The organism is Janthinobacterium sp. UMAB-60 (genome assembly GCF_900095235.1).
Lineage (GTDB): Bacteria > Pseudomonadota > Gammaproteobacteria > Burkholderiales > Burkholderiaceae_D > Janthinobacterium.
In genome coordinates this window covers 521483-578681 of sequence record NZ_LT607482.1, presented here as the reverse complement: position 1 = coordinate 578681, position 57199 = coordinate 521483, and the positions used below count along the sequence as shown (strand labels likewise).

Below are 57199 nucleotides of genomic sequence, written 5' to 3'. Positions count from 1 at the left end.
ACCGTGCAATTCGTGCGCCCCGCCCACAGCCTGCTCGCGCTGCATGGCATCAATATCCTGCCTCTAACCCTGCTGGGCTTGACGGCCGGCCGCACGACCCTGGGCCACCGCTTCCTCACCGACGGTACGCCGATCACCATCGCGCACGCGGAAAACTATGCGCCGTCGCTGATCCTCAACGCCAGCGTCATCGCCAGCAACGAGGAACGCAAGGAGCGCATCCGCGCCCAGCTGCTGGACAAGGCCGGCGCCGACCAGGTGCTGATGCCCGAAGCGCTGCTCGATGAAGTGACGGCCCTGGTCGAATGGCCGGTCGTGTATGAATGCCACTTCGAGGAAGAATTCCTGGCCGTGCCGCAGGAATGCCTGATCCTCACCATGCAGACAAATCAAAAATACTTCGCCCTGACCGACAGCGAAGGCAAGCTGCGCTCGCGCTTCCTGATCGTCTCGAACATCGAGACGGACACGCCAGAACACATCATCGGCGGCAACGAGCGCGTCGTGCGCCCGCGCCTGTCCGACGCCAAGTTCTTCTTCGAGCAAGACAAGAAGAAGACGCTGGCATCGCGCTTGCCGCTGCTGGCCAACGTCGTGTATCACAACAAGCTGGGCACGCAAGCGGCCCGTACGGAGCGCGTCAAGTCGCTGGCCGGCGCCATCGCCGCCAAGCTGCAATATGACGTCGCTCTGGCCGAACGTGGCGCCCTGCTGGCCAAGGCCGACCTGCTGACCGACATGGTGGGCGAATTCCCCGAGCTGCAAGGCATCATGGGCACGTATTACGCGCGCCATGACGGCGAGCCGGAAGAAGTGGCGCTGGCCGCTTCCGAACACTACCAGCCGCGTTTTGCCGGCGACAGCCTGCCGTCGACCGCCACCGGCACCGCCGTGGCCCTGGCCGACAAGCTGGAAACGCTGGTCGGCATCTGGGCCATTGGCCTGGCGCCCACGGGCGACAAGGACCCGTTCGCGCTGCGCCGCCACGCGCTGGGCGTGCTGCGCATGCTGCTGGAAAAACGCCTGCCATTGTCGATCCGGGGCTTGCTGGCGGACGCCGCCGCGCAGTTCGCGTCGGTGCCCGGCTTCAAGGACCCCGTCGCGGATGTGACCACCTTCATGCTCGACCGCCTGCGCGGCATCCTGCGCGAGCGCGGTTTCTCGCCGAATGAAATCGAAGCCGTTGTGGCGCAAAATCCCGACCGCCTGGACGACATCGTGCAGCGCCTGGAAGCCGTGCAGGCGTTTGCCGCCCTGCCGGAAAGCGCCTCGCTGGCCGCCGCCAACAAGCGCATCACCAACATCCTGAAAAAGAACGAGGAAGCGGTCAGCCTGGTCGCCGCCGGCGGCGTCAACGTGGCGCTGCTGCAGGACGAAGCGGAGAAAAAACTCGCCGCCGCCGTCTCGCGCGTGCAGCCGGAAGTCGATGCGGCCTTCGCCAAGGGCGACTTCACCAGCACCCTGCAAACCCTGGCGCAGCTGCGCGACGACGTCGACGGCTTCTTCAACGACGTGATGGTGATGGCCGAGGATGTCGCCCTGCGCAACAACCGCCTGGCCTTGCTGTCGTCGCTGCACGGCATGATGAACCGCGTGGCCGACATTTCCAAGCTGGCGGCATAATGGGCACTCCGGCGCTGAAACTGATTATTCTCGACCGCGACGGCGTCATTAATCATGACTCGCCGGATTTCATCAAGTCGCCGGCCGAATGGCTGCCGATCCCCGGCTCGCTCGAAGCGATCGCCCGCCTGAACCAGGCCGGCTATCGCGTCGTCGTCGCCTCGAACCAGTCGGGCATCGCGCGCGAATACTTCGACATGACGGTGCTCAACGCGATCCACCAGAAGATGCATACCCTGGCGCAGCAGGTGGGCGCCGACATCGACGCCATCTTCTTCTGCCCGCACGCGGGCGCGGACAATTGCGACTGCCGCAAGCCGAAACCGGGCATGTTCCATGAAATCTCGAAGCGCTACAACACCAGCCTGAAAGGCGTGCCCACCGTTGGCGATTCGCTGCGCGACCTGCAGGCAGGTTTCATCAGCGGCTGCGTGCCCTACCTGGTCTTGACGGGCAAGGGCGAAAAAACCAATGAAACGGGTGGCCTGCCACCCGGCACCCAGGTCTTCCCCGACCTGGCCGCCGTGGTCAGCCACCTGCTCAAGGCGCCAGCGGCGCCAGCGCCCACCGTGGCATTCAGTATCTAATTTTCGGAGAACCGCATTGCGTAATATTTCCCTGTTCCTGCGATCCCTGCTGTTCATGACCATCATGATCGTGGCCACCATCGTCTGGGCCTGCGTGTGCTTTTTTGCCGCGCCATTGAGCTACAACAAGCGCTATTGGGTCACCTCGCGCTGGAACGTGTTTATCCTGTGGTGTGCCAAGGTCATTTGCGGCATCCGCTATGAAGTCAAGGGCGCCGAGAATTTCCCCGACGCGCCGGCCATCGTGCTGTCGAAGCACCAGTCGGCATGGGAAACCATCTTTCTGCTGCCCAGCCTTCCCCGTCCGCTGGTGTATGTGTTCAAGAAGGAGATCCTGTATATCCCGTTCTTTGGCTGGGCCATGGCGCTGCTGCGCATGATTCCCATCGACCGCAAGCAGGGCAAGCACGCGTTCAAGAGCGTGGTCGCGCATGGCAAACGCCGCCTGGCCGACGGCCAATGGATTATCATGTTCCCGGAAGGTACCCGCATCCCGGTGGGCCAGGCAGGCAAGTACAAGAGCGGTGGCACGCGCCTGGCCATTGCCACGGGCGCCATGGTGGTGCCGATTGCGCATAATTCAGGCGAATGCTGGCCCAAGCAGTCATTCCTCAAACGCCCGGGACTGATCACCGTCTCGATAGGCAAACCGATTTCGCCGGAAGGGCACACCCCGGACAGCATGATGCAACAGGTGGAAAATTGGATAGAATCAGAAATGCGCGTCATTTCGCCTCACGCCTACAACGCTGGCTAGACGGCATCAGCGCGGTCATCCAGGAGCCGACCCTGCGCCAGCAGATGAAGACCATCAAGGTCGGCGACCAGCAACTGGATTTGTTCGCGCATGACGTCTCGACCAGCACCTCCCCGGCGGTGCGCCCCACGGCACCGCCAGCGCCGCCCGTGGCGCCACCGCCAGTGACACCCGCGCCCCCCATCGTTCGCCCTGTCCCATCGCCCCTGCCGTCCCCGCCGCGCCCTGCCGATGGCCCGCCGCTGCGCCAGCTGCAGCTGGGCAGCCACCTGGTCGAATTCGCCCTGCGCCGCTCCACGCGCCGTTCCATCGGCTTCATGATCGACGATAACGGCTTGCGCGTGACCGCGCCCAAGCGCGTCACCCTGGCCGAGATCGACAACGCCATCCGCGCCAAGCAAGGCTGGATCGTCTCGAAGCTGCTGGAACGGGGCGAGCGCAAGGTGCAGCGCCAGCAGCGCCCGCCCGTGGCATGGGTCGATGGCGCCGCGCTGCCCTACCTCGGTGGCGAAATCACCCTGCGCCTGCACCAGGCGCCGCGCCACCGCGCCAGCTTCCAGCACGAGACGAATGAGCTGCACGTATGGGTCACGCCCACGGGCAGCGAACAGCAGTTGAAGGACAAAGTGAAGGGCTGGTTCCAGCACGAGGCGCGCCAGCTGTTCGAAGCGCGCCTGGACTTGTATGCGCAAAAGCTGGGCGTAAGCTACGATTCGCTGTCGCTGTCGTCGGCCGGCACGCGCTGGGGCAGCTGCACCATCGAGCGCAAGATCCGCCTGAACTGGCGCCTGATCCACTTCGCCCTGCCGCTGATCGACTACGTGGTGGCGCACGAGCTGTCACACCTGCTGGAAATGAACCACAGCCCCCGCTTCTGGGCCACCGTGGAATCGATCTATCCCGATTACGATGGCGCCAAGCAGGCGCTGAGAAAACGCTCGCAGGAGCTGCCGGTGTTGTTCGCGTAAACAATATTGTTGGCGGCGCTGCCGTCACCGCAGCAACGGTTGAATCTCCGCGATGGTCCGCGGCGTGGCGCCCCGGTGTTGGCTGGCGAAAGCCAGCGCCTTTTGTCCCATCGACGATAAACGCGCCGAATCCTGCAGCAGCGCCGACGCTTGCGCCATCAGCGCGTCGGCGTCCGCCACCCGCGCGGCGCCGCCGGCGGCAATCGCCTGTTCGGTCACCAGCGCGAAATTGAAGGTGTGCGGGCCGATCAGCACGGGCTTACCCAGGGCCGCCGGCTCGATCAGGTTTTGCCCGCCCAGTGGCAGCAGGCTGCCGCCGACAAAGGCGCAATCGCAGGCCGTGTAATACGCAAACATCTCGCCCATCGAGTCGCCCAGCAGCACCTGCGTGCCCGCCGCCACAACATCGTCCTGCGCCAGGCCGGACCTGCGCTGCACGGTCAGGCCGTGCGTCAGCACCAGTTTTTCCACCTCGTCGAAGCGCTGTGGATGGCGTGGCACGATCAGCAGCAGAACACCATCGGGCAAGCTGGCGCGGGTATAGGCATCGAGGAGCAGCTGCTCCTCGCCTTCGCGCGTACTGGCACACAGCAGCACGGGACGCGCACCGATGGCGGCGCGCAGCGCCGCCCCTGTCGCCAGCGCCGCCGCGGGCACGACGACATCGAACTTGATGCTGCCCGTGACGACCACGTCCCGCACGCCCAGCAGGCGCACGCGCTCGGCGTCATCCTGCGTCTGCGCCGCCACCAGGGTGATGCCGCGCGCCGCATCGGTGATGAGCTTACCCAGGCGCTGCGCCTTGCCCAGCGAACGCTGTGACAGGCGCGCGTTGGCCAGCACCACCGGCACTTTGTAGCGATTGCATTGGTGGATCAGATTCGGCCACACTTCCGTCTCCATCAGGATGCAGATGCGTGGCGCGAAATGGCGGATGAAACGGGCCGGCATGGCACCCGTGTCGTACGGCAGATAGCTTTGCACCAGACGCGCACCATGTTTGGCGAACAGGGTTTTACCGGTCGCGCGTCCCGTGGGCGTCATGTGCGTGAGGACGATGCGGCAAGCGGGCCATGCGGCCAGCAACGCATCGATCAGCGGTTCGGCCGCGCGCGTCTCGCCAACCGAGACGGCGTGCAGCCAGAGCGTGTCAGGAGCAGTGTCGGCCTGGCGTCCGTACCAGCCCAGGCGCTCGCCCCAGTGCTGGCGGTAGCCCGGTTCCTGGCGTCCGCGCAACCACAACCGCGCCAGTACCAGGGGCAAGGCCAGCCACCAGGCAAGGGTATAAAGAAGTCGCATGATTGTTTAACGTGACGTCAGGCGGGAGGATAGTCGGCCAGCAGGCGCTGTGCCGCGGCCAGCACTTCCGGCACGCCGGGCGGCGCGCCCTTGTCGCCCAGGTTGATGATTTTCGGCGACCAGTTGCCTTCCGTTTTCCACAGCGGCGAATCGGCATAGATTTCCACCGTCGGACGCACGAAGGCGGCGGCGATATGCGTCAGGCCCGTATCGACGCCGATCACCAGCGCCGCGTGGCGCGCCAGCAGCGTGGCATCGCCCATCGACAGCTTCGGCAGCACGCGCGCATTCGGCAGGCCGGCCGCCAGCACTTCCGCTTCCGCCTTTTCCTTGGGCGAGCCCCAGGGCAGCAAAATCGGCATGGGCGCGAGCGCATGGCCCAGGGCGATCCAGTTTTCCGGCGCCCATTTCTTGGCGTCGCGCGCCGTGCCGTGGAAATACACGCAGTATGGCGCCTCGCCCATCCAGTCCGGGCGCGGCTCGCTGCCTGACACTTCCGGCAAGCCGAAATCGGCCGGCGTATCGAGCGTGTAGCCGAGTGCCGCGGCGGCCACCATGCGGCCGCGCGCTACCGCATGCGTGCGTGGATCGAGCGGAATGCTTTTCGTGTGAAAGATGCGCGAGATAGCTTCGTAGCCCGAGCCTTCGCTGCCATTGGCCAGGCCGACCTTCTGTCCGCCCGGCGCCAGCCGCGCGGCGCCCATGATGATGCCCGTCTTGAGCAAACCCTGGGTATCGAACACATAATCGTAGCGCGTCTGGCGCAGGCTGCGGAAAAAGGCGGCGATTTCCGCGCGCGTCTCCTTCTTGCCCAGGCTCTTGCGCCAGCGCCGCAGCGCGAACGGGAAGATGGCGCCCACGCGCGGATTCAGGCGCACCAGGCTGGTGTAACCCTCTTCAACCACCCAGTCGATGGTCGCATCAGGATAATGGCGGGCGATGTCCGCCACCATCGGCAAGTTATGCAGCACGTCGCCCAGTGACGATACCCGCACCAGCAGGATTTTCAAGGGCGCCTGTGCGCCAGGTTGACCGGCCATGCTGTCAGAACGGCAGAACGGCGTCAGGCTTGGCGGCCAGGATCACGCTCTTGAACTGGCCCTGGATACGCGCCAGGGCTTCCGGCGTTTCCGCCTCGAAGCGCATCACGATCACCGGCGTGGTGTTCGACGAACGGGCCAGGCCGAAGCCGTCCGCGTATTCCACGCGCAGGCCGTCGATGGTGATGATCTGTTCATTGCCGGGAAAGACGGCGTCGCGGCGCAGCATGTCCATCAGCGCGACGTTCTCGCCTTCCTGCAGTTCCAGATGCAGTTCCGGCGTGCTGTCGGACTGCGGCAGGGAATTGAGCAGGCTTGAGGGATCGGCCTCGCGCGTCAGGATTTCCAACAGGCGCGCGGCCGAATACATGCCGTCGTCGAAACCGTACCAGCGGTCCTTGAAGAAGATATGGCCGCTCATTTCGCCGCCCAGCGGCGCGCCCGTTTCGCGCAGCTTGGCTTTTACCAGCGAGTGGCCGGTCTTGTACATCAGCGGCACGCCGCCATGCTTGCTGATCCACGGCGCCAGGTGGCGCGTGCATTTCACGTCGTACAGGATTTGCGCGCCCGGATGGCGCGTCAGCACGTCGGCGGCGAACAGCATCATCTGGCGATCAGGGTAGATGATCTGGCCATCCTTGGTGACCACGCCCAGGCGGTCGCCATCGCCATCGAAGGCGATGCCGATTTCGGCATCCGTCTCGGCCAGGCAGCGGATCAGGTCTTGCAGGTTTTCCGGATGTGCAGGATCGGGGTGGTGATTGGGGAAATTGCCATCGACTTCGCAGAACAGTTCGATGACCTCGCAGCCCATGCCGCGGAACAGGTCGCCCGCGAACGCGCCGGCCACGCCATTGCCGCAATCGACGGCGATCTTGATCGGGCGCGCCAGCTTGACGTCGCCCAGGATACGCTGCAGGTAGGCGGCGCGGATATCGTGGGTCGCATAGGCTCCCGGCGTGGCGCTGGCGCTGCCGTCGTGAGCGACGATGCTGTGGTACAGCGCCTGGATCGCTTCGCCGTGGATCGCTTCGCCCGCCAGCACCATCTTGAAACCATTGTAGTCAGGCGGATTGTGACTGCCCGTGACCATGATGCCGGAGCGCGTATCGAGCACATTCGTGCCGAAGTACACCATCGGCGTGGCCACCACGCCCAGGTCGATCACGTCGATGCCTGCGGCCTGCAAGCCCTGCGCCAGCGCCGCCGTCAGTTCAGGCCCCGACAGCCGGCCATCGCGGCCGATCACGACCCGCTGCTCACCCTTGGCCAGGGCCGCCTGGCCAAATGCCTGACCGATCTTGTAGGCCACGCTGGCATCGAGGGTTTTAGCAATGATGCCGCGAATATCGTAGGCCTTGAAAATCGTTCTGGACAATGGAAGCATGGTATGGGCGGTATAAGTATAAGTAAGGGTATCGATAAGGTGCCTGGCAAGGTACAGCGCGTGGCTGGCAGCTTGCCACTGCGCCAAGAGTATACCGAATTATACGCGCAGCAGATCGATGGACTTGCCCGATTCCACCCATTGCTTGACCCACAGCGGCTGGCGACCACGGCCTGTCCATTGTTGAGTAGCATTGTCAGGATGGCGGTAACGTACCGCGACTTTGCCCGTGCGCGGCTGCAAGCCGTCGAGTATCAGCTGTTTCAGCGGAATGCCCGCTTGCTGCGCGATGGCCATGATCTGTTCGCGCGCCTTGTTCAAATCCTCACGCTCGCGGCTGTTTAATTCCTGCTTCACATTATCTTCCAGCTTGCGCAATTCCAGCATCGTCATCATTGACAGATCCATCCCGTATATCCTTTACATTCAATTAAATAATAAAATCACGTGGAATATACTACATTGCATAAAAATGCGCGCACCGTAGCGTAATCGCTCGTCGCTTGAATGAAAGAGCTCGATTTATTTACCGGTTCAACATTAAGATTAAATGAAGAATATGTCGAAACCACGCGCGGAAACATGAATAAACATGAATAAAATGACATTCTGGCTGGTATGGCACGGTCACCGATTCCAGCAAGTATGGCAGGGAATGATTATCGCTATAAAACACCGAATTATTCAGCTAAGTAATCCTCAGGAAATTAAGAAGACGCTCACTACCGGGATATGCTCCAAGGGCAGCCATGCTTATAATGCATGCGCGTAGTTCACTTCACCCTGGCACATATGAAAACTTATTTTATCGGCGATCTGCAAGGCTGCCATGCCCAAACCGTCGAACTGATCGAACGGATCCAGGCGGCGGCGGATGGCCCGTACCGCCTGCTGTTCGCGGGCGACTTGATCAACCGCGGCCCGGCCTCGCTGGCCACCCTGCGCCACGTGCATGCGCTGGCGCAGCAGGGCCTGGCCGACAGTGTCCTGGGCAACCATGACTTGCATTTGCTGGCCGTGGCCAACGGCATCCGGCCCGAGCATGCGTCCGACACCCTCGCAGAAATCCTCGATGCGCCCGACCGCGAAGAACTGCTGGCCTGGCTGCGCCAGCGTCCGCTCGCCTTGCGGCACCAGGGGCATGTGCTCGTGCACGCGGGCTTGCTGCCGCAATGGAGCGCGACCCAGGCTTTGTCCCTGGGCGAGGAAGTGTCGAGCATGCTGCGCAGCGATGGCTGGGTGGCGTTCCTGCGCAGCATGTACGGCAACGAGCCGGCCGCCTGGCGCGACGACCTGCGGGGCGCCGACCGGCTGCGCTGTATCGTCAACGCCATGACGCGGCTGCGCTTTTGCACGCCGGACGGCGTGATGGACTTCAAGATGAAGGAGAGCGGCAGCCCGCCGCCGGGCTCCGGTCTGCTGCCGTGGTTCAACGTGCCGGGACGGCGCAGCGCCGGCGACACCATCGTCTTCGGCCACTGGTCGGCGCTGGGACTGCAGTTGCGGGAACACCTGATCGGCCTCGATAGCGGCTGCGTCTGGGGTGGAAAACTGTCGGCCGTGTGCCTGGAAGACCGCTCGCTGCTGCAAGTCGACTGTCCCGCCTTTCAGCAGCACAGTGGCAAGCAGTAAGCAGTACCGCGCGCATATGCTTAGTCGAAATCGGTCGTTGGCCCTGGCGCGCCTGCGCCGTATGATGCAGCTTTTGCCTGTGCCATCCCATGCATCCTGATACCGACAGACTGGCGCGCTGGCTGCTCGGCAGCCTGGAACTCGACACCGCCGTCCTGCATGTGGGCCAGTACTGCGGCCGCTGGCGCGCTTCCACGGCGGGCCGGGAACTGGGCAGCTTTCACCTGGTGCTCGATGGCCACTGCTATTTGCACCTCGATGGGGCGGCGCCGATTGCGCTCGGCCCGCGCGATGGCGTCTTCCTGCTGCGCGACTTGCCGCACTTCCTCAGCCCCCACAGCGACCCGCTGCAGGCGGTGAGCGCGCAAGCCATGCTGCCGCTGCAAGCGTCCACGGACCAGCCGGCGACGGCGCTGGCCTGCGGCTTCTTTCAATTTCGCGGCGCCCTTTCCGCGCTGATCGTCGACTCGTTCCCGCCGTATCTGCTGATACGCGGCGACGCGCCCGCCTTCAGCGCCGCCGCAGCGCTGTTCGACCTGATCCTGCTTGAAGCGGGTGGCGATCCGCAGCAACCGTCGCCGCTCATCGCGCGCCTGGTCGAACTGCTGTTCTTTTACCTGATCCGCCATGTGGCGCAGGGCGAGCAGGTGGCGGCCGGCCTGCTGTCGCTGCTGCACCAGCCCGCATTTTCGCCGCTGCTCGAACGCATGCTCGACGCCCCAGCCGCCGACTGGTCGATCGAGAACATGGCCAAGGCGGCGTGCATGTCGCGCGCCAGCTTCTGCAAGCATTTCGCCAGCGCCAGCGGCCACTCGCCGGCCCAGTTCCTGCTCCTGCTGCGCATGAAGATCGCCGCGCGCCGGCTGCACGACGGCGTCTCCGTCGAACGCGCGGCCGAACTGGTGGGTTACCGCTCGCACGCCGCCTTTACGCGCGCCTTCAAGCGGGTCACGGGCGAGCAACCGGGTGCCTACCGGCGCGACCAGAGATTGCGCCAGCTGGCCAGCTGACATCAAGGTTTGCGCAATCAAAGACGAACGAGCACAAAAGGACGACGCTGACGTCTGTTGCGTGCGCGATATGGCCGATATAATGCCCGGGTGACTTACCAACTTAGCAAGGTACCCCATGTCCCGTCTGACGCTGCACACTCTCGATACCGCCCCGGCCGATAGCCGCCCCTTCGTGGAAAAGGCCATCGCCAACAACGGCTTCCTGCCCAACCTGATCGGCGTGCTGGCCAATGCCCCGCTGGCGCTGGAAACCTATCTGACCGTCTCCGGCATCAATGCGCGCGCCAGCCTGACGTTGATGGAACGCGAAGTGGTGCAAATCACGGCCGCGCGCATCCATGGCTGCGATTTCTGCATCGCCGGCCATAGCGCCATTTCGCTGAAAAAAGCGGGCCAGACGCCCGACATCGTGCGCGCCCTGCAGCATGGCCAGCCGACGGGCGACGCCAAACTCGACGCCGTCGCCGCCTTCGCCACGGCCGTCATCGCCACGCGCGGCGCCGTTAGCGACGCCGAATATCAAGCCTTCCTGGCAGCCGGCTACAACGAGCAGCAGGCGCTGGAAGTCGTGCTGGGCATCAGCCTCGCCACCCTGTGCAATTTCTCCAACAGCCTGGCCGGCACGCCCGTCAATCCGCAATTGACGCCCTACCTGCCTGGCGCCGTCTGACATGGGCCACCTCCATCACTGGCTGCACATGCATGCCGACCAGCTCGACCAATCGTCGGCACTGGCTGAAACCGTTTTGCCGGCCCTCGCCGGCGACCAGCTGCTGGCCATCGGCGTGCCGCAGGAGCACGGCGGCGCGGGCGGCGACGTGCGCGACGCCATCAACGCCATCGCCAACGTCGCCGAGCAATCGGTAACGGCGGCCTTTGTCTTCTGGGGCCAGCGCTGCTTCATCGAATTCCTGCTGCAAAGCGAGAACCGCGCGCTGGCCGAGCGCCGCTTGCCCGGCCTGCTGGCTGGCACGCAGGCGGGCGCCAGCGGCCTGTCGAACGCCATGAAATTCTTGTCCGGCATCGAGCAGCTGCAAATCACGGGCGTGCGCCAGGATGACGGCTTGCTGGTCGACGGCGGCCTGGCCTGGGTGACGAACTTGCGCAAGGCGGGATTTGTCGCGGCGGCCGCCGTGGCGCCGAACGACGGCGCGCCACCGGCCATCGTCGCCTTCGACAGCGGCACGCCAGGCGTGCAGCGCGGCGACGACCTGGACCTGATCGCCCTGCGCGGCAGCAATACGGCCTCCGTCAAGCTGACGCAGGTGCACATCCCCGCCGCGGACATCATCAGCGACAATGCGCCAGCCTGGCTGCCGCAGGTACGCCCCTCGTTCCTCGGTATGCAGTGCGGCCTGTCGATCGGCCTGGCGCGCGCCAGCCTGGCAAAGGCGGCGCAGATCTCGGCCGGCTCGCGCAACGCGCTCACGCCGCGCATCGAAGCGCTGCAAGCGACCCTGGAGGCGGCTGTTGCCACCTTGCTGGCCGGCGTGCACGATGGCCGCTTCAAGACGCAGGCGCCGACCATGTTCCGCCTGCGCATACAGCTGGCCGACGTGCTGCAACAAGCGCTGATGCTGGAACTGCAGGCGATGGGCGGGCGCGCCTACCTGAACGCGGAACAGCAGGGCTTTGCCCGCCGCTGGCGCGAATCGTCGTTCATCCCCATCGTCACTCCCAGCCTGACGCAATTGCAGGCGGCCTTGCAGCTGTTCGACAGCCAGCAGGCGGCAGCGGGAGCGTCGGCATGAGCGTTGCTGATTGGGCCTTGCAGGCGCAGGACCTGAGCTACGCCTATCCTGGCACGGCACCCGTGTTCCAGCACGTCTCGCTGGGCGTGCGCAAGCGCGAAATCGTCTGCCTGCTGGGCGGCAGCGGCTGCGGCAAATCGAGCCTGCTGCGCGTGCTGGCCGGCTTGCAGCCGCCATCCACGGGCGCGATCCAGTTTCTCGACTCTCCCATGCGCGAACCGGACCCGCGCAGCGCCCTCGTCTTCCAGCAAGCCAGTTTGCTCCCCTGGCTGAACGTCACGGGCAATGCCGGTTTCGGCCTGGACTTCAAGCACCAGCCGCAGCTCACGCGCGCAGCGCACCAGGCGCGCGTGGCGCAAGCCATCGAAGCGGTCGGCCTGAAGGGCCGCGAAAAGCTGTATCCGTCCGCGCTGTCGGGCGGCATGGCGCAGCGCGTGGCCCTGGCCCGCGCGCTGGCGCGCGAACCGGAACTGCTGTTCGCCGACGAACCGTTTTCCGCGCTCGACGCCATCACGCGCGCCGAGATGCAGTCGCTGCTGGTCGACGTGGTGCACCGCTGGCATACGGCCGTGCTGCTCGTCACGCACGATATCGATGAAGCGATCCTCGTGGCCGACCGCATCTTGCTGATGGGCGGCAAGCCGGGCAACATCGTGCGCGAATGGCCCGTGGCCATCACCCAGCCGCGCATCGGCCACAGCGCCGACGTGATCGCCCTCAAGATGGACATCCTCGACGCCCTGCAAAAACTGCAAACGCAGGACCAGCAAGCATCGCTCGCTCCCCTTTAATTGACCGGAACACTCTCATGTCACTGCAAGCAGATAACAAACCCCTGCACATCTGTGCCTCCTCCGATTGCGACTGCGGCCTGACGCGGCGCGACTTCCTGCGCATGTCGGCCCTGGCCACGGCCAGCGTCGCCTCGCCGCTGCTGTTCGCCGGCGACGCCATGGCCCAGCAAGGTCCGAAAGGCGACGACCAGCCGGTGAAGATCGGCTACCTGCCGATCACCGACGCCACCCCGCTGCTCGTCGCCCACGCCCGCAAGCTGTTCGAGGCGGAAGGCTTGCAGGCGGAAACGCCGCGCCTGTTCCGCAGCTGGGCACAGATCATCGAAGCCTTCGTCGCCGGCCAGGTCAACGTCATCCATCTGCTGTCGCCGGCCACACTGTGGGTGCGCTACGGCGCCAAGTTCCCGGCCAAGGTCGTCGCCTGGAACCACGTCAACGGCTCCGCGCTGACGGTGGCCAACGAGATCAACAAGGTCTCCGAGCTGGGCGGACGCACGGTCGCGATTCCATTCTGGTACTCGATCCACAACATCCTGCTGCAGCAAATCCTGTCCTCCAACGGCCTGACCCCGGTCACGCGCGCGCGCAATGCCACCATCAAATCGAATGAAGTCAACCTGATCGTGCTGGCACCGGCTGAAATGGTTTCCGCCCTGGCCAGCAAGTCGATTGCCGGCTACATCGTGGCCGAACCGTTCAATGCGGCGGCGGAAAACGCCGGCATCGGCAAGATCCTGCGCTTCTCGGGCGACGTGTGGAAAAACCATGCGTGCTGCGTCACGTTCCTGTCCGAGCGCGACATCAACACGCGTCCCGAATGGGCGCAGAAGGTCACCAACGCCATCGTCAAGGCGCAGCTGTGGACGCGCTCGAACCAAGTCGATACGGCCAAGCTGCTGTCGAACGTGGGCGAGCACCGCTACACGCCGCATCCGCTGCAGGTGCTGACCAAGGTGCTGGCCACCACCGATTACGCGAGCTATGAAAAGCAGGGCCTGATCGTGCACAAGAACTGGCAGCAGCGCCGCATCGACTTCCAGCCCTATCCATTCGCCTCGTACACGGAAGAACTGGTGCGTGCCATCGGCCGCACCAAGGTCGAAGGCGATACGCGCTTCCTGGCCAATCTCGATCCGAAATTCGCCGCGCGCGACCTGGTCGATGACCGCTTCGTGCGCAAGGCCATCACGGCAGTCGGTGGCCCGGCCGCCTTCGGCTTGCCGGCCAACCTGCTGCGCAGCGAAACCGTGGCGGTCTGACGATGGCAAAGAAGTTGTTCACGAAGTTCGGCCTGCCCCTGGTGGGGCTGGCCTGTGCCTTGCTGTTGTGGTCCATGGGCGTGACGGCGCTGGAGAAATCCACGCCGATCGCCACCGCCTTTGCGCCGCTGCCCACGGCGCTGGCGTTCCGGGAAATGCTGAGTGGTTCGGATATCTGGCTGCACGTGGTACTGAGCCTGCAAAGGGTAGCTGTCGGCCTGGGGCTGGCGATCATCATCGGCGTGCCGCTGGGCGTGCTGGTGGCCATGTCGAAAATTTTTTCCGGCGCGGCCATGCCGCTGTTCCAGCTGCTGCGCATGATTTCGCCGCTGTCGTGGATGCCGATTGCCGTGATGGTGCTGGGTGTCGGCGACGCGCCCGTGTACTTCCTGCTGGCGTTTGCGGCCGTCTGGCCTATCCTGCTCAATACGGCGGCCGGCGTGGCGCGGCTCGATCCGAACTGGCTGCTGCTGGCGCGCAGCCTGTCGGCCACGCGCAGCGAGATCGTCTTCAAGGTGATTTTGCCGGGCATTACGGCCGATATTCTGACGGGCGTGCGCCTGGCCATCGGCATCATCTGGATCGTGCTGGTACCGGCCGAAATGCTCGGCGTGTCGGCCGGCCTCGGCTACTTCATCCTCGATACGCGCGACCGCCTGGCGTACTCGGAACTGATGGCCGCCATCGTGCTGATCGGGATTTTAGGGTTTATGCTCGACTACCTGGCCCGCGCCGCGCACGCGCGCTGGCTGCACGTGAAGAACTAAGCGGCTTTTTCCAGCGGCAGCGCAGCGGCCACCGCCGCCTGCGTTGCCGCCGCCAGCTCACGCCGGTGCGCGTCGGCCGTACCGACGGAAGCCAGGCAGGTCAGGCGCGCCGTGATCGGCGGACCGCTCAGGATCGCCACCATGCTTTGCGCAAAGCTCATGTCGCCGATGAAGTCGACGGCGTGATGCAAGGCCCCCTTGTCATCCACATACACGAGCGCGAACGGCTGCACCGGCACTTGCGCGTCGATGGCCGCCTCGAACAGATTCGCGTGAAACGGCAGGATCTGTCCTTGCGCGGCGGTGGTGCCTTCGGGGAAGAACGCAATGCGCTCGCCCGCCGTCAACTTATCCACCAGGCCCTGGAAGATCAGGCGCAGGTCACGCTTGCTGCCGCGCGAAATGAAGATGGTGCCGGCGCGCCCCGCCAGCCAGCCGAGGATCGGCCAGGCGCGGATTTCCGCCTTGGCGACGAAACGGCAAGGGTGGATGGCATTGATGACGAAGATGTCGAGCCACGAGACGTGGTTCGCCACCACCATCGCATGGTCGAGTGCCGGCACGCTGTCGGCCGGCAGCGCCACGTGCACGCCGCAGATGTCGAGCAACTGCGTCGACCAGCGGCGGATGCGCCGGTTGCGCCCCTCCAGGTCCAGCCAGGGGAACAGCACCGCGCTCTTGGCCATGCCGCAGCTCAGGTGAATGGCGATGCGCGCGAGGCGGTAGGTAAGCAGAAGTTTCAAATGACACCAAGGTTGGAAGCAAATCCATACAGCCGCGTAGGTCGGCTTAGCTGCGCCGGTAAGGCGCTGCGTAAGCCGACAGGAGCCGCCATGGACTTGTCGGATTACGCGTACCGCTAATCCGACCTACGGCTCCGATACAAATAATTAACGCTGAAACGCCACCCGTCCGGCCACGATGGTCGCCTTGACGATGCCGCTCAGCTCATAGCCGAGGAAAGGCGTGTGCTTGCCCTGGCTGGCCAGCGACGTCGACGACACGGTCCAGCGCGCGGCGGGATCGAAGACGCAGATGTCGGCCGCTTCGCCCACGGCCAGGCTGCCGGCAGGGATGCCGGCGACACGGGCCGCGTCGGACGTGACCTTGGCCACGGCGCGCGCCAGTGGACGGGCACCGGCTTGCGGCTGGTTCAAGGCATAGTCGTCGGCCCATTTCAGGGCCAGCGACAGCAGCAGCTCCAGGCCCGTGGCGCCGGGCGACGCTTCGCCGAACGGCAGCAGCTTTTCATCGTCGTCGACGGGCGTGTGGTCCGAGCACATGGCGTCCACCGTGCCGTCCAACAGACCGGCGCGGATCGCATCGCGGTCGCGCTGGCTGCGGAACGGCGGCGTGACGCGCGCGTTCGAATCGAAAAAGCCGATATCGGCGTCCGTCAGATGCACGTGGTGCACGCCCACGTCGCAGGTGACGGGCAAGCCTTCGGCCTTGGCGGCGCGGATCAGCTCCAGGCCCGCCGCCGACGAGATGCGGCACAGGTGCACGCGCGCGCGGCTGGCGCGCATCAATTCAAAGATCGTGTGCAGGGCGATGGTTTCGGACATCACGGGCACGCCGGACAAGCCCAGGCGCGAGGCCAGCGGGCCGCTGTGGGCGATGCCGCCACGGCCGATGTGCGGATCCTGCGGGCGCAGCCAGACGGTGTAGCCGAAGGTGTTCGCGTACTGCATGGCGCGCAGCAGCACGGTGGTGTCTTCGATCGGCTCTTCCGCCTGCGCGAAGCCGATGCAGCCCGCTTCCGTCAGTTCCGCCATTTCCGTCAGCGACTTGCCTTTCAAGCCCATGGTCAGCGCGCCCAGCGGGTGCACGTGGGCCTTGTTCTGCGTCTTGGCGCGGTATTTCAGCATCTCCACCAAGCCCGGCTCATCTAACACCGGGTCGGTATCGGGCGGGCACACCAGGCTCGTCACGCCGCCCTGCAGGGCCGCCTGCAATTCCGATTCCAGCGTTGCCTTGTATTCGTAGCCCGGCTCGCGCAGGCGCGCGGACAGGTCGACCAGGCCGGGGGACACCACCAGGCCGGCCGCGTCAAAGGTGGTAGCGGCGGTAAAGCCGGCCGGGGCGCTGCCCACGGCCAGCACTTTGCCGTCGGCGATAAACAGGTCTTGCAAGCCATCGATGCCGTTGGCAGGGTCGATCAGGTGGCCGTTCTTGATATGTAGTGTCGTCATGCTCGCTTACTCGTCCTTGGGCTATCAGCCCTGATTACCAGCCAAAATACTCATCACCGCCATGCGCACGGCGATACCGAACGTCACCTGCGGCAGGATCACCGCCTGCGGACCGTCGGCCACGGCCGAATCGATTTCCACGCCGCGGTTCATCGGCCCCGGATGCATGACGATGGCGTCCGGTTTCGCCAGCGCCAGGCGTTCGGGCGTCAGGCCATAGCTCTTGAAATACTCCTGCGCCGAGGGCAGCAGCGCGCCGCTCATGCGTTCGTTCTGCAGGCGCAGCATGATGATCACGTCCACGCCCTTGAGACCTTCATCCATGTTGGTGAAGGTGCGCACGCCCATTTGCTCCAGGCCGCCCGGCAGCAAAGTGTGCGGGCCGATGGCGCGCACTTCCGGCACGCCCAGCGTGGTCAGCGCATGGATGTCGGAGCGCGCCACGCGGCTGTGCAGGATGTCGCCCACGATGGCCACCGTCAGGTTGGTGAAATCCTTCTTGTAGTGGCGGATCGTGTACATGTCGAGCAAGCCCTGGGTCGGGTGCGCGTGGCGTCCGTCGCCCGCGTTGACGACGTGGACGTGCGGCTGCTTCGTGTCGATCAGGTGCTTGGCGATCAGGTAGGGCGCGCCCGACTGCGCATGGCGCACGACGAACATGTCGGCATGCATGGCCGACAGGTTGTCGATGGTGTCGAGCAGGGACTCGCCCTTGCTGGCCGACGAGGCCTGGATATTGAGGTTGATGACATCGGCCGACAGGCGCTTCGAGGCGATCTCGAAGGTGGTGCGGGTGCGCGTGGAGTTTTCAAAGAACAGATTGAAAACGCTCTTGCCGCGCATCAGCGGCACCTTTTTCACATCGCGGTCGGAAATGCCGACGAACGAGGAAGCGGTATCGAGGATGTGGTTGACGATAGACTTCGGCAGGCCTTCAATCGTCAGCAGATGTTGCAGTTCGCCGTGTTTATTCAGTTGCGGATTAAGCATGGTGGGTATCTAGGGTGAGCGTGAATTTTCCATCGTCGGATTGCTTCAGGACCAGGGCCTGGCCCGCCGGCACGGCAGTGAAGGCAGCCACGAAATCGGCGGCCACCGGCAGTTGGCGCTCGCCGCGGTCGACCAGGGCGGCCAGCATGATCTTGGCCGGACGGCCATAGTCGAACAATTCATTGATGGCCGCGCGCGTGGTGCGGCCCGTGTACAGCACGTCGTCGACCAGCAGGATGGTGGCACCGGCCACGTCGAAGCTGATTTGCGTCGGCTTGACGTCGGCATGCAGGCCTTTCTGGGCGAAGTCGTCGCGGTAGAACGACACGTCGAGCACGCCCAGGCGGTCGATCAGGTTCAGGTCGCGCGCCAGGCGCTCGGCCAGCCAGGCGCCGCCCGAATGGATGCCGACGATGGCCACGTTGGGGATGCCCGCCAGGCCGCTCTGCACCTGCTGCAGCAAGACCGCGTACAGGGCCTCGGCGTCGAGTTGGGAAGGATTCGTAGGATGCGGCATAGAGTTCTTAATCATTCAGGATTGGAGGCTAAGGTCAGATTAATAATTCGCGTCGAAATACTGTTGCAGGATGATGGCGGCGGCGCGGTCGTCGATGACTTCGCCGCGCTTGGCGGCGATGACGGCCGAGGAATAGCGCTCGTCGACCAGTTCCACCGGCAGGTTGAAGCGGCCATGCACCTGGTTGGCGAAACGGCGGCAACGCGCGCTCATCTCGTGTTCCGTGCCATCGGGATGGCTGGGCAGGCCCACCACGATGCGGCTGGCGCCCCACTCCCTGATCAGGCTATCGATGGCGGCAAACTTCGGCTCATTCGCCGTGGCCGTGATCACGCTGAGCGGCTTGGCCTGGCAAATCATGCTATTGCCGATGGCCACGCCGATGCGTTTCAAGCCGAAATCGAAGGCGAGGATGGTGTCGATGGCGTCACCGCTCATGCGTGTCCGGCTTCCGATGCCAGCATGAGCGGGTCGATGCCCAGCAATTTGATGGCCGCCACGTAACGCTGCTCGATGGGGAAGTCAAACAGGATGTCGGCCGAGGCACCCACCGTCAGCCAGCCATTGCGGCCGATCTCGTCTTCCAGCTGGCCCGGGCTCCAGCCCGAATAGCCGATCGAGACGAGCAGGCGCTCGGGACCATCGCCCTTGGCGACGGCTTCGAGCACGTCGATCGAGGTGGTAAACGCGATTTCATCGGTCACCGTCAGCGACGAGGAATAGTGCGCGCCTGGCGTATGCAGCACGAAGCCGCGGTCGTCCTGCACGGGGCCGCCGAACATGATCGGTTCATTGATGATGGGAGTGTCGCTGCCGGCCGCCAGTTTCAGGTCGATGCGGTCGAACAGCACTTCCATGGTCATGTCGGTGGGTTTGTTGATGACGACGCCCAGCACGCCGTTTTCATTATGTTCACAAACGTACACGACCGTGCCGCCGAAGATCGGATCTTGCATGGCCGGCATCGCAATCAGGAAATGGTTGGCCAGATTCAAGGTGGAGGAACCTGTCGCGGCCGGCTCTCCCACACCCTGCATCAAACGATGCCCTGGTAGAGTCTGGTCGATTTTACTCTTTTTCATACGCGATGCTCTCTCTGTGGGCTTGCTGGCAAGTCTCGCTTACCCCGCTATCGTACGCCTGGCGCAAGCGGCCGCGAATGCTGGGCGGCGCGCACCGTGTTGCCAGGCGCTATTCTTGTTATGTTGTAAATTAATGGTCAATTCGCTTTGCCTGCCGACGCATTTCAATGCCAATTGTAAAATTGACTGCACAATCGCTGTCGCACATAAACCACCACGAACATACCCGCTAGTTTACACTGAATTGCCGCCGCAGCGACGCCAAAGGCACGACGCGCGCGGCCATAAAGCCCTGTTGGCGGCAAAAAATGGCCTATCTTTGACCCTGAACACGCAAAATAATGACAATTAAGACTTCCCTGGTGTGGTTCCGGCGCGATCTGCGCGCATTTGACCATGCTGCATTGCATCACGCCCTGCGCCAGAGCCAGGCCGTGCATTGTGTCTTCGTATACGACACCGCCATCCTGGCAGCGCTGCCGCGCCGCGACCGGCGGGTCGATTTCATCCATGCCAGCGTGGCCGAACTGGCCGACGAGCTGCGCCAGCTGGGCGGCGACCTGATCGTGCTGCACGCGGACGCCGCCGAAGCCATCCCGCGCCTGGCCGCCGAGCTGAACGCCGACGCCGTGTTTGCCAACCACGACTACGAACCGCAAGCGATCGCCCGCGACCGCAGGGTAGCGGCCGCGCTCACGCACGAGACGCGCCTGTGGTTCAGTTTCAAGGACCAGGTGATCTTTGAAAAAGACGAGGTATTGACGCTCTCGGCCAAACCCTACACCGTCTACACGCCGTATAAAAATGCCTGGCTGAAGAAAATGCGCGCCGAACCCGGCTGCCTGGCGCCGTTCGCTATCGAACCGCATGCGGCCAGCTTGGCGCCGCCGCGCAGCGGCACGCCGGCCCCGCTGCCCACCTTGGGGGAGCTGGGTTTCGAGGCCAGCAACCTGGCCGAACTGGCCATTCCCACCGGCATGGCGGGCGCCAGCACGCTGTTCGAGGATTTCCTGCCACGCCTGGCCCGCTATGACGTGGCGCGCGATTTTCCTGCCCTGAAGGGGCCGTCGTATTTGTCCATGCATCTGCGCTTCGGCACCGTGTCGCTGCGCTACCTGGTGCGCAGCGTGGTCGACCTGATGGACCGGGGCGGTGGCGGCGACGGCGCGCCCGTGTGGCTGGCCGAACTGATCTGGCGCGATTTCTACGCCATGATTTTGTACCAGAACCCGCATGTGGAAGGCGGCGCCTTCAAGCCGGCCTACGATGCGATCGCCTGGGAAAGCGGCCCCGAAGCCGATGCCGCCTTTGCGGCCTGGTGCGAGGGACGCACCGGCTATCCGCTGGTGGACGCGGCCATGGCACAGCTGAACCAGACCGGCTATATGCACAACCGGCTGCGCATGGTCACGGCCTGCTTTTTGATCAAGGATCTGGGCATCGACTGGCGCCGCGGCGAAGCATATTTCGCGCTGCACCTGAATGACTTCGACCTGGCGTCGAACAACGGCGGCTGGCAATGGGCTTCGTCGTCCGGCTGCGATGCGCAGCCCTACTTCCGCATCTTCAATCCCATCACGCAGTCGGAAAAATTCGATGCGAACGGGCGCTTCATCCGCCGCTACCTGCCGCAGCTGAAGGCGCTGGGCGACAAGGAAATCCACGCGCCCTGGCTGGTGCCACGCATGCTGCTCGAGCAAAAAAACATCGTGCTGGGACGCGACTATCCTGAACCCATCGTGCAGCACGACGAGGCGCGCAAGGAGACGCTGGAGCGCTATGCGGTGGTGAAGGTGGCGGGGTAAGCAGGTAATTGATTGGCATTGCGGTGATGTCGGGTTACGCGCTGCGCGCTAACCCGACCTACCCGACATGCGCCGTCGTGCAAGAGCGTAGGTCGGATTAGCGGGGCAAGGCCCCGCGTAATCCGACAACATGGTTGGCGTTAGCGTTGGCGTCGATTACGCCACGTCACCGCCCAGCAAGCGCCCCACTTCCGCCAGCAATTCCTCTTCCTGGAACGGCTTGCCGAAATACGCATTCACGCCCAGCTCGAACGCGTGCGCGCGGTGCTTGTCGGCGCTGCGCGAGGTGACCATGATGATGGGGATGGCACGTGTCTTGTCATCGCTGCGCACATTGCGCGTCAGGTCGAAACCGTCCATGCGCGGCATTTCCACGTCGACCAGCAGCACGGCCGGCATGGCAGCCGGTTCCAGCGCATGCAACTGCTCCAGCGCATCGAGGCCATCCTTGGCCAGCAGCACCTGATAGCCTTCGCGCTCGAACAAACGCTGCATCACGCGGCGCACCGTCAGCGAATCGTCGACCACCATCACGCGCACGGCCGGCACAGCCAGTGCGCTGGAGGCGGCGTGCTGTTCGCTGCTGGCCAGCGCATACTGCGACAGCAGTTCCGGGTGATGCTCGAGGTGCTGCGCCAGCGCCACCGGATTGAGAATCAGCACGATGTCGCCCGTGCCCAGCACCGTGGCGCCGGCGATGCCCGGCATGCGCGCCAGTTGCGGGCCCACATGCTTGACCACGACCTCGCGGTTGCCCACCACGTCATCAACCTGCAAGGCCAGCCTGTCATTGCCATTCCTCAGCAGCAGCACGGGCGCATGGCGCTGCGTGGCCTGCGCCGCTGGCGTCTCGCCCAACATGGCCGACAGGTGGTGCAGCGCCAGCGACTGCCCGTGCGACTCGATGCGCCCGGCCGCCCGCACCTGCTCCAGCTGCTCGCCTTTCAGGTGCAGCACCTGCTCCACCAGTACCGATGGCAAGGCATACGTCTTGCCGTTCGCCGCCAGCAGCACCACTTGCGTGACGGCCAGGGTCAGCGGCAGGTGGATGGTGAAGCGCATGCCCAGGCCCGCCTGCGTCTGCGTTTCCACGCGCCCGCCCAGGGCCAGCGCTTCGGAGCGCACGATGTCCATGCCAAAACCGCGCCCTGCCAGTTCCGTCAGGCTGTCGGCGGTGGAAAAACCGGGTGTAAAAATCAGTTCGGCCGCCTGCGCGTCGCTCAAAGGCGCGTCCGTCGCCACCAGGCCGGCGCCGTGCGCCTTGGCGCGGATGCGTTCCAGGTCCAGCCCCGCGCCGTCGTCGGAAAAGGCGATCGCCACTTCATTGCCCTGCTGGCTGACCTGCACCAGCAGCTCGCCCGTCTCGCTCTTGCCTGCTTCCAGGCGCGCGGCGCGCGGCTCGACGCCGTGCACGATGGCGTTGCGCAGCAGGTGCTCGAACGGTGCCGCCATGCGTTCGAGCACGCTGCGGTCGATTTCCACGCCGCCGCCGCGGATGTCGAGGTTGACGCGCTTGTCGACTTCCTTGGCGCTTTGCCGCGCCACGCGGAACAGCCGTTCGGCGATGCTGGCAAACGGCACCATGCGGATCTGCATCAGGTCGCGCTGCAGCTCGCGCGTCAGCCGCGCCTGCAGCACCAGGTCGTCCGTCACCGCGTCGACACTGAGGCTGAGGTTTTCATGGAACGAGGCCACGTCGTTGACGCTTTCGGCCATCATGCGCGTGAGTTCCTGCAGGCGCGTAAAGCGATCGAATTCGAGCGGGTCGAATTCGCGCTCGCTGCCGACGGCCATGCGCGAGGCAATCTGCGATTCGGCCTGCATTTCCACTTCGCGCAGCTGGCGCCGCAGGCGCGCCAGGTTGTCGGAAAATTCGGATAGCGAAGCGCCCAGCACGCCGACTTCATTTTCCATTTTAGAACGCGTGATCGACACTTCGCCGGCCTGGTTCACCAGGCGGTCGAGAATATCGGCGCGCACGCGCACCAGCGCCGCCTTCGGTTCGGCGGTCGGCGTGTCTTCCATGCCCGGCAAGGGCAGCAAGGGTTGCTGCAGCTGTTCGAACAGGTGCAGCGCATGGTCGTAATGGGCCAGCAATTCCTCGAAGGCCTGCGGCGTGGCGGTGCCCGCGTGCAGCATGTTTTCGATATGCGTCTCGATTTCATGCGCATGCTGGCCCAGGCGCATGGCGCCGGCCATGCGCGCGCTGCCCTTGACCGTATGCAGGGTGCGCAGCAGCATCTGCGCCTGGCCGCTGTCGTGCGGCTGCTGCTGCCAGCTGCGCAGCGCCTCGCCGATCTGCGGCAGCAGGTCGGCACCCTCTTCCAGGAAGACGGACAATAAATCGAGGTCGAGTTCATCGCTGATGCCGGCGCTCGCCGCCAGCAGCGCGGCCGCATCGGCCGGCATGATGGCGGGCGCCGGCGCTTCCGGCGCCGCGTGCTCCAACGGCGGCGCGTGCTCGAAGCCGGCGTCGAACAGGTCGTCGCTGGCGCCGCTGTCCTGCATGGGCGCCGGCACTTCAGCCGCAACGGGTTGCAGCGCGTCGGCGACGATGCTCGCATACGCCGCCTCGAACAAGGTCTCGAGCTGCGGCAGAGGGACTTCGGCGAGTGGCTCGGCAGCTTGCGCCGGCGCGCCGACGATGCTGGCGTAGGCGGCGGCAAACAGGGCGTCGAGCCGCGCTTCCTGGCTCTCGCCGGGCGGCGCCGTCAGGGCACGCCACAGGGTATTGAGCGCTTCGATCATGTCCGGCTGCGTTGGCGCCAGGTCGCCCAGCGCGAACGCCTGCAGCATTTGCGCGATGCGCTGCGTGGCCTGTTCCAGCACGTCGTGCTGTTCGGCGCGCAGGCCGGCCAGCGGCGGCACCACCGTCTCGATCACCGTTTCCAGCGCGTGCGCCATGTCGCGCAGGGACTGGAAACCCACCGTGCCCGACGTTCCCGCCAAGGTATGCACGGCTTGCAGCGCGTCCGCGCTGACGGCACGCTGTTCATGGCGCCATTCGCCAAAGTCGCGCGTGAGCACGCGCAGCAATTCATCCGTCTCGGCCAGGTAAATGTTGTACAAGGGGAGGCTGACGCGCAGTTCACCGACGTGCTTGAGGTTATCGTCAGGCGCTTCGTGGGCGGCGGGCGCCGTGGCGGACGGAAAGCCGATCACATTGCCGTTGCCGGCCAGCGGTGCGGCCGATGCCGGGCGAGGCTTGCGCAGTTCGAACGGACCGCCTTCGCGCACGCGCTCGGCCGCCGCCAGCAGCATGCCGGCCTCGCGCTCGCGCCCCGCGCCGCCTTCCAGTTCCGCCACCCATTCGCTGAGCTGGTACCAGCCGTAATTGAGCAGGGTGAACAGATCATCGCTGACAGGGCGCGCTTCGGCCAGCCAGGTATTCATCACGCGTTCGATGGCGCCGGCCGCCTCGGCGAACTGCGCCAGGCCGATCATGCGGCTGCTGCCTTTCAAGGTGTGGAACGAGCGGCGCAGCATGGCCAGGTGCTCGCCGCTGGCGGCCTGCTCGCGCGGCAGGGCCAGGGTGGTGTCGACAAAGGCCAGCACTTCGCGCGCTTCGGCGATGAAGATGTCGAGCATCTCCGCATCGACATCGGTCACTGCCGGCGCGGCATCCATGCCGGCGGGCGCGGCGGGCGCCAGGGCCTGGTCGAGCAAGGGCACCGGTACGGCACCGGCGGCGGCGACTTTTTCAAATGGCAGCGCGCGGAAGGTGCCGGCGGCGGCATCGAAATGGAAACGCCCGCTGGCCGCTTGCGCGTTGCGGCCCAGCATATCGACAAAAAATCCCAGCGCGCTGACATTTTGCGCGATCTCGTCGAGCGCCCCGGCGTGGGCCTCCGCCTTGGCGTCCGCATTGGCGTCGCCAGCGGCCAGCTGCCGCACGGCCGCATCGACCTGCAGCACGGCGGCGCGCGCGTCTTCCTGTCCCAGCCCGGCCAGCTGCTGCTGCAACTGTTCCAGCACGGGGGCGACGCCGTCGAGTGCCGCTTCCCGCGAGGCATCCGCGTAATACGCATTGAGCGCCTTTTCCACCTGGCGCAGACCCGTCTTCATGTCCTCGGCCAGCGCGGCCACCGTCTGGCCCTGCTCGATCTGGCGCGACAGCTCGCCCGCCGTGACGGGTGGCGGCGCTTCACCAGCCAACAGCGCCTGCAGGCGCGCGGCGATGGTTTCCGCATTGCCGGCAAAATCGTCGGGCAGGCGGCGCACCTGCTCCAGCCCCGTGTCGGCAAACAGCAGCGCCATGCCGATTTCATTTTCCAGCGCCGCGCTGCGCCCGCTGGTCACGGCTAGCCGCGCCACGGCCGCGCATTCGCGCAGCAGGCTGGCCAGGGCCGGCTGCTTCAGGGTCTCCACATGTGCGGCCACCTCTTGAAGCGACGCGTCAAAATCCGTGCCCAGGGCAGGATCGAGGTCGGCTTGCGCCAGACGACTCCAGCTGGCGCGCGCCTGCGCCAGAGCCGCGCGTGCGCCTTGCAAGGCTTCCTGGTCGACCTGGCCGTAACGCCGCGTTTCCAGGTCGGCGGGCACCATGCCTTCCAGCGCGAAGGCGGCGCGCAGCTGGCGTGCCTCAGATGTGGGCTCGGGTGCCGCGGCGATGAAGAACAGGGCGTCGCGCAACATCGCTTCGGGCAGGCTGGCCGTGCCCTGCGCCAGACGGCGCAACTGCAGGTTGATCAGGCCGAACAACTGTTTGACGTTGAGCGTGCCCATGCCCTCGCCGCTGGCCGCCAGTCCCGCAAACGCCTGCATGGCGAACCAGAAGGCACGCGCCGGCGCTTCCTGCTGCGCGTCGGCCACCAGGGTCAAGGTGGCATGCAAGTCGCTGGCGTGCTGGCGCCGCGCCGCATCATCCTGCGCTTTCAGAAAGGGCAGCAAAGACTTTTCAAAGCGCCCGCGCCAGGCAGGGTAATCGGCTGCCGGCGGCGCCTCCGCCAGCGCGATGGCATGCCCTTCCAGTATCGATGCAGGCGGAAAAAACAGGTCGGCCGGGTGGATGCGCTCGGCGCCCAGCATGGTTTGCAGGTCGCGGTAGTAGGGGAACAAACGCGTCGGCTGCGGCGGCGTGCCGGCCACCAGGTCTTCCAGGTATTCGGTCAGGGCCTGATACAGTGCGGCGACGATCTGCGCATGGTCGAGCGTATATTCGAGGCTGCCGTCGCGCAAGCGCGCCAGCGCCTGTTCCGCGCCATCCGTCAGCAGGCTGGCGCCGGCCACGTCCACCATCACCAGCGCGCCATGCGCCTGGTGCAGATGCGAGCGCGCATGCTGCAGGGCCGTGGCGCGTTCCTCGCGCTCGCGGCCGCCCGCCTCGAACAGCGCCGTTTTCGAGCGGCCCAGCGCTTCGCGGATTTCCACCATCACCCACGACAAAGGTTCGCTGTCGAACGGCTTGGACTGCTGCGGACTATCAGGTGTGCTCATGCATGCCTCGGTAAGGAAATCGCCTGGACTGGCGCGGCGTTCAGGCGGCGACGCGGAAGCGCGACACCGAGTTTTTCAGTTCCTGCGCCAGCATCGACAACTTGTGGATCGACTGCGCCGTTTGCTGCGTGCCATCCTGGGTCTGCTCCGTCACGCTCAGGATATGCTGGATATTCAAGGCCACGCCGCTGGCCGAACCGGCCTGCGTGCCGGTGGCAAACGAGATGCCCTGAATCAGTTCGGCCAGGTGTTTCGACACCTGGCTGATGTCGTTCAAGGCCGCGCCGGCCGCGTCGGACAGGCGTGCGCCCTCGACCACGCCGTGCGTGGATTTTTCCATCGCGCGGGTGGCGTCCTGGGTATCGGCCTGGATGGTGCGCACCAGCGCGCCGATCTGCTTGGCGGCGGCGGCCGAGCGTTCGGCCAGGCGCTGCACTTCCTCGGCGACGACGGAAAAGCCGCGCCCCGCTTCGCCGGCCGACGCGGCCTGGATGGCGGCGTTCAGCGCCAGCACGTTGGTCTGCTCGGTGATGTCGGAAATGAGCTCGGTGATTTCGCCGATTTCCTGCGACGATTCGCCCAGGCGCTTGATGCGCTTGGAGGTATCCTGGATCTGCTCGCGGATTTCATGCATGCCCTTGATGGCGTTTTCCACCGCCGTCGAACCCTGCTGCGCCGCCGCCACCGACTGGCGCGCCACGTCGGCCGAGACGCTGGCCGACTTCGACACGTCGGTAATCGCATTGGCCATCTTGACCACGGTGGCGCTGACGCCCTGGATTTCGCGCGACTGCTGCTGCGACGCGATCAGCAGCTTGCTGGAGATGCTTTGCGCCTGCGTCGAGGCGCGGTTGACCTGTTCGGCGGTCGCCGTCACCCTCCCCACCAGGCCGCGCAATTCCTCGACCGTGTAGTTGACGGAATCGGCGATGGCGCCCGTGATGTCTTCCGACACGGTAGCCTGTACCGTCAGGTCGCCATCGGCGACCTTCTGCAATTCGTTCATCAGGCGCAGGATGGCCGCCTGGTTCTGCTCATTCCTGGCCTTCGCCTCTTCCTCTTTTCCCTGCGACAGCAGGCGCAGGATTTCCGCTTCCTGGCGCCGCCGCTCGGCGTCGCGCGTGCGGTTGACGGAGTCCTGCAGCAGCACGCGGCCGATACCGGCCGCCGCGATCAGGGTCAGCAACACGCCGCCGACCATCATCCAGAAAGCCATGCCCAGCGTTTCCTGGTTCACGTGGTACATCTGCTGCAGCAGGGTCAAGCGCTGGCGCAGGTCTTCGTTCTCGTTGAAGATCAGCTGTTCGGCGCTTTTCGCCGCACTGAATTTATCCAGGCGGTCGAGTATCGACGACACCAGCTTCTGGTAATTATCGAAACTGGCCTTCAGCGCCACCAGCCGGTCGCGCAGTTCGGCGTCGCGCGTGGGCGCCAATTGCAGCGACATGCTGCCATTGAGCAGGCCTTCGACGGCGGTGCGGAAATACGTCGTGTCGCGCCCCAGCGAAAATGCCGTTTCCGAGCTGATGCTGCCCGACGACAGGAACTCGCTGGCACTGCGGCTCATGCGCTGGCTCAGCATCATCAGGCGGCCGATGACGGCCAGGTCGCGCGCGTTGCCGCCGCGCTGCACCTTGAGTGCCGCGACTTCCTCCGTTTGCGCCAGCAGCGCCGGCGACAGCGCGTTCAATTGCTGCAAGGTCTTGTCGAATTCGCCCAGCTCCGTTTTCAGGCGCAAGATGGTACTGGCCGCGCGGTCGCTGCTGGCCCACTTCTTGCGCGCGTCGGCCACCGCCGCCAGCAGGCCGGAACGCGACTCGCCGATATCGCGGCCGTGATACGTCCCGCCGCGCAGCATCAGGCGGAAATCCTGGTTCAGTTCATTGCGGCTTTCCTCGAGCTGGCGGAAGGCTTCCGGATTGCCTTGCACGGCGTTCGGCGCGGCCTTGCCGATGCGCTGCGAATGCATCAGCGCGTCGCTGGCCAGCTGCGTCTGCGCCGAGGCGATATTGCCGCTGCGCGTGTTGAGGCCGACGAACAGCAGGCTGGCGGCCAGGCTCAGGGCCATCACCGTCGAGAGGATGCTCAGCTGCTTTTGCAGCGGCAAATGGCCGATCAGCGGCAGCTTCAAGTCGCTGACGGGTGCCTTGGCCAGCGACTTGCGCCGCCCCAGCGCGTCGCGCAGGCGCAGCGGCAGGTCGGCCGCCGCTGCCGGCTCGCCGGCAGCATGCTCCGCTTCGGGCATGCCGGCCGCCAGGATAGGAGAATTGGCACCCATCAGCAAATATCCTTGTGGTCGAATAGCCCGCCAAAGCCGGCGTCGAGGAAGCGCTCCGCCTGCGCCAGCTGCGCCAGGTCCAGGCGCAGCCACTGCTGCCCTTCGCTGTCGCGCAGCGCCTGCGCCGCCCAGGACGGCGGCGCATCCGGCACGGAGACGGGCTGCATCGTGCGCAGCTGGCGCAAGCCCAGCACGCGTTCGACCAGCACAGCGCAATTGAGACCCAGGCGGGGAGAAAACGTGATGATGCGGCAGTGATTGCCAGGCGTGCAGGCCGGCTCGCCCATGTAGCGGGCCAGGTCGACGACCCCCGTCAGGCGTCCGCGCATGGCCGCCAGGCCCAGGTACCAGTCCTGCGCCAGCGGCACGCCCTGGATCTGCACCCCGGCGGCGATGACGATTTCACCGAGCTGCGTCAGGTCGAGCAGGCACGGCCGGCCACCGAGCATCACGCCCAATTCCTTGCGCGCTGCCAGCGCGCCGCTGCGCGCGGCCTGTATCCGCTCGATCAATTGCAGCTGATACTGGCGCAAGCGCCCCTGCCGCGCGCCCGTCTCGAAGGATGGCATGGCGGCAGCGGCAGGCGAAAAGGCCGCGGTGGACTCGCCGTTCCCTGACATCGTGTGCATTCTCAGGAAAGCGCGGCGATCTTGGCCAGCAGCTCGGCTTCGACCACCGGCTTGACCAGATAATCGCGCGCGCCCTGGCGCAAGCCCCAGATGCGGTCCGTTTCCTGGCTCTTGCTGGAGCAGATAATCACCGGCACGTCCTGCAGTTCGGGATCGCGCGCAATCGCGCGCGTGATCTGGAAGCCATTCGCACCGGGCATCACCACATCCATCAGGATCAGGTCGGGCCTGGCCTGCTTCAGTTGCGCCAGCGCGTCGGCGCCGTCCTGCGCCGTAAAGACGGCATAACCGGCACGCACCAGCATCTCGCTCAGGTAGTAGCGTTCTGTCGGCGAGTCATCGACGATCAGAATTGTGTGTATGGCCATCTGCTTCCTTGCTGCGTTGTCAATCAATAAACCACTTAGAATAGGCTCTTACTCAAAATGCCTGGCCAGGTGCAGCCGCACGGCCTCCAGCAGCGCCTCGCGCGCCAGCGGCTTGACCAGGCAGGCGCTGGCGCCTGCCATGGCGCCGCGCGCGCGGTCGAACAAGCCCTCCTTCGACGACAGCATCAGCACCGGCGTGGCGTGATGCGCCGCGCTGGCCTTGATCAGCGCACAGGTGCGGTAGCCGTCCAGGCGCGGCATCACGATGTCGCACACGATCAGCGCCGGCTGGCAATCGGCGATCTTGGCCAGGGCCTCGAAGCCGTTTTCCGCCACCACCACGCGATAACCGGCCTCGCCCAGGATGTTCGCGGCCGCGCTGCGTATCGTCGCGCTGTCGTCGATGACGAGGATCGTGGCACTGGCGCACGCGGCCTCGGACGGCATCTCGGGCAAAAAGGGACGCGTCATGTGATTATTCGACAATCTTTCATACCATAGCACAGGCTGCCGCGATACTGCGTGCGGCAGCACCATCCCGGGGAGCTCGATGAATTACAGTGCCACCATCTCGAAATCATCCTTGCGCGCACCGCATTCAGGACAGGTCCAGTTCATCGGAACATCGGCCCAACGCGTGCCGGGAGCGATGTCTTCGTCGGGCAGACCGGCCGCTTCATCATAAACCCAGCCGCAAATGAGACACATCCACGTTTGGAATTGCTGCGTTGTTTCGTTGCTACTCACGTTCTGCCACCCTTCAATCAAGTAAAATGCTGAATTAGGTATCTTAATCTACCCGCCGTGCAAAACCAAACTTCTCCCCTCATATTAAGCTTCGGCGTGTCCGATCCGGTCGGTGCGATCGGCATCCAGGCCGACCTGGCCACATTTTCAGCCTTCGGCTGCCATGGCCTGTCGGTCACCACGGGCCTGCTGATCAGCGATACGGCGCGCGTGGAAGACGTGCAGGCGGTCGACCCGGACTGGGTTTCCGACCAGGCGCGCGTGCTGCTGGAAGACATGTCCGTCTCGGCCATCAAGATCGGAGCGCTGGGCAGCGTGGAAAACGTCACGGCCATCGCCGAAATCGTCTCCGACTATCCGAACGTGCCGCTGATCCTCGATCCCTTCATTTCGGCGCTGCCGGAACAGGGCATGGACGACGAAGACATCCTCACCGCCGTGCGCCAGCTGCTGATCCCGCAAACGACCTTGCTGGTGCTCTCGCCGGTGGAGCTGGAGCGCCTGGCCGAGACCTGGCGCGACGCCGATCCGGACGACACCCTGCAAAACGACGTCGATTACCTGGTGGCCCTGGGCTGCGAATACGTGCTCGTCACAGGCATGCCGGCCGACGCCAGCAAGTCCGGCACGGGCGAAGGCAAGTTGCGCGCCAATACCCTGTTCGGCGAGGACGGCGTGGTGCGCCACGACGAATGGCAGCACCTGCCAGGCATCTTCAACGGCGCCGGCAGCACCCTGTCGGCGGCCGCCACCGCCCTGCTGGCCCTGGCGGAAAACGAAGACGATGTGCCGCAGGTGGTCGTGGCGGCGCAGGAATTTACCACCGGCGCGCTGGCCCACGCGCAGCGCCACGGCATGGGCAAGCTGGTGCCGAACCGGCTGTTCCGGCAGCAGCGCCAGCGCGGCGCCCAATAATCCCGTCCAGACAAACACAGACGACACAGACAACGATCCACTCTCAAGGCACGATTATCATGACGACGACTTCACAGAACGACATCCTGTTTGCCCGCGCACAAAAAACCACGCCAGGCGGCGTCAATTCGCCCGTGCGCGCCTTCCGCTCCGTCGGTGGCACGCCGCGCTTCATCACGCGCGCCGAAGGCCCGTACTTCTGGGACGCGGACGGCAAACGCTATATCGACTACATCGGTTCCTGGGGCCCGGCCATCGTCGGCCACGCCCACCCGGAAGTGGTGAAAGCGGTGCAGGATGCGGCCGCGCTGGGCCTGTCGTTCGGTGCGCCGACCGAAGGCGAAGTGCTGATGGCCGAGGAAATCACGCGTCTGGTGCCATCAATCGAGCAGGTACGCCTGGTGTCGTCGGGCACGGAAGCGACCATGAGCGCCCTGCGCCTGGCGCGCGGCGCCACGGGACGCGACAAGATCGTCAAGTTCGAAGGCTGCTACCACGGCCACGCCGACTCGCTGCTGGTGAAAGCGGGCAGCGGCCTGCTCACCTTCGGCAACCCGACCTCGGCCGGCGTGCCGGAAGATTTCGTCAAGCACACCCTGGTACTCGACTATAACAACGTGGAACAGCTGAAGGACGCCTTCGACAGCTTCGGCGCGGAAATCGCCTGCGTCATCGTCGAACCGGTGGCCGGCAACATGAACCTGGTGAAAGCCACGCCGCAATTCCTGCAGGCGATGCGCGAGCTGTGCACGCAGCACGGCGCCCTGCTCATTTTCGATGAAGTCATGTGCGGTTTGCGCGTGGCCCTGGGCGGCGCACAAGCGCTGTACGGCATCAAGCCCGACCTCACCGCGCTGGGCAAGGTGATCGGCGGCGGCATGCCGGTGGCGGCCTTCGGCGGCAGCGCGGCGCTGATGCATCACATGGCGCCGCTGGGCGCCGTCTACCAGGCCGGCACCTTGTCCGGCAACCCGGTCGCCGTGGCGGCCGGCATGGCCACCCTGAAACTGATCCAGCAACCGGGCTTCTACGAGCAGCTGGGCGCCACGGCCAAGCGCCTGGCCGAAGGCTTGACAAGCGCGGCGAAGGACGCGGGCGTGGTCTTCTGCGCCGACTACATCGGCGGCATGTTCGGCATCTATTTCAGCGCCACCCCACCGACCAGCTACGCGGAAATGATGGCGGGCGACCGCAGCAAGTTCAACGCCTTCTTCCACGCCATGCTGGACGAAGGCGTGTACTTCGCGCCCGCCGCCTTCGAGGCGGGCTTCGTCTCGGCACAGCACGATGATGCCGTCATCGACGCCACCATCGACGCCGCGCGCAAGGTGTTTGCCACCCTGGCGTAAGGTACACACCTGACAAAACCTACTGCGCGTCGCGCTTTGCGGCCGGCGATGCTCACCGTACTAAAGTACGGTTGCGCTTCTCGGCCACAAATCACTGCCGCTCGCTACGGTTTTGTCAGGTGTCGTTACACTGTAGCGCCTTGTAGCAGTTCCGCCACCAGCGCCGGCAGGCTGGCCATGTCGCTGAACACGACATGCGCGCCGGCCGCCTTCAGGCGCGCTTCCTGGCCGGCGGCGATATGCCCGCCGCCGATGAATCCCAATACCGTCATTCCCGCCGCCACGGCGGCCGTCACGCCCGTGACGCTGTCTTCCAGCACCAGGCACTGGCCCGGCGGCACGCCAAACGCGGCCGCGGCCGCCAGGTACACGCCCGGATGCGGCTTGGCATGGCCGACCAAGTCGGGCGTAAACACGCGCTTGTCGAACAGCGGCGCCATGCCAGTGCGCTCAAGCGCCGACAGCACGCGCGCGCTGACGCTGTTCGAGGCCACGGCCTTGGGCAGCGCAATGGCGGCCAGCGCCTGCGCCACGCCCGGCACGGCGCGCAATTGCGCATCGCAGGCCGCATCGACGGCGTTGCCGATGGCCATGATCTCGTCGGCCGGCAATTGCGGCAGTCCCAGTTCCTTGTAGATATCCTGCATCAGCGGCACCAGGCGCTGGCCCAGGCGCGGCTCGATCAAGCCTTGCAGGGTAACGCCCTGGGGCAGGTTCGGCAGGCGCGGTGCCAGCAATTCCAGCAGCGCTTGCAGGGCCACGGCTTCGCTGTCGATCAGCACGCCATCGCAGTCGCTGATCAGATGGGTAAAGCGCGGTGGGGTGGTGGCGGTATCAGGCATGGACTCTCCAGAAGACAACGGTGACGGGAAATGCGGCAGCTGGCCAACAAGGCCGGCTTCGCAACGATCATAGGTGGAACAGGCGGACGCTGCCACGCAGAAAACGTCTGAATGACGATACTTTTCTGCAAAAGGCAGACTACGGGGGAAAGACTGGCTTAACACAGACAACGTAGATACCAATTCAATACCACGCAATACCAATGATTATCGCTGATTTTTGAAATTGCTGCGCTTGCCTTGAAACCGGGACGCGGACGCGCCCCGGCGATGCGGTTTACTTCAGCCAGCCACGGTGGCGGAAGTACAGGAACGGTGCGATGGCGCTGGTGATCATCAAGCCCCAGGCCCAAGGATAACCGAACGACCATTCCAGTTCCGGCATCAGCTTGAAGTTCATGCCGTACACGCTGGCGATCAGCGTCGGCGGCAGGAAGGCCACGCTGGCCACCGAGAAGATCTTGATGATCTTGTTCTGGTTGATGTTGATGAAACCGACGGTGGCATCCATCAGGAAGTTGATCTTGTCGAACAGGAAAGAGGTATGGCCGTCCAGCGATTCGATGTCGCGCAAAATCTGCCGCGCTTCCTCGAACTGCTCGGAATTGAGCAAGCGGCCGCGCATCAAAAAGCTCACGGCGCGGCGCGTATCCATCATGTTGCGGCGGATACGGCCATTCAAATCTTCTTCGTGGGCAATCGCGTTCAGCGCTTCGGCCGCGTGCGCATCGGTAAATTCCTTTTGCAGCACGCGCGTGCTGACTTCTTCCAGGTTCTGGTAGATGCCTTCGAGCACGTCGGCCGAATATTCGGCATCGGTGGCGTACAGGTCGAGCAGCACGTCCATGTAGTCGGCGATCGAGCCTGGCCGCGAGCGGGCGCGCATGCGCACCAGGCGGAACACGGGCAGGTCGTCCGTATGCATGGAAAACAGGATCTTGCGCGCCAGGATGAAGGCCACGGTGATGACGCGCGAAGGACCGTCGTCTTCTTCACGCAGGAAGTCGGTGCGCAGATGCAAGTCGCCGTTTTCCGCTTCGTAATAGCGGGCCGACGCTTCAATATCCTTGACTTCGTCCTCGCCCGGCAGCGTGACGTTGTAGATGGCCTTGACCCAGGCCCGTTCATCATCGGTGGGGTCGGTCAGGTCGACCCACACCGGTTCGGCATTTTCGAGGTCTGCGCGGCTGTCGATCGGCACCTGGTTGAGCCGGCCATTCTGTAATACAAAGACATTGATCATGCGCGCTCTCAGCCGGATGTTGGGTTATCGTGATGTGCTGGCGCTGGCGCCAAAAATGAAAACAGCGCAAGTGTACCCGCAAAGGCCTTTTCACGACCACCCCCGGCACCGCTTTTTCACGGAAAAAGTACGGCGTTGCACCAAGGGAGACGATTAAGATGCTGCGCCGCAATAGTGCCAATCAGGCAGCTTTGATTTTATGCAAATAAAGCCGGCTGCCATCAAGGCAATTCCGCCGCCCCCATGCGGCGCAGGATGACACTGGTGCGCCGGTTCAGATAGCCCGTATCGCGGTGACGGTCATAAAAGCGGGGATTTGGCAGCATCACGGCCAGTTTCGCCGCCTGCGCCGCGCTCAAGCCGGCCGCGCTGACATGGTAATAGTGGCGCGCGGCCGCTTCGGCGCCGAAGATGCCCGTGCCAAATTCCACCACGTTCAAATAGATTTCAAAGATGCGCTGCTTCTCCATCAGGCTTTCCAGCATGTATGTGATGATCAGTTCCTGGCCCTTGCGCACATAGCTGCGCGAACCGGACAGGAACAGATTCTTCGCCAGTTGCTGCGTGATCGTCGAACCGCCCGCCACGACCTTTTGTTTTTTGCTATTTTTCTCATAAGCCTTTTGCAAGGCTTCCCAGTCCACGCCTTCGTGCTCGGAAAAATTCGCGTCTTCCGAGGCGATGATGGCCCGTTTCAGATTGTTCGAGATGCGGTTGTATGGCACCCACGTCTGCTGGATGGTCGCATTCGGATTCTTGTCCTGCAAGACGGACAACTGTTCGCGCATGAAAGCCGTGCTGGACGGGTTGTGGTCGACCCACCACCAGATTTGCAGGAAGAAATACAGTTGCACGACGATAAAGGCCAGCACGGGCACGATGAACAGCCACTTGATCCAGCCGTAGCGGCGGCCGCCACCACCTTTGCGCGCGCCCTTCTTGCCGCCGCTCACAAGCTGCCCCGCAGTTGCGTCAGCAAGTCCTGCGTCTGCGGCCGCACGCCGCGCCACACGTGAAACGCTTCGGCCGCCTGCTCCACCAGCATGCCCAGGCCGTCGCGCACCTGCGCGCCATGCTGGGCGGCAAAGTCCATGAAGACGGTGGGCTGGGCGCCATACATCATGTCCAGCGCCAGCGTGTGGCTGCCGAAGATACCCGCTGGCACGGGCGGCAAGTCGCCCGCCAGGCTGGCCGAGGTGGCATTGATGACGATATCGAATACGCCGTCGGGCTGCGTGTAGCCGCCGGCGCGCAGCTGGGCAGCGTGACTCGCCGCGTCCGCAAACTGCGCCACCAGCGCCTCGGCCGTGGCCACGGTGCGGTTGGCAATAAAAATTTCCTGCGGTCCCTGTTCCAGCAAGGGCAGCACCACGCCGCGCGCCGCACCGCCCGCGCCCAGCAGCAGGATGCGCTTGCCGGCGATGGCCATGCCCGCGTTGCGCATGATGTCGGCCACCAGGCCCGCGCCATCGGTATTGTCGCCAAGAATGGTGGCGCCATCGAAACGCAGGGTATTGACGGCGCCGGCCGCTTGCGCGCGCGGCGTCAGCACGGTGGCCAGCGCGCACGCATCGAGTTTGAAGGGCACCGTCACGTTCGCGCCCTTGCCGCCCTCGGCGGCAAACGTGCGGGCCGCCAGGGCAAAGCCATCGCGCGGCGCCAGCCGGCGATCGTAAGCCATGGCTTGTCCTGTCTGCAGGGCAAACGCGGCGTGGATCAGGGGGGACTTGCTGTGGGCGATGGGATTGCCGAAGACGCAATATTGATCGGGATTCATTTCTTGCTTGTTCAATTGCTGCCGCCAGTCAGGTTAGCTTCCATTTTTTCTTCGCGCGTAAATTTGAAACGGGTGATGACGACCCACAGGTCATCTTTATCACTTGACAACATATTCGGTGGGAAACGGCCGAACGGTGCCGCGCGGCGCACGATGGCCAGGGCAGCCGCGTCCAGCTCTGGGTTGCCCGAGCTTTTTTCCACGCGGGCGCCGCCTTCCTTCTGGTAAATCGTGCCGTCCTGGAAGATGGGGATGTAGACGACCAGTTCGCCATATATCTTGCGGCCATTCTTTTGCGGGAAATTCAGGGTGCCGATTTCCTCGATGCGCTTTTGCAGGGTCTTGTAATACATGGCATAGCCGACCTCCTGCGTGCTGGGCGTAATGAAAGTCTTGCGCGGACGTTTATTCTGGTCTTCCACGGTCTGGCTGATCTCGGCCGCCATGCGCGCGATGGCCTTGCTGCTTTCCATCAAGTCCGAACCGGACGCCAGCGGATTCGGTTTGTCCTTTTCCGTGACGGGCGCGGCGCTGTAGGGCGTCGGCTTGGCCGCCTGTGTCAGCAATTCCTGCTGTTTTTGTTCCAGTTCGGCAATGCGCCGGGCGCTGGCCTTGACGCTGTCGCCCTCTTCCACTTTGCGCATGTCGGGCAAGGGCGACTTGGCGCGGCCCTTGTCGGCCTGGCCACCGCCATCGAGGTTGGCTTGCGCCAGAGCATCGGCCTTCAGCGGTTTGTTCGCATGCTTGGCGTTGACCAGGATCACTTCCAGGCCGGGGTCGGTGGCGACGGCCCGCTGCGGCGCCGGGGCGACAAAATGCATCGCCAGCAAGGCGCCATGCGCCAGCAGCGATACCGCCACGGCAATCATCAGGAAACGATTCTCTCGGAAAGACTTCACGCGCAACCCAGTTCCTTACAACACAAGATACAAGATGGCTGAATTCTACGTCAAAGGGCGATGCCGGCAACAGTTTTCAGCACCGCCTTGATGGCCGCACCGAGGCCTTACTTGACCTCGGGCTCGCTGACCACGTCTTCGCTGACCAGTTCCGCCACTTCCGCCTCGGCGTCGCTGACCTGGTTCGCCGCTTCCGGCGCTACTTCCTCCGCGCCGTCGTCGCCCGATTCTTCCTCGTAGTCGAGCTCGGCGTTAGCCGCCGCATCGGGCACGGCGGCGATTTCCAGCAGGCGCGCTTCAATGCTCAGGTCGACTTCATCCCAGCGCAGCAAGTCCAGTTTCACCTGGGCGCCGCGCGCCACCGATGGCATGCCCGGCAGCTTGATGACCAGCGGAATGTCGACCAGGCGCAAAATCTCGTCTTTCAGGACGACGGCATCGACCTGACGCGCGTTTTCCTGGTGCAGCCAGCGCAAGCACCAGTAGCGTTCCATGTTCGACTGGAAATCGCCATACGCGGCATACGCGGCGTCGAATGCCGAAACGATGGCGAACAAATTCGCATCACGGGGCTTGAACGGGGCCACCAGCGGCGCCGTCACGCCATGCTCGGCGCAGGCGATGATTTGCCACTGGTTCACCAGGTCCGTGTAGCGGCGCAACGGCGAGGTGCTCCATGCGTATTGATCCACGCCCAAGCCCTGGTGCGGCGCCGCATGGGTGACCATGCGCACCTGCATCTTTGCCGCCCAGCTATTGCCGCTGCCGCCGCCCTGGCTGCGGTAGATACCGGGCACGCCATGGTCGTGCAGCATCTTGCCCCAGGTACTGTTGGCGAAAATCATCAATTCAGCGACGATCTTGTCCAGCGGCGCGCCACGCTTGCGGCGCGCCACGGTGACGATATCGTTTTCCACATAAAAGTTGAAATCGACGCGGTTATTCTGTTCCGGCTTCAGGCCGAACGCTTCGCGCTTCTTCATGCGGCCCTGTTCCAGCTGCTGCGCCCATTGCCACAGCACGGCAAAATCGGCCTTGTGCGGGTACTCGCCTTCGCCGCTGGCCAGGGTTTCCTCGTTGACCAGGTCGTCGAGCTGGTTGTGGCGCAAATTGCTGGCGATCGGCACCAGCTCGGCGCGCGTCTGCGTGCTGATGACCGCCCAGTCGGCTTTCGGGTCCAGGGTGGCGTACAGCGACAGGGCCGGGCACGTCGTGCCTTCCGCCAGAGTGAAAGCATTGACGATTTCGTCCGGCAACATGGTGATCTTGTCGCCCGGCATGTAGACGGTCGACATGCGCTGGCGCGCCATCTTGTCGATCACGTCTTCCGGGCGGATGCCCAGGCCCGGCGCGGCGATGTGTATACCCACTTTCACGGTGCCATCGGGCAGCGGCTGCACCGAGAAGGCATCGTCGATCTCGGTGGTGGTCACGTCGTCGATCGAGAAGGCGGCCACATCGGCCAGCGGCAGCTTGGCCGTCACGGCGGGCACGGGCACGCTGGGGAAACCGGCGCCTTTCGGGAAATTCTCGAAAAGAAATTTCGACAGGTGCAGGTCTTTCGGCGAAGCAATACCGCCGACAGCCAGCATCAAACGCGGTGGCGTCGTGTGCAATTCCGTGCACGCCGCTTCCAGCGCCTTGTATTCAATCGTGTTCTTGTCCGGCTTGAACAGCAGTTGCAACACCATCGGCTGCATCGAGGCGGGCAAGCGGTTCTGTTTCAGCTCTTCCACATAGCTTGCCTGCACCAGCGCCTGCTGCTTTTTCTTTTCGATGCCGGCCAGGGCCGCCTTCAGCGACGCTTCCGGCGCCGCCTTGTAGCGGCCACGGCCCTTCTTGTAGAAATACACGGGTGCCGAATGCAAGGCCAGGATCAGGCCGGCCGCTTCCGGCGGCAGCGGTGCGTGGCCGAAATATTCGGCGCCCAGCTCGGCAAAGCCGAACTCGTCTTCGCCCGCCACTTCCCACAGGAAATCGAGGTCGATCTCGGCGGCAATGCTCTTGGCCTGTTCCAGCAGTTCGGCCGGGGCCGGCTTTTCATACTGCAACAGCACATCCTTGACCTTGACCTTGGTGCGCTTGCCGCTGGCCATTTCCACTTGATACGCTTCACCCGCTTGCGACAGGACCGTGCCGACCTTGAAATCGCCGGATTCTTCAAAAAATAGATTCATTGTTATGCTTTGTTTATTAATGTGTCGGTTGTAACGGTGCGAGTGAGGGACGTCAACTCCAGCACCGCCGGCAAAAATACTTCGGTTACCAGCAGCAAGCCCTGGTGACGCTGATACAGGCAGCGGCGGGCAAAAAACAGCGCCTGTTCGTCGACGCGCCGCCCTTCCCTTGCCAGCGCCGCCTGCGCCCGCTGCACCAGCGGGTGGCCGGCGCGCAAGCGCGCAAATTCCAGTGCGCCGCGCCGTACCATGCGGTCACCGAACAGGGTCGTGCCCAGCGAGCGCTCGCCCAGCGCGGAAAACAGGGGCCAGTCCGTGGCCGTCGCCTGCATGGGCACGACGGTATGGCCAAACACGGCCGGTTTGTTATCACAACGCAACAGCACTTCGCGTTCCCATACCCGGCCCGCGCGGTGTAAACCAATGATGGCAGCCTCATCGTTCAGACAACGTGCCGTTTCCTGATGCAAACATTGCACGCGAAATGCCTGACTATGCGCTTTCAGCTTGGCCGTCAGCGAACCGCCGCCCGTGAGCCAGTGACGCAAGGCGGGCGGCGCATTGACGGCATTCACGTGCGCATGCCATTGCGCCTGGCGCAGCGAACCCGGCCTCACCGGGCGGCGTCCGCATCGATGCCGCAAAAGGCCAGCACGGGCGCCAGGTAGTCGGCAAATTCGCTGATGCCATGGTCGCTGCCGTCGATGACGCACTGTTGCGCCCCCTGATAATGCGCCAGCATGTCGCGGTAGTCGAGCACTTCATCGCCGGTGGCGGCAATCAGAAAGTAACGTTGCGGCTCAGTAATTTTCGCTACGGCAAACGCGCGCAGTTCGTCGATATACTCGCGCTTGAACTCGAATGGCTGGTCCGAATGGAACTCGGTCGTCACGCCCACATGCTGTTCCAGGTCGATCAGCGGCACGATGGCAGGGTTCAACAGCACGGCGCGGCAACCGAGCTGCTCGGCCAGCCAGGTGGCGTAATAGCCGCCCAAGGACGAGCCGATGATGGTCAGGTCGGCCGGCGCCACGTCTTTCACTAATGACAGGGCCAGCTCAATGGCCAGCTTGGGCGAAGCCGGCAATTGCGGGCACAACCACTCTGCCTCGCGGCCCAGCGCCTGCATCTGCGCGGCCAGCAGGCGCGACTTCATCGACAGGGGCGACGAGCGGAATCCATGCAGGTACAGAATCATCGACCTAGCGCCTCCAGCAACTTCTGGTGCACGCCGCCAAAGCCGCCATTGCTCATGACCACGATCTGGTCGCCGGGACGGGCGGCAGCCGCCACGGCGGCCACCAGGGTATCGATGTCTTCATAGGCGCTGGCAATCTTGCCCAGCGGCGCCAGCGCGTCGCCCAGACTCCATCCCAGCGCGGCATGGCTGCCGAAACCGAAGACCAGGTCCGCATCCTTCAGGCTGCCGGGCAGCGCATCTTTCATGGCGCCCAGCTTCATGGTGTTCGAACGCGGTTCCAGCACGGCCAGGATGCGGCCGGCGTTACCAATCTTCTGGCGCAAGCCGCCCACGGTGGTGGCAATGGCCGTCGGGTGATGCGCGAAATCGTCGTACACGGTGATGCCGTTGACCACGCCGCGCACTTCCATGCGGCGCTTGACGCTGTCGAACGTGGCCAGCGAGGCACACGCCTGGGCAATGGGCACGCCCACATGGCGCGCGGCGGCAATCGCCGCCAGCGCATTGCTGCGGTTGTGCTTGCCCGTCAGGGCCCACGCCACATGGCCTTCCTGCTGGCCATTGAAGAACACGTCGAAGCTGCCATCGGCCTGCTCTTGCAGTTGCCAGTTAGCATCTTGACCAAAACTTTCCTTTTCACTCCAGCAACCGCGCGCCAGCACGCGCTGCAGCGACGCTTCGTCGCCATTGAACACGAGGCGGCCGATGCCAGGCACCGTGCGCACCAGATGGTGGAATTGCGTCTCGATCGCGTGCAGATCGGGGAAGATGTCGGCGTGATCGTATTCCAGGTTATTCATGATGGCCGTCTTCGCGTGGTAATGCACGAACTTGCTGCGCTTGTCGAAGAAGGCCGTGTCGTATTCGTCGGCTTCGATGACGAAGAAGTCCGAATCGGCGCTCTTGCCGTCGATCTTGCCGCTGAGGCGGGCGGAAATGCCAAAGTTCATCGGCACGCCGCCGATCAGGAAGCCCGGCGCATAACCCGCGTCTTCGAGTATCCAGGCCAGCATGGCCGAGGTGGTCGTCTTGCCATGCGTGCCGGCCACGGCCAGCACCCACTTGTTGCGCAAGATGTGTTCGCCGATCCACTGCGGGCCGGACACGTACGGCAGGCTGCGGTTGAGGATTTCTTCCACCAGCGGGTTGCCGCGCGAAACGACATTGCCAATCACATACAAATCCGGGTTCAGCTTGGTTTGTTCGGGATCAAAGCCCTGGATCAGTTCGATTCCCTGCGATTCCAGCTGGGTGCTCATCGGCGGATACACGTTGGCATCGCAACCGGTGACTTTATGGCCGGCTTCCTTGGCCAGCACGGCCAGGCCGCCCATGAAGGTACCGCAAATGCCGAGAATATGAATATGCATGTGATCAGTGCGAAAGGTGCACGCTTAAGTAAGTAAGACGGTGAGATAAAAAAGAGCAAGTGTGGGATTTTACCTGACGCCATGACTTTTTCCGCTTCGGAGTATCATCTCGCTCATGACGAACGATGCATTTGACGATAGCGCGCAGTTGCGCCAGGAAATTGCCGCCGCTGCCGCGCGCCTCGTGGCGCAGGATGGCGCCGACTATGGCAGCGCCAAGCGCAAGGCGGCGCGGCAAGTCCTCGGCGACGCGCCGAACCGGGCCAATATACTGCCCGATAACGACATGATCGAGGAACAGGTACGGCAATACAATGCCCTGTTCCTGGCCGACAGCCAGCCGGCACGCCTGTTCCAGCTGCGCACGATCGCGCTGCAAGTGATGGAAGCGTTGCAACAATTTCATCCCCTGCTCAGCGGCCCCGTGCTCAATGGCACGGCCGGCCCCCACGACGAGATCTATTTGCAGCTGTTTGCCGAGAGCGCCAAGGACATCCACATCTTCCTGCTGAATAAAAATGTCGTGCTCGACATGTCGGAAAGCCCGCATTTCAAGGGAGCGCGTTATGATGCGGTCGAGACAGCCAGTTTCTTGTGGAAAAACGAAGGCGTGCACGCAGCCATGTATGAGCTCGACGATATGCGCGGCGCACTGAAAGCCAAGGCGGACGGCAAAGTGCTGCGCACCGACATCGCGGGGCTGCGCAGCCTGCTGGCCGCCAGCCTCGCCGATGGCGTGCCGGCTGCCGACTAACATTGATATAGATAAAGTTATGACAAAAAAGAATTGGATCGGCTGCGCCATCGTGGCGCTGATGTTCGGCGCCATGGGCGCTTACGTGGGCTTGAGCAAGGAAAAAGCGAAAGCAGCGGGCCCGCTGACGACCACCATCGCGCCAGGCGCGACCGGCCCCGTCAACGAACTGTATGCGCTGTCCCTGCCGGATGCGGCGGGTGCCACGCAAGCCTTGTCGCAATGGAAAGGCAAGAATTTGCTGGTGAATTTCTGGGCGCCGTGGTGCCCGCCTTGCGTGGAAGAAATGCCGGAGTTATCCGAAGTGCAAGGTCACTATGCGGCGAAAAACCTGCAGGTGATCGGTATCGGCATCGATTCAGCCAGCAATATTGCCACTTTTGCCAGCAAGGTCAAGATCGCCTATCCCGTGTATGTGTCCGGCATGAGCGGCACCGACCTGTCGCGTCATTTTGGCAATGCCACGGGCGGTTTGCCCTTTACGGTGCTGATCGGCGCCGATGGCGAAGTCAAAAAGACCTATCTGGGCCGCTTGAAATTTGATCAGTTGCGCGCCGATCTGGATAAATTGTAAATTCGGAGCGTGCTTTTTTCTCTTGCCAATGCGTATCTTTGGCGGCAAAATGCGGAACTTTCGCTAAAACGGTCTTCCATACATGGCAAAAAACCTCCTTCTGCTCAACGGTCCCAACCTGAATTTGCTGGGAACGCGCGAGCCTGAGGTCTACGGCGCCAGCACCTTGGCCGATATCGAGCAGGCAGCAATGGCGCAAGCCATGGCGGCCGGTGCCGACCTGATCTGCTTTCAAAGCAACCATGAAGGCGCACTGATCGACCGCATCCATGCCGCGCGAGCGGAAGGGATCGATGCCATCGTCATCAATCCTGGCGGCCTGACCCATACCAGCGTTGCCTTGCGCGATGCGCTGGCCGGGGTCGCCATTCCGTTCGTGGAAGTCCATATCTCGAATATTTATCAACGCGAAACGTTTCGACATCACTCATTTCTCAGCGCGATCGCGCAGGGGACGATCTGCGGGCTAGGTATCGATGGATATCGGCTTGCCATCGACTTTGCGCTTAAAAAACGTTAATCTACGCGATCTGCACGTATTTAGCGCGGCGATAGGTTCTGGACATCACCGCATCACTCATAAAACAAACTACATTCCTAGGGGTTTTACATGGATCTACGAAAACTCAAGACCTTGATCGACCTGGTCGCCGAATCGGATATCGCAGAGCTGGAAGTGACCGAAGGCGAAAGCAAGGTTCGCATCGTCAAATCGTCGGCCATGCCGCAAAACCAGATGGTCATGATGCAGCCGCAAGGCATGCAAGCCCACTACCAGCCAGCCGCGCCTGCCGCGCCTGCGCCGGCGGCCGCAGTCGTCGCCGCCGAGCCTACGGGCTATGTGGTCAAGTCGCCGATGGTTGGCACCTTCTACCGCTCTTCCGCTCCTGGCAGCGCCGCCTATGTTGAAGTGGGCTCGGCCGTCAAGGAAGGTGATACCCTGTGCATCATCGAAGCGATGAAGCTGCTGAATGAAATCGACTCCGATAAAGCCGGCGTCGTGACCCAGATCCTGGTCGAAAACGGCCAACCGGTCGAATTCGGTCAACCCTTGTTTGTGATCGGCTAAAACCCAGTCCACACGGCCGGCAACGGCCGTTTGCAGTTTTAGCCCCTCACACTTGTTGTTTCGCCGGCTCGCCGGCTCTCACAGACATACGCGAACCTACCATGTTTGAAAAAATCCTGATTGCCAACCGTGGTGAAATTGCCCTCCGTATTCAGCGCGCCTGCCGCGAAATGGGCATCAAAACGGTTGTAGTCCACTCCGAAGCCGACAAGGACGCGAAATACGTCAAGCTGGCCGACGAATCCGTTTGTATCGGCCCGGCACAGTCGTCCCTGAGCTACCTGAACATGCCCGCCATCATCAGCGCCGCTGAAGTGACGGATGCACAAGCGATTCACCCTGGCTATGGCTTCCTGTCGGAAAACGCCGACTTTGCCGAACGCGTCGAGAAATCGGGCTTCGTCTTCATCGGCCCCCGCTCCGAATCGATCCGTTTGATGGGCGATAAAGTGTCGGCCAAGCAAACCATGATCAAGGCCGGCGTGCCATGCGTGCCCGGCTCCGAAGGCGCGTTGCCGGACGATCCGAAAGCGATCGTGCAAATTGCCCGCAAGGTCGGCTACCCGGTCATCATCAAGGCTGCCGGCGGCGGTGGCGGACGCGGCATGCGCGTGGTGCACACGGAAGCTGCCCTGATCAACGCCGTGTCGATGACCAAGACGGAAGCCGGCACGGCTTTCGGCAACCCTGAAGTGTATATGGAGAAGTACCTGGAAAATCCGCGCCACGTGGAAATCCAGATCCTCGCCGACGAACACAAGAACGCCGTCTGGCTGGGCGAGCGCGACTGCTCCATGCAGCGCCGCCACCAGAAAGTGATCGAAGAAGCACCAGCACCGGGCATCCCGCGCAAACTCATCGAAAAAATCGGCGACCGTTGCGCCGAAGCCTGCCGCAAGATCGGCTACCGCGGCGCCGGCACGTTTGAATTCCTGTACGAAAACGGCGAGTTCTATTTCATTGAAATGAATACCCGCGTGCAAGTGGAACATCCGGTCACCGAGATGATCACCGGCATCGACATCGTGCAAGAGCAGATCCGCATCGCCGCTGGCGAAAAACTGCGTTTCCGCCAGCGCGACGTCTTGCTGTCGGGCCACGCCATCGAGTGCCGCATCAATGCCGAAGACCCGTTCAAGTTCACGCCATCGCCAGGCAAGATCGTCTCGTGGCATGCGCCGGGCGGCCCTGGCATCCGCGTCGACTCGCACGCCTACGCCGGTTACTACGTGCCGCCCCACTACGACTCGATGATCGGCAAAGTGATCGCTTACGGCGCCACGCGCGAGCAAGCGATCCGCCGCATGCAGATCGCCCTGTCCGAAATGGTGGTCGAAGGCATCAACACGAATATCGCCCTGCATCGCGAACTGATGATCGACGCGCGCTTCATCGAAGGCGGCACCAACATTCACTATCTGGAACAGAAACTGGCCGACATGCCGGACCTGGGCAAGAACCTGAATAGCGGCAGCCCCAGCATCGCCAAGAAATCCGAAATCAAGGCGGGCGCATGAGCTGGACGGAAATCGTCATCGAAATCGCCCGTGACAACGCCGAGGCCATGTCCGACGCCTTGATGGAAGCGGGTGCCCTGTCCGTCTCGGTGGAAGACGCCGATGAAGGCACGGATGCCGAGCAGCCCCTGTTTGGCGAGCCCGGCATGGAACCGAAGGAAGCGGCGTGGGAACGCAGCCGCGTGGTGGCGCTGACCGACGTCGACGCCGACCAGGCCGCCATCGTGGCCGCCGCAGCCGAAGCGGTCGGCATGGCGGAAGTGCCCGCCTTTACCATGCGCCCCGTGGAAGAGCAGGACTGGGTGCGCCTGACCCAGTCGCAATTCGCCCCGATTCACATCGGCAAGAATATCTGGGTCGTGCCCAGCTGGCACGAGGCACCGGATCCTGACGGCCTGATCCTGGAACTGGACCCGGGCCTGGCCTTCGGCACGGGCAGCCATCCGACCACGCGTTTGTGCATGGAGTGGCTGGAAGCCCATCCCGCCCCTGGCAAGAGCGTGCTCGACTACGGTTGCGGCTCCGGCATCCTGGCCATGGTGGCCAAGAAGCTCGGCGCGCAAACCGTGGTCGGCGTCGATATCGACCCGCAAGCGATCGAATCGGCTGGCTTGAATGCCGAACGCAACCAGTGCGAGATCGAATATTTCTTGCCAGACACGTTTGCCACGTCGGCACACGCCACGGCCAGGTTTGACATCGTCGTCGCCAACATCCTGTCGAGCCCATTGAAGGTGATGGCGCCCATGCTGTCGGGCAGAGTCGCCGCCGGCGGCGCCCTGATCCTGTCCGGCGTGCTGGCACGCCAGGCGGAAGAAGTGGCCGCGGCCTACGCACCGTTCATCGAACTGGGTGTGTGGGCCGAGCAAGATGGCTGGGTGGCCCTGCATGGCCGCCTGGGCAGCACGCAAGCGCCTGCGCCCCGCGCGGAAGGTGCATAAGCACAGCAATGGCCCTCGCCACCAAATGCCCCCATTGCAACACGATATTTCGGGTCGCTGCTGACCAGTTGAAGTTACGTGGGGGCATCGTGCGCTGTGGCACGTGCAGGGAAGTCTTTGACGGCAATGCCGCGCTGGTCGATCCAGCCGCGGCATCGCCGTTTTTAACGTCCGGCCCCGGCGCTGACGCCCCGCCATCGACCACGTATCCGGCCGACAACAGCCTGCCGTCCGCCACGGACGACGAACCCATCTATTCTCTCGACTTCGACACCTCGTTCGACCCGTTCGGCATCTTGCCGGCAACGGCGCAGCTCAAGGAAGACCACGGCGACCACATCGAGCTGGACCTCGACGTCAGCCTGCCCGACGAGGCGCTGGCCGACGCGCCTGTCGCCGCCCCTGTCATGGCACCGGCCGAAGCACCGGAAGCGCCAATGCCCCAGCCGATGGCACCGTTCAAGCGCCGCCAGGTCGATGACGCGCCCGCCTTCGCCACGTATTTGCGCGACAGCCGCCGCGAACCGAGCCTGGAAGCCGAGGCCGCCCCGGCGTTGCCGGCCATCGACAAAGTCAGCCTGGACAAACCCGTGCCCGCGCGCCGGGAACCCACCCTGGCCGACAATTTCTTCACGCCGCTGCCTGCCGCCCCTGTTGCGCCGGAGCCAGCCGAAGAGCAGGACGAACCCGTCCTGCCGCCGGCCGACGACGAACCGGCCTTTGTGATCCAGGGCCGGCGCCGCGAACAGAGCGGCAAGGCCCTGCGCGCGGCCATGGCCATCGGCTCGGCGGTGCTGCTGTTCTTGTTATTGCTGCAAGTGATGACCACCTTCCGCAATCCGCTGGCGGCGCAGTTCCCGCAGTGGAAGCCGACCCTGATCGCGCTGTGCAAGCTCAGTGGCTGCCAGGTCGACTTGCCGGCGCAGATCGAAGCGCTGTCCATCGAACAGGGTGAATTGCAAACCCTGAAGGAACAGACGTTTTCCTATGTCTCGCTGCTGCGCAACCAGAGCCGCAGCGTGCAAGCCTGGCCCAGCATCGAACTGATACTCAACGACGCCAACGACAAGCCGCTCTTGCGCCGTGTCATTGCGCCGCGCGACTACCTGCCAGCCACTATCGATGTGAGCAAGGGTTTTGCGGCGCGCTCGGAACAAACCATCAAACTGTACTTTGCATTAGACCAGCTCACGGCGTCTGGCTACCATATCGCCATCTTTTACCCTTAACCGACACTATCATGACCAACACATCGCTGATCTGCGGCTCGCTCGCCACCGACACCATCATGCAATTCCCCGGCCGCTTCGGTGAATCGCTGCTGGCCGACCAATTGCACAAGGTGAACGTGTCCTTCCTCGTGCCCACCATGCGCACGGAGTTCGGCGGCTGCTCGGGCAACATCGCCTACAGCCTGAAAATGCTGGGCGGCGACCCGCGCATCGTCGGCGTCATGGGCCAGGACAGCGCCGCCTACCTGGAACGCCTGCAAAAGCTGGGCATTTCCACCGCCAACATCCTGATCAAGGCCGACAGCTACAACGCGCAGTGCTTCGTCACGGCCGATGCGGACAATAACCAGATCAATGCCTTCCACCCCGGTGCCATGTCGTTCGCGCATGAAAACCCGGTCGCCAATGCGGGCCCGGCCAAGGTTGCCATCATTTCGCCCGACGGCGACCTTGGCATGCTCAAGCACGCCGCCGACCTGGCCGAGCTGGGCATCCCCTTCATGTTCGACCCGGGTCAACAGTTGCCACGCTTCAATGGCGAACAGTTGATCGACTTCATCGACAAAGCCACGTATGTGTCGGCCAACGATTATGAGATGGAAATGTTGATGGAACGTACGGGCTTGACCCTGCCGGACATCGCCAGCCGCCTGGACGCGCTGATCGTCACGCGTGGCGAAAAAGGTTCGGAAATCTATACGGACGGCAAGCGCATCGATATTCCTGTCGTGGCCGCCAAGGAAGTGCTGGACCCGACCGGTTGCGGCGACGCCTACCGTGCTGGCTTGCTGTTCGGCATCACCAACGACCTGGGCTGGGAAACCAGCGGCCGCCTGGCCAGCCTGCTGGGCGCGATCAAAATCGCCACGCAGGGCGCGCAAAACCATGTGTTTACGCCAGAAAGCATCGCCGAGCAGTTTGAAGCGGCGTTCGGTTACCGCTATTAATATGTAGGTCGTAGGTTGGATTAGCGGGGCGCAGCCACGCGTAATCCGACAACATCATTGGCATGGCGGGTGACGTCGGGTGACGCTCCGCTAACCCGACCTACGCCACCATCACCGTCATCGCAGCACAATAATCATCCCCACCAGCACTTGCGCGATCTGCAACAGAATCAGCGCCACCAGCAGCGACAAGTCCAGGCTGCCGACCAGCGGCACGACCTTGCGGATCGGACGCAGCAGCGGCTCGTTCAGGGCCCGTACAAACGGCGCCAGCGGCGCATGCGGGTTGACCCAGCTGAAGATGGCTTCGATGATCAGCAAGGCCATGAAACCGTAGAGTATCCATTGCAGGAAGCGTTGAAGCGACTTGAGCAGCACCACTTCGACGGGAGCGCCTGAAATAAACAGCACCGAACTGGCCAGCAGCACGATCAGGAAGGCGCCGATCAGGCTGGCCCAGTCATACCCGCCCACGCCCGGCACCACGCGGCGCAGGGGGCGCACCAGCCAGTCGGACAATTGAAACGTGAATTGCGCCACCGATGAAGGGGGCCGCACGCGCACCGCCTGCATCCAGAAGCGCAGCAGCAATACGCCGCCCAGCAAGGTGGCAATGGTATCAACGATCAATGTAAGGATAACGATCAGCACGACTAATTCTCCAAAAAAAAACCGCTGTGTGATTGAGTCACACAGCGGCGTGTTGCCTCATCCAGGCACCCGTATCGTCGAAATTACGATGGGCGGGTGCTGGTTGGGAATGGCCAGGCTGCAGCCGGTGCCAACACGGTTTTTGCTACAGGTGCGATAGGTGCCGATGGCTTGGCGACAGGCGCTGCCTTCTTCGGTGCGGCCTTTTTAGGCGCGGCCTTCTTGGCGGCTGGCTTGGCGACCACGGCGGCAGGTGCCGCTGCTGCCGCTGCCACGACTGGCGCCGCGGCTGGCTTGGCGGCAGGTTTCGCTGCTGGCTTGGCTGCTACCTTGGCCGCTGGCTTGGCTGCAGGTTTCGCTGCAACCTTGGCGGCAGGTTTCGCTGCTGCTTTGGCGACCGGTTTGGCGGCCACTTTAGCTGCTGGCTTGGCGGCAACTTTCGCTACCGGCTTGGCTGCTACCTTGGCCGCTGGCTTGGCTGCAGCTTTGGCTGCCGGCTTCGCTGCTACCTTGGCGGCTGGCTTGGCGACGACTTTTTTCGCTGCTGGCTTCGCTACTGCTTTGGCGGCAGGTTTCGCTGCGGCTTTCGCTGCTGGCTTGGCTGCTGCTTTGACGACCGGCTTGGCAACGACTTTTTTCGCTGCTGCCTTGGCGGCTGGCTTGGCTGCCGCTTTTGCTGCCGGCTTTGCTGCTACCTTGGCCGCTGGCTTGGCTGCAGCTTTTGCTGCTGGCTTCGCTGCTGCTTTGGCGGCCGGCTTGGCTGCTGCCTTGGCGACGACTTTTTTCGCTGCTGGCTTGGCTGCGGCCTTGGCGACCGGTTTGGCGGCAGGTTTCGCTGCGGCTTTTTTCACTGCTGGCTTGGCTGCTGGTTTTGCTGCCGCTTTGGCCGCTGGTTTTGCCGCGGCTTTTGCTGCTGGCTTGGCAACGGCTTTTTTCACGACAGGCTTGGCTGCTGCCTTGGCGGCAGGTTTCGCTGCCACTTTCGCGGCTGGCTTGGCTGCCGGCTTGGTTGCCGGCTTAGCTGCCGCCTTGGCCGCTGGTTTCGCTGCGGCTTTCGCTACTGGCTTGGCTGCCACTTTTGCTGCCGGCTTGGCGGCCACTTTTGCTGCAGGCTTGGCTGCGGCTTTGGCGACTGGTTTGGCGGCTGGTTTGGCGGCTGGTTTCGCTGCGGCTTTGGCAGCTGGTTTAGCGGCAACCGTCTTGACTGCGGCTGCCGGCTTCTTCGCGGCAGGAGCAGCCTTGGCGGCTGGTTTCTTTACTTCTGATTTCTTAGCGGCTGTTGCCATTTGTCTCTCCTTCATCTGAGATGAGAAATTTAAGCTACAAGATTTAAACCCGTCCGACCCACCACAGGGATAGGCCAGGCGAATTATTCATCGGCACAAACGGTCGTTTGCGCTAATGAATTCGGCACCAGCTGAACTGCTGCAACTCCTCACGTTTGCAGCACTTCAGCCATCGTCGGTGCCACCCTGCTTTATCTCGCAGCTGGTGGCAAAGTCTGAATTCGGTCATTCGTTTTCGATGCCGTGCGTTTTTTCGCTCCTCGCATCGCGCTCGCCACAACACCCATGCGTCAAATAAAAAACCGCCATGCCTGAAAAAATTCGGGCACGGCGGCAGACGAAAACGGTGTGGTTTTGTGCATATCCGTGTAAATCTGTATCCCTGTTTTGCGAGCTTTTTTCGCTACCGCGCTGGTTATAAAACCCCGCATTCTAACGCTCGCATTTGCAATCTCATAAAGTACACGAAAACCTTGTCAATGCGCAACCGGCACGACACGTTTTCAGCCGCTTTTTTGCACGTTACGCGTGCTATCGCACAATCGCGCGGCAAATGCCGCCGCCAGCGTGTCCTGAAATGATTTTTTGGGCCCGCCATGCGTCCATGCGCGGCATCCGAAAATCCAGGCGCAAGCCTCGTCGCATCGCCGATTGAAGCATGCATTTTGCCGCCGCCATGCAGGCGAAAAAAAAGCGCCGTCACGATGACGGCGCTTCCTGGCGTAGCCTGAAAAACGCTTATTCCCAGTTCAACGCACCACCGGTTTGATACTCGGTCACGCGCGTCTCGAAGAAGTTGCGTTCCTTCTTCATGTCGATCATTTCGCTCATCCACGGGAACGGATTTTCCTCTTGCGCGAACAGCGGCTCAAGGCCGATCTGCTGCGCGCGGCGGTTGGCGATGAAGCGCAGATAGCCCTTGAACATCGGCGCGTTCAGACCCAGCACGCCGCGTGGCATGGTGTCTTCCGCGTACGCGTATTCCAGTTCCACGGCTTGCATGAACAGCACTTTGATCTCTTCGCGGAATTCGGCCGTCCACAGCTGCGGGTTTTCCATCTTGATCGTGTTGATCAAGTCGATGCCGAAGTTGCAGTGCATCGATTCATCGCGCAGGATGTACTGGTACTGCTCGGCGGCGCCCATCATCTTGTTCTGGCGGCCCAGCGCCAGGATCTGCGTGAAGCCGACGTAGAAGAACAGGCCTTCCATCAGGCAGGCAAACACGATCAGAGATTTGAGCAGCTTCTGGTCGTTTTCCACCGTGCCGGTGACAAACGCGGGGTCGGTCAGCGTATTGATGAACGGGATCAGGAATTCATCCTTGTCGCGGATCGACTTGACTTCGTTGTAGGCGTTGAAGATCTCGCCTTCATCCAGGCCCAGCGACTCGACGATGTACTGGTAGGCGTGCGTGTGGATCGCTTCCTCGAACGCCTGGCGCAGCAGGTACTGGCGGCATTCCGGCGCCGTGATGTGGCGGTAGGTGCCCAGCACGATGTTGTTGGCGGCCAGCGAGTCGGCCGTCACGAAGAAACCCAGGTTGCGCTTGACCAGGCGGCGCTCGTCGTCCGTCAGGCCGTTCGGGTTTTTCCACAGCTCGATATCGCGCTGCATGTTCACTTCCTGCGGCATCCAGTGGTTGGCGCAGCCGGCCAGGTATTTGTCCCACGCCCACTTGTACTTGAACGGCACCAGCTGGTTGACGTCCGTCTTGCCGTTGATGATGCGCTTGTCGTCGGCATTCACGCGGCGCGCCACTTGCTCGGCGTTCGCTTCGGACGGCTCGGCACCGGCCGGCAGGTTCAATTCGGTATTTCCCAATGGCGCTTGCTGCGCCGGACGCGGCACAGCTGCCGACGTGGTTTCATCATCCCAGGACAACGACATAATCTTCTTCCTTTCCATGCCGGCGAGCCGGCGATCCGCAACAGGCCCGTTGTATCGGGCAATGCGGACATTAACAACATTGAATCAGCCCAGAAGTACTGGGCTGACAACTAAAATTTTACTGGCAGGCTTCGCATTCCTCAAAGCCGTCATCACCCGGACGCAGGTAGCAGGCTTCGCCATCGGCGTCGTCCGCCGCAGCTGCCACCACGGGCGCCACCACGGCGGCAGCGGCTGCCGCCACGACCGCTGCCTGGGCGCTCTGGGCGCTGGCCGACATGCCGCCATCGACTGCCACGGCGTTCAGGGCACCCGTCTTGGAGGTCGATTTCTCCATGTGGGTAGCGGCGATGGTGCGCAGGTAGTAGGTGGTTTTCAGGCCACGCAGCCATGCCAGCTTGTAGGTCTCGTCGAGCTTCTTGCCCGATGCGCCAGCCATGTAGATGTTCAGCGACTGGGCCTGGTCGATCCACTTCTGGCGACGCGAAGCCGCTTCCACCAGCCAGCTTGGCGACACTTCAAAGGCGGTGGCGTAGATGTCGCGCAAGTCTTGCGGGATGCGGTCGATCTTCACCAGCGAACCGTCGAAGTACTTCAGGTCGGAGATCATGACTTCATCCCACAGGTCGCGCGCCTTCAGGTCGCGCACCAGGTAGCCGTTGATCTCGGTGAATTCGCCCGACAGGTTCGATTTCACATACAGGTTCTGGAACGTCGGCTCGATACAGGCCGACACGCCGATGATGTTCGAAATCGTCGCCGTCGGGGCGATCGCCACGCAGTTCGAGTTGCGCATGCCGAACTTGGCGATGCGTTCGCGCACCGGGGTCCAGTCCATGGCCGACGAGGAATCGACTTCCAGGTAGCCGCCGCGCTCTTCGGCCAGCAGTTTCACCGAGTCTTGCGGCAGGATGCCGCGGTCCCACAGCGAACCGGCATACGATTCATAGCGGCCGCGCTCTTCGGCCAGTTCCGTCGACGCCAGGTAGGCGTAGTAGCAGACGGCTTCCATCGAGGTGTCGGCGAAGCTGACCGCTGCGTCCGAGGCGAACGGGATGCGCATCATGTGCAGGCAGTCCTGGAAGCCCATCACGCCCATGCCGACCGGACGGTGGCGCATGTTCGAATTGCGCGCCTTCTCGACCGCGTAGTAATTGATGTCGATGACGTTGTCGAGCATGCGCATGGCGGTGCGCACGGTCTTGGCCAGCTTGACGTGATCGAGCTTGCCTTCCTTCATGTGCGCCGGCATGTTGACGGAACCGAGGTTGCAGACGGCGATTTCGTCAGGGCCCGTGTTCAGCGTGATTTCCGTGCACAGGTTCGAGCTGTGGACGACGCCGACGTGCGACTGCGGGCTGCGGATGTTGCAAGGATCCTTGAACGTGATCCATGGGTGGCCCGTTTCAAACAGCATCGACAGCATCTTGCGCCACAGGTCCAGCGCGGCGATCTTCTTGAACGAGCGGATTTCGCCGGCGGCTGCCTTGGCTTCGTAGCCCAGGTAAGCCTTTTCAAAGGCCTTGCCGACCAGGTCGTGCAAGTCCGGCGTTTCGGATGGCGAGAACAGGGTCCACTCGCCTTTTTCCATGACGCGCTTCATGAACATGTCGGGAATCCAGTTCGCCGTGTTCATGTCGTGCGTGCGGCGGCGGTCGTCGCCCGTGTTCTTGCGCAGGTCGAGGAATTCCTCGATGTCCATGTGCCAGGTTTCCAGGTAGGCGCAGACGGCGCCCTTGCGCTTGCCGCCCTGGTTGACTGCCACGGCCGTGTCGTTGACCACTTTCAGGAACGGCACCACGCCTTGCGACTTGCCGTTGGTGCCCTTGATGTGGGCGCCCAGGGCGCGCACTGGCGTCCAGTCGTTACCCAGGCCGCCGGCGTACTTGGCCAGCAGCGCGTTGTCCTTGATGGCGTCGTAGATGCCTTCCAGGTCGTCCGAGACGGTGCTCAGGTAGCACGACGACAGTTGCGAACGCAGGGTACCGGAGTTGAACAGGGTCGGCGTCGAGCTCATGAAGTCGAACGAGGACAGCAGATTGTAGAACTCGATGGTGCGCGCTTCGCGGTCCGCCTCGTTCAGCGACAGGCCCATGGCCACGCGCATGTAGAACGCCTGCGGCATTTCGATGCGCACGTCATGGATGTGCAGGAAGTAGCGGTCATACAGCGTTTGCAGGCCGATGTAGCCGAATTGCAAGTCGCGGTCGGCAACGATGGCCTTGGCCAGGCGTTCCAGGTCGAAACTGGCAAGTACCGGATTCAGCAGGTCGTTGGCGATGCCCTTGGCGATATATTGCGGGAAATACGTCAGGTACTCGGCGGCAGCGGCCGCTTGCGGCACTTCCTTGCCGAACACTTCCTTGCGCACCGTGTGCAGCAGGATGCGGGCCGTGACCTGGCTGTAGGCCGGATCTTTTTCCATCAGCGCGCGCGCCGCCAGGATGGCCGACTTGTGCAGCTCTTCGACGGGTACGCCGTCGTACAGGTTTTTCACGGTTTCAGCCAGGATGGCGTCGGCATCGACGTGCTTTTCCAGGCCGGCGCAGGCGGCGTTGATCAGGTCGCGCACTTCCTGCATGTCCAGCAGGCGGCGCACGCCGTTGTCGGTGACGTTCAGTTGGGGGGCGGTCACTTGCGCGGAAGCGCCCAGCGCCTCCTTCTGCAAGCGGCGCTCTTCCATGTGCTTGGCGCGGTACAGCACGTAGGCACGCGCCACGTCGTGCTCGCCCGAACGCATCAGCGACAGTTCCACCTGGTCTTGCACGTCTTCGATATGGAAGGTGCCGCCACCCGGATGGCGGCGCACCAGCGCGGCGACGACGCCGTCGGTCAGTTGCTCCACCAGTTCGCGCACGCGTGCCGAAGCGGCGCCCTGGCCGCCGTTAACGGCCAAAAACGCCTTGGTCATGGCGATGGCGATCTTCGAAGGCTCAAATGCCACCACCGCGCCGTTGCGGCGGATGATGCGATAGTCGCCCAATGCCGCGCCCGTGCTCGCCACGCTATTGGCCGCGCCTGGCGCTGGCGATACTGGCGTTGGATGGATGGAAATATCTTGTGGTGATTGCATTGAAGCTCCCGTTGTCAGCTAAAGTCAGCCTGCAGTTTTGCTGCCGCGTGTGTTGTTGAATAGAACGCCCGATGGTCAGGGTTTCTTCAGGTATTTGTTGCTAAATAGTAAATAATATACAGCCAAAAATCATACGGCCAACCTGTACAGCCCGGCTGGCGCGAAACACGATCAAGGGTGATGAAACGCCAGTTCCCGTTGCCATATCAACAAACAGGGTAGCTTTGGTAATAATTCTGAAAACGTCTGTGATGGCACTACATATAGTCTTTAAATCCAAGTTATGCACTAATTGTAGTGCCCATCGAAAGCCGATGCAATAGTTTTCCGGCATCCGCCAGCGTAATTTTTTGTATTTTCATATACGATTTCGGTTGACTTTTCAGGGCACGGATGGAAAGCCCAATCCCCGCGTAGTAAGCGCTAACGCAGGCTGCCCGCGCATAGTTTCCAGCCAGCATTTTTGATAAAAATGCCAGTCAAAAAACGGCCCCGGATCCGTCTTCCTCCCCGGCGCAATGTGCTCGTGGCCGCGCACCTGGGACAGCCCGTAGCGCGCCACCAGTGCCGC

General features: G+C 63.4%; 52 protein-coding genes (2 of these 52 cut by a window edge). 23 read left to right on the top strand and 29 right to left on the bottom strand.

Going from position 1 to position 57199, the window contains the following annotated elements; translation table 11 throughout:
- The 4 genes in view from glyS to K0F86_RS02580 are tightly spaced (at most 44 nt apart) and all read left to right on the top strand, a layout consistent with a single transcriptional unit that may run on beyond the window.
- Positions 1-1623 carry the 3' portion of a glycine--tRNA ligase subunit beta gene (gene glyS, locus K0F86_RS02595; RefSeq protein WP_219132785.1) on the top strand. It extends 480 nt beyond the left edge of the window, so the window shows 1623 of its 2103 coding nt (coding positions 481-2103); its start codon lies off the left edge, out of view; its stop codon occupies positions 1621-1623.
- A complete protein-coding gene (gene gmhB / locus K0F86_RS02590) occupies positions 1623-2210 on the top strand; it encodes a D-glycero-beta-D-manno-heptose 1,7-bisphosphate 7-phosphatase (protein WP_096237794.1) in 588 nt (195 codons plus the stop codon). The genes glyS and gmhB overlap by 1 nt, the downstream gene beginning before the upstream one ends.
- A gap of 16 nt (positions 2211-2226) precedes the next feature.
- Complete coding sequence (locus K0F86_RS02585; RefSeq protein ID WP_219132784.1) at positions 2227-2967, top strand: 1-acyl-sn-glycerol-3-phosphate acyltransferase; 741 nt, start codon at positions 2227-2229, stop codon at positions 2965-2967.
- A 44-nt stretch (positions 2968-3011) separates the two neighbouring features.
- Entirely contained in the window at positions 3012-3935 is a 924-nt protein-coding gene (locus K0F86_RS02580; RefSeq protein WP_219132955.1) for a M48 family metallopeptidase, read from the top strand.
- Positions 3936-3959: 24 nt separating this feature from the next.
- Here the strand turns inward: K0F86_RS02580 and waaA are convergent, their stop codons facing one another.
- The 4 genes from waaA to K0F86_RS02560 form a co-directional block, all read right to left on the bottom strand.
- Positions 3960-5234 carry a lipid IV(A) 3-deoxy-D-manno-octulosonic acid transferase gene (waaA, locus tag K0F86_RS02575; RefSeq protein ID WP_219132783.1) on the bottom strand — a complete coding sequence of 425 codons (1275 nt, stop codon included), beginning with the start codon at positions 5232-5234 and terminating at the stop codon, positions 3960-3962.
- Between the two features lie 17 nt (positions 5235-5251).
- On the bottom strand, positions 5252-6274 hold the full coding sequence (waaC, locus tag K0F86_RS02570; protein ID WP_219132782.1) for a lipopolysaccharide heptosyltransferase I: 1023 nt from the start codon (positions 6272-6274) through the stop codon (positions 5252-5254).
- A 4-nt stretch (positions 6275-6278) separates the two neighbouring features.
- The gene (locus tag K0F86_RS02565; RefSeq protein WP_219132781.1) at positions 6279-7661 is read right to left on the bottom strand and encodes a phosphomannomutase/phosphoglucomutase; all 1383 of its coding nucleotides are present in this window, start codon (positions 7659-7661) and stop codon (positions 6279-6281) included.
- Positions 7662-7760: 99 nt separating this feature from the next.
- Positions 7761-8069, bottom strand: a complete 309-nt coding sequence (locus K0F86_RS02560) for an H-NS family nucleoid-associated regulatory protein (RefSeq protein WP_219132780.1) — start codon at positions 8067-8069, stop codon at positions 7761-7763.
- A gap of 384 nt (positions 8070-8453) precedes the next feature.
- Between K0F86_RS02560 and K0F86_RS02555 the strand changes: the two genes are divergently transcribed.
- The 7 genes from K0F86_RS02555 (at position 8454) to K0F86_RS02525 (ending at position 14877) form a co-directional block, all read left to right on the top strand.
- On the top strand, positions 8454-9293 hold the full coding sequence (locus K0F86_RS02555) for a symmetrical bis(5'-nucleosyl)-tetraphosphatase (RefSeq protein ID WP_219132779.1): 840 nt from the start codon (positions 8454-8456) through the stop codon (positions 9291-9293).
- A gap of 89 nt (positions 9294-9382) precedes the next feature.
- Positions 9383-10303, top strand: coding sequence for an AraC family transcriptional regulator (locus K0F86_RS02550; RefSeq protein WP_219132778.1), 921 nt, complete (start codon positions 9383-9385; stop codon positions 10301-10303).
- 118 nt (positions 10304-10421) lie between these two features.
- A complete protein-coding gene (locus tag K0F86_RS02545) occupies positions 10422-10976 on the top strand; it encodes a carboxymuconolactone decarboxylase family protein (RefSeq protein WP_219132777.1) in 555 nt (184 codons plus the stop codon).
- Position 10977: 1 nt separating this feature from the next.
- Complete coding sequence (locus K0F86_RS02540; protein ID WP_219132776.1) at positions 10978-12057, top strand: acyl-CoA dehydrogenase family protein; 1080 nt, start codon at positions 10978-10980, stop codon at positions 12055-12057.
- Positions 12054-12848, top strand: a complete 795-nt coding sequence (locus K0F86_RS02535; protein ID WP_219132775.1) for an ABC transporter ATP-binding protein — start codon at positions 12054-12056, stop codon at positions 12846-12848. Before K0F86_RS02540 ends, K0F86_RS02535 begins: the two co-directional genes overlap by 4 nt.
- A gap of 17 nt (positions 12849-12865) precedes the next feature.
- Positions 12866-14110: an ABC transporter substrate-binding protein gene (locus K0F86_RS02530; protein ID WP_219132774.1), complete on the top strand. Its 1245-nt coding sequence runs from the start codon at positions 12866-12868 to the stop codon at positions 14108-14110.
- A gap of 2 nt (positions 14111-14112) precedes the next feature.
- The gene (locus tag K0F86_RS02525; RefSeq protein ID WP_219132773.1) at positions 14113-14877 is read left to right on the top strand and encodes an ABC transporter permease; all 765 of its coding nucleotides are present in this window, start codon (positions 14113-14115) and stop codon (positions 14875-14877) included.
- Here the strand turns inward: K0F86_RS02525 and K0F86_RS02520 are convergent.
- The 6 genes from K0F86_RS02520 to K0F86_RS02495 form a co-directional block, all read right to left on the bottom strand.
- Positions 14874-15620, bottom strand: a complete 747-nt coding sequence (locus K0F86_RS02520; RefSeq protein WP_219132772.1) for a 1-acyl-sn-glycerol-3-phosphate acyltransferase — start codon at positions 15618-15620, stop codon at positions 14874-14876. The two genes, K0F86_RS02525 and K0F86_RS02520, sit on opposite strands and share 4 nt — an antisense overlap.
- A gap of 147 nt (positions 15621-15767) precedes the next feature.
- Positions 15768-17069 carry a dihydroorotase gene (locus K0F86_RS02515; protein ID WP_219132771.1) on the bottom strand — a complete coding sequence of 434 codons (1302 nt, stop codon included), beginning with the start codon at positions 17067-17069 and terminating at the stop codon, positions 15768-15770.
- 24 nt (positions 17070-17093) lie between these two features.
- Entirely contained in the window at positions 17094-18059 is a 966-nt protein-coding gene (locus K0F86_RS02510; protein WP_034746695.1) for an aspartate carbamoyltransferase catalytic subunit, read from the bottom strand.
- Entirely contained in the window at positions 18052-18576 is a 525-nt protein-coding gene (gene pyrR, locus K0F86_RS02505) for a bifunctional pyr operon transcriptional regulator/uracil phosphoribosyltransferase PyrR (RefSeq protein ID WP_219132770.1), read from the bottom strand. The genes K0F86_RS02510 and pyrR overlap by 8 nt, the downstream gene beginning before the upstream one ends.
- Positions 18577-18615: 39 nt before the next feature.
- Complete coding sequence (gene ruvX / locus K0F86_RS02500) at positions 18616-19014, bottom strand: Holliday junction resolvase RuvX (protein ID WP_257571952.1); 399 nt, start codon at positions 19012-19014, stop codon at positions 18616-18618.
- The gene (locus K0F86_RS02495) at positions 19011-19613 is read right to left on the bottom strand and encodes a YqgE/AlgH family protein (RefSeq protein WP_219132954.1); all 603 of its coding nucleotides are present in this window, start codon (positions 19611-19613) and stop codon (positions 19011-19013) included. Before K0F86_RS02495 ends, ruvX begins: the two co-directional genes overlap by 4 nt.
- Positions 19614-19999: 386 nt before the next feature.
- Between K0F86_RS02495 and K0F86_RS02490 the strand changes: the two genes are divergently transcribed.
- On the top strand, positions 20000-21463 hold the full coding sequence (locus K0F86_RS02490) for a deoxyribodipyrimidine photo-lyase (protein ID WP_219132769.1): 1464 nt from the start codon (positions 20000-20002) through the stop codon (positions 21461-21463).
- A gap of 156 nt (positions 21464-21619) precedes the next feature.
- On the opposite strand, the gene K0F86_RS02485 is transcribed toward K0F86_RS02490, so the two are convergent.
- The 6 genes from K0F86_RS02485 to K0F86_RS02460 form a co-directional block, all read right to left on the bottom strand.
- Positions 21620-26899, bottom strand: coding sequence for an Hpt domain-containing protein (locus K0F86_RS02485; protein ID WP_219132768.1), 5280 nt, complete (start codon positions 26897-26899; stop codon positions 21620-21622).
- Between the two features lie 40 nt (positions 26900-26939).
- Positions 26940-29177 carry a methyl-accepting chemotaxis protein gene (locus tag K0F86_RS02480; RefSeq protein WP_219132767.1) on the bottom strand — a complete coding sequence of 746 codons (2238 nt, stop codon included), beginning with the start codon at positions 29175-29177 and terminating at the stop codon, positions 26940-26942.
- Entirely contained in the window at positions 29177-29797 is a 621-nt protein-coding gene (locus K0F86_RS02475) for a chemotaxis protein CheW (protein ID WP_306823173.1), read from the bottom strand. Before K0F86_RS02475 ends, K0F86_RS02480 begins: the two co-directional genes overlap by 1 nt.
- Before the next feature lie 11 nt (positions 29798-29808).
- Positions 29809-30174 (bottom strand): response regulator transcription factor, encoded by a 366-nt coding sequence (locus K0F86_RS02470; protein ID WP_219132766.1) that lies wholly within the window; start codon positions 30172-30174, stop codon positions 29809-29811.
- Between the two features lie 48 nt (positions 30175-30222).
- Positions 30223-30645, bottom strand: a complete 423-nt coding sequence (locus tag K0F86_RS02465) for a response regulator (protein ID WP_306823172.1) — start codon at positions 30643-30645, stop codon at positions 30223-30225.
- An 84-nt stretch (positions 30646-30729) separates the two neighbouring features.
- Positions 30730-30882, bottom strand: coding sequence for a rubredoxin (locus K0F86_RS02460; protein WP_010401308.1), 153 nt, complete (start codon positions 30880-30882; stop codon positions 30730-30732).
- Positions 30883-30978: 96 nt separating this feature from the next.
- On the opposite strand from K0F86_RS02460, the gene K0F86_RS02455 reads away from it, so the two are divergent.
- Positions 30979-31836 carry a hydroxymethylpyrimidine/phosphomethylpyrimidine kinase gene (locus K0F86_RS02455; RefSeq protein WP_219132765.1) on the top strand — a complete coding sequence of 286 codons (858 nt, stop codon included), beginning with the start codon at positions 30979-30981 and terminating at the stop codon, positions 31834-31836.
- A 59-nt stretch (positions 31837-31895) separates the two neighbouring features.
- Entirely contained in the window at positions 31896-33185 is a 1290-nt protein-coding gene (gene hemL / locus K0F86_RS02450; protein ID WP_219132764.1) for a glutamate-1-semialdehyde 2,1-aminomutase, read from the top strand.
- Between the two features lie 125 nt (positions 33186-33310).
- Here the strand turns inward: hemL and K0F86_RS02445 are convergent, their stop codons facing one another.
- The 9 genes from K0F86_RS02445 to mpl form a co-directional block, all read right to left on the bottom strand.
- Positions 33311-34027 (bottom strand): HAD family phosphatase, encoded by a 717-nt coding sequence (locus tag K0F86_RS02445; protein ID WP_219132763.1) that lies wholly within the window; start codon positions 34025-34027, stop codon positions 33311-33313.
- 277 nt (positions 34028-34304) lie between these two features.
- Positions 34305-35270: a magnesium/cobalt transporter CorA gene (gene corA / locus K0F86_RS02440; RefSeq protein ID WP_034746658.1), complete on the bottom strand. Its 966-nt coding sequence runs from the start codon at positions 35268-35270 to the stop codon at positions 34305-34307.
- A gap of 221 nt (positions 35271-35491) precedes the next feature.
- Positions 35492-36166, bottom strand: coding sequence for a monofunctional biosynthetic peptidoglycan transglycosylase (mtgA, locus tag K0F86_RS02435; protein WP_219132951.1), 675 nt, complete (start codon positions 36164-36166; stop codon positions 35492-35494).
- Positions 36167-36219: 53 nt separating this feature from the next.
- A complete protein-coding gene (gene aroE, locus K0F86_RS02430) occupies positions 36220-37047 on the bottom strand; it encodes a shikimate dehydrogenase (protein ID WP_219132950.1) in 828 nt (275 codons plus the stop codon).
- An 11-nt stretch (positions 37048-37058) separates the two neighbouring features.
- Entirely contained in the window at positions 37059-37916 is an 858-nt protein-coding gene (locus tag K0F86_RS02425) for an energy transducer TonB (protein WP_219132949.1), read from the bottom strand.
- 137 nt (positions 37917-38053) lie between these two features.
- Positions 38054-40123, bottom strand: coding sequence for a ribonuclease catalytic domain-containing protein (locus K0F86_RS02420; protein WP_219132762.1), 2070 nt, complete (start codon positions 40121-40123; stop codon positions 38054-38056).
- Between the two features lie 2 nt (positions 40124-40125).
- Positions 40126-40740, bottom strand: coding sequence for a chorismate lyase (locus tag K0F86_RS02415; RefSeq protein WP_219132761.1), 615 nt, complete (start codon positions 40738-40740; stop codon positions 40126-40128).
- Positions 40737-41321, bottom strand: coding sequence for a YqiA/YcfP family alpha/beta fold hydrolase (locus K0F86_RS02410; protein ID WP_219132760.1), 585 nt, complete (start codon positions 41319-41321; stop codon positions 40737-40739). Before K0F86_RS02410 ends, K0F86_RS02415 begins: the two co-directional genes overlap by 4 nt.
- Positions 41318-42694, bottom strand: coding sequence for a UDP-N-acetylmuramate:L-alanyl-gamma-D-glutamyl-meso-diaminopimelate ligase (gene mpl / locus K0F86_RS02405; protein WP_219132759.1), 1377 nt, complete (start codon positions 42692-42694; stop codon positions 41318-41320). The genes K0F86_RS02410 and mpl overlap by 4 nt, the downstream gene beginning before the upstream one ends.
- 115 nt (positions 42695-42809) lie before the next feature.
- On the opposite strand from mpl, the gene K0F86_RS02400 reads away from it, so the two are divergent.
- From K0F86_RS02400 to K0F86_RS02365, 8 genes are all read left to right on the top strand, one after another.
- Positions 42810-43448, top strand: a complete 639-nt coding sequence (locus K0F86_RS02400) for a hypothetical protein (RefSeq protein WP_219132758.1) — start codon at positions 42810-42812, stop codon at positions 43446-43448.
- Positions 43449-43467: 19 nt separating this feature from the next.
- Positions 43468-44022 carry a TlpA disulfide reductase family protein gene (locus K0F86_RS02395; protein ID WP_219132757.1) on the top strand — a complete coding sequence of 185 codons (555 nt, stop codon included), beginning with the start codon at positions 43468-43470 and terminating at the stop codon, positions 44020-44022.
- An 82-nt stretch (positions 44023-44104) separates the two neighbouring features.
- Complete coding sequence (aroQ, locus tag K0F86_RS02390) at positions 44105-44542, top strand: type II 3-dehydroquinate dehydratase (protein ID WP_071075522.1); 438 nt, start codon at positions 44105-44107, stop codon at positions 44540-44542.
- Positions 44543-44632: 90 nt separating this feature from the next.
- Positions 44633-45091 carry an acetyl-CoA carboxylase biotin carboxyl carrier protein gene (gene accB, locus K0F86_RS02385; RefSeq protein WP_096237829.1) on the top strand — a complete coding sequence of 153 codons (459 nt, stop codon included), beginning with the start codon at positions 44633-44635 and terminating at the stop codon, positions 45089-45091.
- Positions 45092-45192: 101 nt separating this feature from the next.
- Positions 45193-46608 carry an acetyl-CoA carboxylase biotin carboxylase subunit gene (gene accC / locus K0F86_RS02380; protein ID WP_102119631.1) on the top strand — a complete coding sequence of 472 codons (1416 nt, stop codon included), beginning with the start codon at positions 45193-45195 and terminating at the stop codon, positions 46606-46608.
- Entirely contained in the window at positions 46605-47549 is a 945-nt protein-coding gene (prmA, locus tag K0F86_RS02375; RefSeq protein ID WP_219132756.1) for a 50S ribosomal protein L11 methyltransferase, read from the top strand. Before accC ends, prmA begins: the two co-directional genes overlap by 4 nt.
- Positions 47550-47557: 8 nt before the next feature.
- The gene (locus K0F86_RS02370; protein ID WP_219132755.1) at positions 47558-48778 is read left to right on the top strand and encodes a DUF3426 domain-containing protein; all 1221 of its coding nucleotides are present in this window, start codon (positions 47558-47560) and stop codon (positions 48776-48778) included.
- An 11-nt stretch (positions 48779-48789) separates the two neighbouring features.
- A complete protein-coding gene (locus K0F86_RS02365) occupies positions 48790-49728 on the top strand; it encodes a carbohydrate kinase family protein (RefSeq protein WP_219132754.1) in 939 nt (312 codons plus the stop codon).
- A 117-nt stretch (positions 49729-49845) separates the two neighbouring features.
- Here the strand turns inward: K0F86_RS02365 and K0F86_RS02360 are convergent, their stop codons facing one another.
- On the bottom strand, positions 49846-50379 hold the full coding sequence (locus K0F86_RS02360) for a YggT family protein (protein WP_227742044.1): 534 nt from the start codon (positions 50377-50379) through the stop codon (positions 49846-49848).
- 522 nt (positions 50380-50901) lie between these two features.
- Between K0F86_RS02360 and K0F86_RS02355 the strand changes: the two genes are divergently transcribed.
- Positions 50902-51684: a hypothetical protein gene (locus K0F86_RS02355; RefSeq protein ID WP_219132753.1), complete on the top strand. Its 783-nt coding sequence runs from the start codon at positions 50902-50904 to the stop codon at positions 51682-51684.
- A 719-nt stretch (positions 51685-52403) separates the two neighbouring features.
- On the opposite strand, the gene K0F86_RS02350 is transcribed toward K0F86_RS02355, so the two are convergent.
- The 3 genes from K0F86_RS02350 to ampD form a co-directional block, all read right to left on the bottom strand.
- Positions 52404-53555 carry a ribonucleotide-diphosphate reductase subunit beta gene (locus tag K0F86_RS02350; protein WP_100874451.1) on the bottom strand — a complete coding sequence of 384 codons (1152 nt, stop codon included), beginning with the start codon at positions 53553-53555 and terminating at the stop codon, positions 52404-52406.
- Between the two features lie 118 nt (positions 53556-53673).
- Positions 53674-56628, bottom strand: a complete 2955-nt coding sequence (locus K0F86_RS02345) for a ribonucleoside-diphosphate reductase subunit alpha (protein WP_100874452.1) — start codon at positions 56626-56628, stop codon at positions 53674-53676.
- Positions 56629-57010: 382 nt separating this feature from the next.
- Positions 57011-57199 carry the 3' end of a 1,6-anhydro-N-acetylmuramyl-L-alanine amidase AmpD gene (gene ampD / locus K0F86_RS02340; protein ID WP_219132948.1) on the bottom strand. 423 nt of this gene lie beyond the right edge of the window, so the window shows 189 of its 612 coding nt (coding positions 424-612); the start codon falls outside the window, past its right edge; it ends in the stop codon at positions 57011-57013.

Excerpts from the sequence above, each read along its gene's own strand:
- gmhB (WP_096237794.1), top strand. The coding sequence starts at position 1,623 with ATGGGCACTCCGGCGCTGAAACTGATTATTCTCGACCGCGACGGCGTC.
- K0F86_RS02580 (WP_219132955.1), top strand. The coding sequence starts at position 3,012 with ATGAAGACCATCAAGGTCGGCGACCAGCAACTGGATTTGTTCGCGCAT.
- waaA (WP_219132783.1), bottom strand. The coding sequence starts at position 5,234 with ATGCGACTTCTTTATACCCTTGCCTGGTGGCTGGCCTTGCCCCTGGTA.
- waaC (WP_219132782.1), bottom strand. The coding sequence starts at position 6,274 with ATGGCCGGTCAACCTGGCGCACAGGCGCCCTTGAAAATCCTGCTGGTG.
- K0F86_RS02565 (WP_219132781.1), bottom strand. The coding sequence starts at position 7,661 with ATGCTTCCATTGTCCAGAACGATTTTCAAGGCCTACGATATTCGCGGC.
- K0F86_RS02560 (WP_219132780.1), bottom strand. The coding sequence starts at position 8,069 with ATGGATCTGTCAATGATGACGATGCTGGAATTGCGCAAGCTGGAAGAT.
- K0F86_RS02555 (WP_219132779.1), top strand. The coding sequence starts at position 8,454 with ATGAAAACTTATTTTATCGGCGATCTGCAAGGCTGCCATGCCCAAACC.
- K0F86_RS02550 (WP_219132778.1), top strand. The coding sequence starts at position 9,383 with ATGCATCCTGATACCGACAGACTGGCGCGCTGGCTGCTCGGCAGCCTG.
- K0F86_RS02545 (WP_219132777.1), top strand. The coding sequence starts at position 10,422 with ATGTCCCGTCTGACGCTGCACACTCTCGATACCGCCCCGGCCGATAGC.
- K0F86_RS02540 (WP_219132776.1), top strand. The coding sequence starts at position 10,978 with ATGGGCCACCTCCATCACTGGCTGCACATGCATGCCGACCAGCTCGAC.
- K0F86_RS02535 (WP_219132775.1), top strand. The coding sequence starts at position 12,054 with ATGAGCGTTGCTGATTGGGCCTTGCAGGCGCAGGACCTGAGCTACGCC.
- K0F86_RS02530 (WP_219132774.1), top strand. The coding sequence starts at position 12,866 with ATGTCACTGCAAGCAGATAACAAACCCCTGCACATCTGTGCCTCCTCC.
- K0F86_RS02525 (WP_219132773.1), top strand. The coding sequence starts at position 14,113 with ATGGCAAAGAAGTTGTTCACGAAGTTCGGCCTGCCCCTGGTGGGGCTG.
- K0F86_RS02515 (WP_219132771.1), bottom strand. The coding sequence starts at position 17,069 with ATGACGACACTACATATCAAGAACGGCCACCTGATCGACCCTGCCAAC.
- K0F86_RS02510 (WP_034746695.1), bottom strand. The coding sequence starts at position 18,059 with ATGCTTAATCCGCAACTGAATAAACACGGCGAACTGCAACATCTGCTG.
- pyrR (WP_219132770.1), bottom strand. The coding sequence starts at position 18,576 with ATGCCGCATCCTACGAATCCTTCCCAACTCGACGCCGAGGCCCTGTAC.
- ruvX (WP_257571952.1), bottom strand. The coding sequence starts at position 19,014 with ATGAGCGGTGACGCCATCGACACCATCCTCGCCTTCGATTTCGGCTTG.
- K0F86_RS02495 (WP_219132954.1), bottom strand. The coding sequence starts at position 19,613 with ATGCAGGGTGTGGGAGAGCCGGCCGCGACAGGTTCCTCCACCTTGAAT.
- K0F86_RS02490 (WP_219132769.1), top strand. The coding sequence starts at position 20,000 with ATGACAATTAAGACTTCCCTGGTGTGGTTCCGGCGCGATCTGCGCGCA.
- K0F86_RS02485 (WP_219132768.1), bottom strand. The coding sequence starts at position 26,899 with ATGAGCACACCTGATAGTCCGCAGCAGTCCAAGCCGTTCGACAGCGAA.
- K0F86_RS02480 (WP_219132767.1), bottom strand. The coding sequence starts at position 29,177 with ATGGGTGCCAATTCTCCTATCCTGGCGGCCGGCATGCCCGAAGCGGAG.
- K0F86_RS02475 (WP_306823173.1), bottom strand. The coding sequence starts at position 29,797 with ATGTCAGGGAACGGCGAGTCCACCGCGGCCTTTTCGCCTGCCGCTGCC.
- K0F86_RS02470 (WP_219132766.1), bottom strand. The coding sequence starts at position 30,174 with ATGGCCATACACACAATTCTGATCGTCGATGACTCGCCGACAGAACGC.
- K0F86_RS02465 (WP_306823172.1), bottom strand. The coding sequence starts at position 30,645 with ATGACGCGTCCCTTTTTGCCCGAGATGCCGTCCGAGGCCGCGTGCGCC.
- K0F86_RS02460 (WP_010401308.1), bottom strand. The coding sequence starts at position 30,882 with ATGTGTCTCATTTGCGGCTGGGTTTATGATGAAGCGGCCGGTCTGCCC.
- hemL (WP_219132764.1), top strand. The coding sequence starts at position 31,896 with ATGACGACGACTTCACAGAACGACATCCTGTTTGCCCGCGCACAAAAA.
- K0F86_RS02445 (WP_219132763.1), bottom strand. The coding sequence starts at position 34,027 with ATGCCTGATACCGCCACCACCCCACCGCGCTTTACCCATCTGATCAGC.
- corA (WP_034746658.1), bottom strand. The coding sequence starts at position 35,270 with ATGATCAATGTCTTTGTATTACAGAATGGCCGGCTCAACCAGGTGCCG.
- aroE (WP_219132950.1), bottom strand. The coding sequence starts at position 37,047 with ATGAATCCCGATCAATATTGCGTCTTCGGCAATCCCATCGCCCACAGC.
- K0F86_RS02425 (WP_219132949.1), bottom strand. The coding sequence starts at position 37,916 with ATGATTGCCGTGGCGGTATCGCTGCTGGCGCATGGCGCCTTGCTGGCG.
- K0F86_RS02420 (WP_219132762.1), bottom strand. The coding sequence starts at position 40,123 with ATGAATCTATTTTTTGAAGAATCCGGCGATTTCAAGGTCGGCACGGTC.
- K0F86_RS02410 (WP_219132760.1), bottom strand. The coding sequence starts at position 41,321 with ATGATTCTGTACCTGCATGGATTCCGCTCGTCGCCCCTGTCGATGAAG.
- mpl (WP_219132759.1), bottom strand. The coding sequence starts at position 42,694 with ATGCATATTCATATTCTCGGCATTTGCGGTACCTTCATGGGCGGCCTG.
- K0F86_RS02400 (WP_219132758.1), top strand. The coding sequence starts at position 42,810 with ATGACGAACGATGCATTTGACGATAGCGCGCAGTTGCGCCAGGAAATT.
- K0F86_RS02395 (WP_219132757.1), top strand. The coding sequence starts at position 43,468 with ATGACAAAAAAGAATTGGATCGGCTGCGCCATCGTGGCGCTGATGTTC.
- aroQ (WP_071075522.1), top strand. The coding sequence starts at position 44,105 with ATGGCAAAAAACCTCCTTCTGCTCAACGGTCCCAACCTGAATTTGCTG.
- accB (WP_096237829.1), top strand. The coding sequence starts at position 44,633 with ATGGATCTACGAAAACTCAAGACCTTGATCGACCTGGTCGCCGAATCG.
- accC (WP_102119631.1), top strand. The coding sequence starts at position 45,193 with ATGTTTGAAAAAATCCTGATTGCCAACCGTGGTGAAATTGCCCTCCGT.
- prmA (WP_219132756.1), top strand. The coding sequence starts at position 46,605 with ATGAGCTGGACGGAAATCGTCATCGAAATCGCCCGTGACAACGCCGAG.
- K0F86_RS02370 (WP_219132755.1), top strand. The coding sequence starts at position 47,558 with ATGGCCCTCGCCACCAAATGCCCCCATTGCAACACGATATTTCGGGTC.
- K0F86_RS02365 (WP_219132754.1), top strand. The coding sequence starts at position 48,790 with ATGACCAACACATCGCTGATCTGCGGCTCGCTCGCCACCGACACCATC.
- K0F86_RS02350 (WP_100874451.1), bottom strand. The coding sequence starts at position 53,555 with ATGTCGTTGTCCTGGGATGATGAAACCACGTCGGCAGCTGTGCCGCGT.
- K0F86_RS02345 (WP_100874452.1), bottom strand. The coding sequence starts at position 56,628 with ATGCAATCACCACAAGATATTTCCATCCATCCAACGCCAGTATCGCCA.